This is a genomic window from Mycoplasma paraquilae, assembly GCF_048284415.1.
Taxonomy (GTDB): domain Bacteria; phylum Bacillota_I; class Bacilli_A; order Mycoplasmatales; family Metamycoplasmataceae; genus Mycoplasmopsis.
In genome coordinates this window covers 1-40409 of the sequence record NZ_JBLVZU010000007.1, presented here as the reverse complement: position 1 = coordinate 40409, position 40409 = coordinate 1, and the positions used below count along the sequence as shown (strand labels likewise).

Annotated in this window: 26 protein-coding genes and 1 pseudogene; 24 read left to right on the top strand and 3 right to left on the bottom strand. The window is 29.8% G+C overall.

Annotated features, from left to right (window positions below):
* From ACNQ12_RS03465 to atpC, 10 genes and pseudogenes are all read left to right on the top strand, one after another.
* Positions 1–2659: hypothetical protein (locus tag ACNQ12_RS03465; protein WP_418037297.1), on the top strand; the 2659-nt coding region annotated here is incomplete at its 5' end.
* 229 nt (positions 2660–2888) lie between these two features.
* A complete protein-coding gene (locus tag ACNQ12_RS03460; RefSeq protein WP_416754893.1) occupies positions 2889–3350 on the top strand; it encodes a hypothetical protein in 462 nt (153 codons plus the stop codon).
* Between the two features lie 17 nt (positions 3351–3367).
* Complete coding sequence (locus ACNQ12_RS03455; protein WP_416754894.1) at positions 3368–4138, top strand: F0F1 ATP synthase subunit A; 771 nt, start codon at positions 3368–3370, stop codon at positions 4136–4138.
* A 17-nt stretch (positions 4139–4155) separates the two neighbouring features.
* The gene (gene atpE / locus ACNQ12_RS03450) at positions 4156–4470 is read left to right on the top strand and encodes an ATP synthase F0 subunit C (RefSeq protein WP_416754895.1); all 315 of its coding nucleotides are present in this window, start codon (positions 4156–4158) and stop codon (positions 4468–4470) included.
* A 13-nt stretch (positions 4471–4483) separates the two neighbouring features.
* Positions 4484–5080: a F0F1 ATP synthase subunit B gene (gene atpF, locus ACNQ12_RS03445; RefSeq protein WP_416754897.1), complete on the top strand. Its 597-nt coding sequence runs from the start codon at positions 4484–4486 to the stop codon at positions 5078–5080.
* Between the two features lie 4 nt (positions 5081–5084).
* Positions 5085–5639 carry an ATP synthase F1 subunit delta gene (gene atpH, locus ACNQ12_RS03440; protein WP_416754899.1) on the top strand — a complete coding sequence of 185 codons (555 nt, stop codon included), beginning with the start codon at positions 5085–5087 and terminating at the stop codon, positions 5637–5639.
* 3 nt (positions 5640–5642) lie between these two features.
* Entirely contained in the window at positions 5643–7235 is a 1593-nt protein-coding gene (gene atpA / locus ACNQ12_RS03435) for a F0F1 ATP synthase subunit alpha (protein WP_418019175.1), read from the top strand.
* Complete coding sequence (gene atpG, locus ACNQ12_RS03430) at positions 7235–8098, top strand: ATP synthase F1 subunit gamma (protein WP_416754902.1); 864 nt, start codon at positions 7235–7237, stop codon at positions 8096–8098. Before atpA ends, atpG begins: the two co-directional genes overlap by 1 nt.
* A 17-nt stretch (positions 8099–8115) precedes the next feature.
* Positions 8116–9501: pseudogene (gene atpD, locus ACNQ12_RS03425) on the top strand (F0F1 ATP synthase subunit beta); the annotation flags it as partial.
* A gap of 98 nt (positions 9502–9599) precedes the next feature.
* Positions 9600–10025, top strand: coding sequence for an ATP synthase F1 subunit epsilon (gene atpC / locus ACNQ12_RS03420; RefSeq protein WP_416754903.1), 426 nt, complete (start codon positions 9600–9602; stop codon positions 10023–10025).
* Between the two features lie 70 nt (positions 10026–10095).
* On the opposite strand, the gene ACNQ12_RS03415 is transcribed toward atpC, so the two are convergent.
* The 3 genes from ACNQ12_RS03415 to ACNQ12_RS03405 all read right to left on the bottom strand — a co-directional run bounded on the left by ACNQ12_RS03415 (position 10096) and on the right by ACNQ12_RS03405 (position 22967).
* Positions 10096–21099 (bottom strand): SGNH/GDSL hydrolase family protein, encoded by an 11004-nt coding sequence (locus tag ACNQ12_RS03415; RefSeq protein WP_418037295.1) that lies wholly within the window; start codon positions 21097–21099, stop codon positions 10096–10098.
* Between the two features lie 189 nt (positions 21100–21288).
* Positions 21289–22545, bottom strand: coding sequence for a hypothetical protein (locus ACNQ12_RS03410; RefSeq protein ID WP_418019428.1), 1257 nt, complete (start codon positions 22543–22545; stop codon positions 21289–21291).
* 2 nt (positions 22546–22547) lie between these two features.
* Positions 22548–22967 (bottom strand): S1 domain-containing protein, encoded by a 420-nt coding sequence (locus ACNQ12_RS03405; protein WP_416754908.1) that lies wholly within the window; start codon positions 22965–22967, stop codon positions 22548–22550.
* A 341-nt stretch (positions 22968–23308) separates the two neighbouring features.
* On the opposite strand from ACNQ12_RS03405, the gene ACNQ12_RS03400 reads away from it, so the two are divergent.
* The 14 genes from ACNQ12_RS03400 to ACNQ12_RS03335 form a co-directional block, all read left to right on the top strand.
* Positions 23309–24646 (top strand): MAG3090 family protein, encoded by a 1338-nt coding sequence (locus tag ACNQ12_RS03400; RefSeq protein WP_416754910.1) that lies wholly within the window; start codon positions 23309–23311, stop codon positions 24644–24646.
* 129 nt (positions 24647–24775) lie between these two features.
* Positions 24776–26149, top strand: coding sequence for a glycine--tRNA ligase (locus ACNQ12_RS03395; protein ID WP_416754912.1), 1374 nt, complete (start codon positions 24776–24778; stop codon positions 26147–26149).
* A 19-nt stretch (positions 26150–26168) separates the two neighbouring features.
* Positions 26169–27998, top strand: coding sequence for a DNA primase (gene dnaG, locus ACNQ12_RS03390; protein ID WP_418019172.1), 1830 nt, complete (start codon positions 26169–26171; stop codon positions 27996–27998).
* Positions 27999–28007: 9 nt separating this feature from the next.
* Positions 28008–29528, top strand: a complete 1521-nt coding sequence (locus ACNQ12_RS03385; RefSeq protein ID WP_416754915.1) for an RNA polymerase sigma factor — start codon at positions 28008–28010, stop codon at positions 29526–29528.
* Between the two features lies 1 nt (position 29529).
* Positions 29530–30324, top strand: coding sequence for a Nif3-like dinuclear metal center hexameric protein (locus tag ACNQ12_RS03380; protein WP_416754917.1), 795 nt, complete (start codon positions 29530–29532; stop codon positions 30322–30324).
* Positions 30325–30459: 135 nt separating this feature from the next.
* Entirely contained in the window at positions 30460–31695 is a 1236-nt protein-coding gene (locus ACNQ12_RS03375) for a hypothetical protein (RefSeq protein WP_418027330.1), read from the top strand.
* Between the two features lie 369 nt (positions 31696–32064).
* Positions 32065–32847, top strand: coding sequence for a hypothetical protein (locus ACNQ12_RS03370; protein WP_418042167.1), 783 nt, complete (start codon positions 32065–32067; stop codon positions 32845–32847).
* Positions 32848–32899: 52 nt separating this feature from the next.
* Positions 32900–33226, top strand: a complete 327-nt coding sequence (locus ACNQ12_RS03365; protein ID WP_418019169.1) for a hypothetical protein — start codon at positions 32900–32902, stop codon at positions 33224–33226.
* 254 nt (positions 33227–33480) lie between these two features.
* Positions 33481–34704, top strand: a complete 1224-nt coding sequence (locus ACNQ12_RS03360; RefSeq protein WP_418027327.1) for a replication-associated recombination protein A — start codon at positions 33481–33483, stop codon at positions 34702–34704.
* On the top strand, positions 34704–35660 hold the full coding sequence (gene pheS / locus ACNQ12_RS03355) for a phenylalanine--tRNA ligase subunit alpha (protein ID WP_416754925.1): 957 nt from the start codon (positions 34704–34706) through the stop codon (positions 35658–35660). Before ACNQ12_RS03360 ends, pheS begins: the two co-directional genes overlap by 1 nt.
* Positions 35650–36315 (top strand): uracil-DNA glycosylase, encoded by a 666-nt coding sequence (locus tag ACNQ12_RS03350; RefSeq protein ID WP_418027324.1) that lies wholly within the window; start codon positions 35650–35652, stop codon positions 36313–36315. Before pheS ends, ACNQ12_RS03350 begins: the two co-directional genes overlap by 11 nt.
* The gene (locus tag ACNQ12_RS03345) at positions 36315–38528 is read left to right on the top strand and encodes a phenylalanine--tRNA ligase subunit beta (RefSeq protein WP_418037290.1); all 2214 of its coding nucleotides are present in this window, start codon (positions 36315–36317) and stop codon (positions 38526–38528) included. Before ACNQ12_RS03350 ends, ACNQ12_RS03345 begins: the two co-directional genes overlap by 1 nt.
* The gene (glyA, locus tag ACNQ12_RS03340; RefSeq protein ID WP_416754929.1) at positions 38529–39791 is read left to right on the top strand and encodes a serine hydroxymethyltransferase; all 1263 of its coding nucleotides are present in this window, start codon (positions 38529–38531) and stop codon (positions 39789–39791) included.
* A 68-nt stretch (positions 39792–39859) separates the two neighbouring features.
* On the top strand, positions 39860–40409 hold a 550-nt coding region (locus ACNQ12_RS03335), incomplete at its 3' end, for a hypothetical protein (RefSeq protein ID WP_418042165.1).

Genomic DNA, 40409 nt, shown 5'->3' with positions numbered 1-40409 from the left:
CGAAGGAAAAGACGAAGGAAAAGACGAAGGAAAAGACGAAGGAAAAGACGAAGGAGAGAGCACTTCTAAGAAAGACAATGACCCTCAATCAGTAAATAAAGATACTGAGTCCGGTGAAGGAAACAAAACCCAGATTGCTTCAGAAGCTTCTCTTTTACAAGCAGCTAAAGAAGCGAACCTTTTTCATTTAAATACATCTAAATTTGATTCATTTTCAAGAATTGTAAATCCAGCAACATTAAATCCAACTAGCAGTTCATTTAATTATGGCACAGTCCCATTGGTTCATAAATCTGACAATGAGATAACTAAAGAAGATTTAAAAGATATGTTTAATTATATTGTTGCAAGTAACAATATTTATGAATATGATTTTGGTGATCGAAAGATTAATACTAATTTGCTAGCTTATGCTTATAGTGAATGATTTTATGAAAATTGAAAATACTTTCCATATTATTCAGTTTCAAATGTTAGCTTAAAATTTAAAATTAGTCAAGATAAGCAGTATGCATTAAAGATTTATCGTCCATTAATAGCTTTTGACTGACAGGGACAATCTACATACAAAGAAAGTTTCAATAATTTTATTAAAAATGGAATAGCACTTATTAAACCTGGTATGAAAGATTATGATAAAGCTTTTGTGCTTTGAAAATACACATCATCATATTTAAAATATGTACTGAAAGATGTTTTGATAAGTATTGAAAATGCTGTATTAACTCAATCAGGGGTATGTGCTAATTATGCTCATTTATATTCATTGCTCCTTAATATTGTTGGTGTAACAGCAATGCCAATTGTAACTGGGGAAGGATTTGTTGATCCTAGATATCATAATGAATCGCATGAAGTTGCTTATATCAAGTTACAAATGCCAGGTACAAGCCAACCTATGTGATATTTATCTGATGCTACCTGAGCAAAAGCATCTAGATTAATTTATCAAAAGACTCCAATTGCTTATTCGCCTCAAAATGATATTTCGTATCATGAATTTCTTTTACCAATAGGAAAAAGCTACAATGAACCCTTAAATCAAGCACAATTTAGTAATGGTGAATTCTTTTCACTGCCTTGGCCTGATTTATTTAATAAGAAAAATGATAATGTTAAATATGCTGTAGGACCATATGAATATCAGATAAATGAAGATAAACATGAAGTTTTATCTCCGGTATTCAAAAATGGATATATGTATAATTATATTTTACAACGTGCAGCAGGGGATATAATTGACAATCGTTCTGCTTATGAGTTTTATAATGGAAAATTTTATGCTTTACGTTCTGTAAAACGTAAAGATGGATTATATAAAATGCTTATTTCTCAAGATTTAAATTCTAATATCCCAAGTGAAGTTGATTTTTATAATGTTACCGATGATGCAACTGCAGTTGCTGAAATCCAAGCTTCAATGAATAATGCAACAATTGAACGAACTGATAATTTATTTGGTTCATATAAAGATAAATTTATCTTCGTGGCCAATAATTTTAAGTCTAAATATAGTACTACCCAAAAAGCCTTTTACTTAGTTGTAAACAATGATAATAAAAAGTTTATTAAAATTACAATTCCTAATATCAACAATTATTACATTACTAACTTTTATGCCAATGAAGAAGGAATATTCTACAGTTTAAACTTTTCAACTCAATATCATAAACTAGAAATGACTGATGAGCAAAAAGCTTTTTATCAAACCTCATTTAATCCAGAACAAATTAAACAAGATTTTATTAATTTTGCTAAATTACAACAAGTGGATATTAACTCATATGTTATTGGTGCTTTACCTGGACAAATTAGTATTTCAGATAAAATAGAATTTAATAATTTGATTGAATATTGCATTCAAAATATTGACAAGGTTGATTTAACTATTGCTAAAAATTTAATTATAAAATTAGCCAACCAATATAAAGAAAAAGCCAATAATATAAATAATCTTATGTGGAATAGTAAACAAAACACCGTTATTAATAAACCTAAGGATTCATTTGAACAATATGGCATAACAATGAGTCCAATTGTTTACCAAAATTTAGAGCAAATTGCACATGCTAAAAATTCTTTAGTTTATGTTTCGATTATGGGAAGTATGACTAAAGAAGGGCAATATAATGAATTAGCTAAAAATATCCCAATTGCAAATTTAAAAATTACAAAAGATATCATTAAAGATGGTGTTCAGTTTTTAAAATTTAGATATTACTATAATTTAAACGATTCAAACTATTTTGAAACTGAGCCTATATTCCTAAATTTTGCTGCACAACAATATGACGATTCACTTGCAATTTATTTCAATAATACTTACCAAACTTCAAATTATAGTAATAAGCTTGGTTGGGAAAAAAGCCCAGTAACATTACAATTAATAAACTATAAAAAAGATCCAAATTATGAGCTTTACTTTATATCCAAAAACAAGGAAATTAAAAAACTTTCAACAGATCAAAACGAATTAGTGTTAGGTACAATCAATCAAGATAATGCTGGTTTATATTTCTTTGTTAAAAAGCAAATAATTAATGATAAAGAATATAAACAATATTCCAATTTCTTTTATGCATTATCTTCTTCTGATATATATGATCCAGCAGCCAATGCTTTATTTATCGAATTGCTAAAGATTGCTAAAAACCTTTAAAATTAGTTCTATCTACTTTGCTAGATAGACTTTTTTATGCCAAAAGTCCTTAATTTATAGGCGAAAGAAATGTGGAACAATGTGGAACAGGAATTTATTTAAGGCTATTTAGCAAGTTTTAGCAAGGCAAAATTGCGCTTTAGCAAATGCCTTAAAAACTTATAAATAGAATATTTATAAAAAAATAAAAAAAATGTTTATGAGTTTAAAAAAGTATTAAAATACAAATATGCAATTCGTAAGAAAAATACTTAAAAATAGGAAATTTACACAACTATACGATATTTTCTTTACGGTAATTTTTTTATTAATTATTTTAGTTATGTTGTGTTTAATTCCTGTTAATTATGGATTATTTTTCGGATATGCATTAGGTGCTCTATTAATGTATGTCTTTTTTAAATTAAATTGAATAATTTCTTATTTTGTTTTAAGAAATAAGAAATTTAAATTGTATGCACTTTTTATTTTGAAAACAACATTATATTTTGCAATAGTTGCTTTAATCATTTATTTAATGATTACAATTAACTGTTCACATTTAGAACATCTAGAACCTAAAATAAACAAACCTTACACCTTATTACAAATGGTTGATCGTCCAATTAACTTATTTGCATTTTTAGGTGGTCTGCTCACAAGCTTTGTTGCAATCATTCTTGCACAGATTACAATAAGCTTGCAAAAATAAAAGGAAGGAGGCTTGTTATGAAAATGGACTTTATGGCTTGAAACCAGCCACAACTACTTTCTCTAGTGGTTACTGTTGTTGTTATTTTAATAATAAGCATAATTGTCTATGTAAAAGTTAGTCGTGTTAAAGAAGATCAAGCACCTAAGGGTGTTGCTCAGATTGCTGAAGCATATGTTTGCTTAATTGACAATACATTTGATGACACTACAGGTGGAGATAAGATTCAAAAATCACGCTTATACATTTTTACATTGGCTACATTTATTCTTGTTGGTAACCTAACAGCTATGATTGGTCTTGAACCGATAGTAACATCATACTCAATTCCATTTACTTTAGCTTTAATGAGCTGACTTGGAATTTTTATAGTTGGTGCTATATATCAAAAAGTAAGATACTTAAAGAGTTTTATAAATCCATTAGATTTACCAGGAAAAGTTTCGCCTCTTATTTCCTTAAGTTTCCGTATTTATGGGAATGTTATAGGTGGAACTACAGTTATTTTCTTAGTTTACTCACTATTTGGATATTTCTGAACCTTAATTCCTGGGATAGGAGCTGGCAACCATGAGTGATACTTTTTAGCTTTACTTGTATCACCTGCATTACACTTCTATTTCGACTTGTTTGGTTCAACCTTACAAGCATATATCTTTACACTACTAACTGCAGTTTACTGAGTTGTAGAAGCTTCTGGAGAAGAAGGAAGCAAGAAAGATAAAAAGGCTAAAGAAACATTAAGTGAAAAAGCTGAGGAATGAACTTCTCTACAAGCTATATACTAAAATAAAAGGAGAATAACATGATTGAAACAGTTACAAAATTATTAGATACAGCTACTCAAAGCACTCAAACTGAACCAGTTAAAGAAGCTGTTACTTCAGGTAGTGCATTAACAACTGGACTAGCTGCACTTGGAGCTGGACTTGCTGCAATTGGTGTTCTTGGAACAGGAATTGGACAAGGTTACGCTGCTGGTAAAGCTGCAGAAGCTGTTGGTAGAAATCCAGAAGCTGAATCTAAAATTCGTCTTATGTTAATTATCGGTGCTGGGATTGCTGAAACTGCTGCTATTTATGCTTTCATCGTTGCTTTATTATTACTATTCTTAAAATAGTAAGTAGACTACAATGATTAATACTATTACAAATGTTGTATCAGTTGCTGCTAGAAACTATTCACAAATAGATACACCACACGCAGCAAAAGATGGGATTACTGAAAAATTCGCAAATTTAATTCCAAGTGTCCCAATGATGATTGCAACAATACTTGCCTTTGCTATTGTTTTCGCTATTTTAACTTGATTATTATATAAACCAGTTAAGAAAATGATGAAAAGAAGAGCTGACTTTATTCAAGGTAACATTGATGATTCTATCAAAGAAAAAGAATTAAGTCAAAAAGCTAAACTTGAAGCTAACAACAAACTTCAAGAAGCACATAAGCAAGCTGATATTATAATAACTAAAGCAAAAATAAAAGCTAGCGAAGTATCACATTCATATACTGAAAAAGCTAAGGCAGAATCAAAACGTTTACTTGAAGAAACATCTCAAGATATCGCTTCACAAAAACGCGAATTTGATTCAAATGCCAAAAAATACATTGTGACAGTTGCCACAGACTTAGCAGAAAAGATTCTAAAGAGAGAAATTACTCCCGAAACGCAAACCGAAATTATTGATAAGTTTTTAAATTCTAATAAATCCCCTGAGGAACTTTAATTAGATGTATGTAAAAAGAAATGTCTCAGCTTATGCTGTGGCCATATACGATTTAGTTAAAGAACAAGATAAATTTAAGGAAATTCAACCTCAATTTGAAGCTGTTAAAGAAGTCTTTGTAACAAATCCAAAATTTGCTGCATATTTAGGAAATGACTTAATTGCTGAAGAAGAAAGATTTAAGACTATTGATTTAGCCTTTAAAGATTTTGATGTTATTATTCGCAATACTTTAAAAGTTATTGTTCAAAGAAGAATGACTTCTTACATTATTAAAATTATTGTTGAATACTTAAAATTATCAAATAACGAATTAAAAATTCGGTTCGCTATCGTCCGTTCTGCTTTTCCACTTTCAGAAGCACAACTTGATGCAATTAGACAAAAAGTTCAAAGTGTAACGCGGAGAACAGTTGTACTAAAAAATGAAGTTGATCCTAACTTGATTAGTGGAATCCAAATCATTTCAAAAACAGAAGTTTTAGAAATGAACTTATTACATGATTTAACAAAAATCAAGAATGAAATTATCAAAAAAGAAAATGAAAAGGAGGTGTAATAAATGGCTATTAGATTAGATGACATATCTGCAATTATCAAAGATCGTATCGAAAACATGGGTAAAACTGCAGATAGATCAGAAATTGGTCAAGTTATCTCAATTGGTGATGGTATCGCTGTTGTTTCAGGACTTAACAAAGTTCGTAATAGTGAAATCGTTGAATTCCAAAATGGTGTTTACGGTTTAGCTCTTAACCTTGAAGAAGAAACAGTTGGGGTTGCACTATTTGGTAACGCTAACTCAGTATCTGAAGGTTATACAGTAAAAAGAACTGGAAAAGTTATTTCTGTTAACGTTGGTGATGCATTACTTGGACGTGTGGTTAACGCACTTGGACAACCAATTGATGGTAAAGGTCCAATTGCTAATACAGTAACTAGTGAAATCTTTAAAGTTGCACCTGGTGTTATGACTCGTGAAGAAGTTAACCAACCTCTTGAAACAGGTATCATTGCAATTGATACTATGATTCCAATTGGTAAGGGACAACGTGAATTAATCATCGGTGATAGACAAACTGGTAAAACTGCAATTGCAATTGACACAATTATTAATCAAAAAGATAAAAATGTTAAATGTGTTTATGTTGCGGTTGGACAAAAGAATTCAACAGTTGCTCAAATTGTAAACAAATTAAATGAGTTCGGTGCTTTAGAATATACAACTATTGTTGTAGCTGGAGCTAGTGAACTTGCACCTCAACAATATATTGCTCCATATACAGGAGTAACTATTGCTGAATATTGAATGTCTCGTGGAGAAGACGTTTTAATAGTGTATGATGACTTATCAAAACATGCTATTGCATATAGAACACTTTCACTACTTCTTCGTCGTCCACCTGGACGTGAAGCTTACCCTGGAGACGTTTTCTACCTACACTCTCAATTACTTGAACGTGCAGCTAGATTAAACAAAGCTAACGGTGGTGGTTCAATTACTGCCCTTCCAATTATTGAAACACAACAAGGTGATATTTCTGCTTATATCCCTACAAACGTTATTTCTATTACAGATGGTCAAATTTTTACTAAGGAAGCATTATTTAACTCAGGTCAAAGACCTGCTGTAGATATTGGTTTCTCAGTTTCTCGTGTTGGATCAGCTGTTCAAATTAAAGCTATGAAGCAAGTTGTTGGTTCATTAAAACTTGAGCTTGCACAATACAATGAAATGCAAGCTTTTGCTCAATTTGGTTCAGATTTAGATGATTCAACTAAGACCATTCTAGAACACGGGGCAAAAGTTTATGAATTATTAAAACAAGAACAATACTTCGCTATTTCTCAACCTGCACAAGCTATCATTTTAGTTGGGGTTAAAGAAAGAATTATTAACCCACTTCCTGCTGAATACATCCACGATTACCGTGACAATGTACTTGCTTACTTAAGAAATGATTCAGAAGGAATTAAGCTATATGCTGATATTGTAAATACAGGAAAAATTAGTGAAGAAAACTACAAACTTATTGAACAAGCATTAATTAAGATAGTTAAAGATATTATTGTAGGTATCCCTAACTACGATCCAAAAATGTACAAAGCATTTCCAAGTAAATATCTAGTTGAAGAAACTAAAGAAGTTAAATAATGGCTAACTTAAATAGTTTAAAAAATAGAATTTCAGTTGTTACAAATACACGTAAAATAACAAATGCTATGCAACTTGTTTCGACTGCTAAATTAAGAAGAATTAGAAATGAATTTGCTAGTGTTGATGCTTACTTAAATTCATTAAAAGACACTTTTGATGAATTAATCTCACATGTTGAACCTAGAGACTTCTTTAACATTTTCCCAGAAAATAAAGAAGTAAAATCTGACTTACATATTGTTATGACTTCTGACCTAGGTCTTTGTGGTTCTTATAACCACAACATTATTAAGTTACTTAAAACTAAAATTAAACCTGAAGACAAAATTATTGTAATTGGTTTAAAAGGTTACTCAATGATTCAATCTATGGGAGCAGGTGAACAAATCGTGCTAAAATACACCGAAATTGGTGAATCAGTATCTTATGAAATTGGGACATTGATTGCTAAGAAAGCATTAGATTTATATCGCAATAAGAAAATTGCTAATGTTTTCTTCTACTACACAGAATTTATTAACAACATATTACAAGAAGCTGTAGTTTTAAAGCTTTTCCCATTTGATATTCCTGATAAAAAGGAAACTAAAACTCAACAAGCTAATGCTACTATAGAATTCGAACCAAACTCAGAAGTGGTACTTAAAAACTCAATTCCACTTTACCTAGCAAGTATGGTATTTGGACTTGGAACAAGTTCAAAAATTTCTGAAATGGCTTCACGTAGAAATGCTATGGAAAATGCTACAAAGAACGCTGACGATTTAATCAAAGACCTAAGATTACAATACAACCGTAAGCGTCAAAGTAATATTACTCAAGAAATTAATGAGATCGTAGCTGGTGCAGATGCTACATAATAAAAAGGAGGATAATTATGGTTAAAAACGAAGGTACAATAGTACAAATTCTAGGACCTGTTGTCGATGTTAGATTCGATGAAGGTAAATTACCTCACTTACTTAATGCTTTAACTTTAGAATACGAAGGACAAAAATTCACATTTGAAGTTGCACAACACATTGGGGACGATACTGCCAGAACTATTTCAATGGTATCAACTAATGGGCTTCAAAGAGGAATGAAAGTAGTTGATACAGGTGCTCCAATTGAAGTACCTGTTGGAAATGAAGTGCTTGGAAGAATGTTTGATGTGCTTGGAGATCCGATTGATAATATGGAGTTTCCAAAAAATGTTGAAAAAGCTCCAATTCATGCTCCTTCTCCATCATATGAAGAACAAAAAACATCTTCTGAAATCTTAGAAACCGGAATTAAAGTTATTGACCTTTTAATCCCATATGCTAAGGGAGGAAAGATTGGTTTATTTGGTGGAGCTGGAGTTGGTAAAACAGTTCTTGTTCAAGAATTGATTAATAACATTGCTACAGAACACAATGGTCTTTCTGTTTTCGCTGGAGTTGGTGAAAGAACTCGTGAAGGAAATGACCTTTACCACGAAATGAAAGCAGCCGGAGTTCTTGACAAGACAGCTTTAGTCTTTGGTCAAATGAACGAACCACCTGGGGCACGTATGCGGGTAGCTCTTACAGGGCTAACAATGGCTGAATATTTCAGAGACAAACAAAACCAAGATGTGCTTTTATTCATTGACAACATCTTTAGATTTACCCAAGCTGGATCAGAAGTTTCTGCTTTACTTGGACGTATGCCTTCAGCTGTTGGTTACCAACCAACACTTGCAACTGAAATGGGTGCACTTCAAGAAAGAATTACTTCTACACGTAGAGGATCAATTACATCTGTACAAGCTGTTTATGTGCCAGCAGATGACTTAACTGACCCAGCTCCTGCCACAACATTCACTCACTTGGATGCTAAAACAGTTCTTGATCGTAGTATTGCAGCGCTTGGTATTTACCCAGCTATTGACCCACTTAACTCTTCATCTAGATTACTAGATCCATTAATTGTTGGCCAAGAACACTACAATGTAGCACAAGAAGTTGTTGCTATTTTACAAAGATTCAAGGAACTGCAAGATATTATTGCCATCCTTGGTATGGGTGAATTATCTGAAGAAGATAAGAAAATCGTTGCAAGAGCCAGAAGAATCAGAAACTTCTTATCACAACCATTTACAGTTGCTGAAAAATTCTCAGGTATCAAGGGTCAATATGTGCCTTTAACTGAAACAATTAGAAGTTTTAAAGTTATTCTTTCAGGTGAATTGGATGATTATCCAGAAGATATCTTCAGATATGCAGGAAGCATTAATGATGTTATTGAACGTTACAACAAGCTACATAAAGAAACTAAGCTTGAAGCAGCAGAAGCAAACGAAGTAGAAGATCAAGAAATCCAAGCTGACGCCGTAAATAGCGAAGCTAATGGACTATAATGAGCGATAATAACGTACATTTAATCATTACAGTGCCAAGTGGAATTTTCTACGAAGGCAATGTAAATATTGTAACTTTGAAGACTGCTTCAGGTTACATTGGTCTTCAAGCTGGACGTACCCCACTCTTTTCAAACATTGAAATAGGTAACTTGACCATTGGATGAGACAATCATCCAGATACCATTAAATGTTATATTGGTGGTGGATTAGTTTATGCTGATGCTCATAAAATCAATATCATAACTGATGATATTATAAATGTTAAAAATATTGATGTTCAAAGAGCTCTTAAAGATAGAGATAACTTACTTCGTCAACTCGAAGAAGCCTCACACAATGATTCTATTGATAAGCTTAAACTTGAAACCAAGTTGAAAAAAGCTCTTCTCAAAATTGATGCATACAATAATTTCAATAAATAATAATGGTAGCCTTTGGGCTACTTTTATTATGCAATTAAGTCAAAATAAAACTAAGCCCGAAGGCTTAGTGTTATTTTAAAGTTTTTCCAAATGGAATTAAGTATCCACGTTTTAATGATTCAAAGTATGATTGTTGAATAGTTACTTTAGGATTACTATATTTATCCATAGCGCTTTTATCATTGAATCATCATACATATACTAATAATTGATCTGATCAATAATTACTTAGTGATGTACTTGATGAAGTGTTTCCAAATATAAATTCTCTGTTATATGAAGTGCTATTTTTGATAGCACCCATTGCTACACGCTTATCAGATGGGATTGTTTCAAATCCAGGGATTTCATTTTTCATCGCGATATAAGCATCGCCCATTCCACCTCTGTAAAAACTTTCAATTGAAATTCCTGATCAGTTTCAAAATACTCCACCAATATTACCTTTTTCTTTTACTAGTAATAATAGCATAGCTGTTAGACGATACATAGCTTTATATCCGTCGGATTTAATATATTGTACACCAGTTACATCCACATTGCCAGACATAACTTGTGACATTTGATATTTGAATAATGGGTAGTATAAGGCTTTTATTAAAGCTTTAAATTTAGCGGGCACACTAAAGATACTTACATCTACTTTAAATCCAAATTTCAATTGGTTTTGTAATCCTTCATCGCTACGTCCTTCTGTAGCACGGTCCAATTCACTGGCATTTTCGCTAGCGTTAGTGCTATTTGTAATGTTTAAGATTCCTTTGAGTACTTTGTAAATACCAGTATTATTTTCTAATGAACTTGCATCAAATAAACGATTAATTAACTTAGCATAATTTTCAGGACCAATGTTTTCTAATAATTTAGCTAAAAAGTCGTTTTTATCTAAAATCTTAGATAAGGAAATATTATTTCCATCTTCAGTGGTAATAACACTAAGGGCACCTTTTATAACTGCATTAGTTAAATCCTTCATCCGGTTAGGACTTTTTTCGAATTTAGTTTGTTTAATGAATTTATAAATACCATTTACAGCTTCATCGAGTTCTTTAGAATCAACAATAGTTTTAAATAAGCCATTAGCAACATTTTTAATTAATTCATAATCATCATGTGAATTAAGGTTAATTTGTAATGCATTAGCTAAAACATTTTGCAGGATAACGGTTACACCTTTTGAAATTATATTATCTCTATTAGATAAAATAGCTTTAAATCATTCTTTGATATTATTCTTAATTTCATCTGACTTAGGTGAGTTAAATAATTCGCTAAGCATTGAAGAATATGAGTTGTGTTCGTTATTTGTATATACATCAACTCTATCAAAGATATCTTTTAATAAGACAATTAGTAAGTTAGCTAGTGCAGGTTGTGCTACAGCTTCTACTAACATATTATTAATAGAACTTGTAATGCTTTCACGAGCTTGTGAACTTAATTCAGCTTGTTTTTCTTTTGACATTAAGGCATCTAGTAATATGTTTCCAACATTAAAGGTATGGATAAGTTCTTCAATTTTACCTTTCTTGCCATTTGCTGAACTGGTAAGTAGTTTAGTAATTAATTCTTGAGTAATCTTAACAATATCATCCTTATTATTAGCAATTAAACTTGCTTTAAGGAATTTTTTACCTGTCTTAAATTCTGTAAATTCAAGTCCATTAAAGATTACAAGTCCAACTTTTGAAATAAAGTCGTTAAATCCATTAGATGACTTAATTGTATTAATAATTGAAGCCATCATTGATTTAAACATATCTGTTTCTTCAAATAAGGTTCCTAAATTATCAACAAATAAGTTAACCATTTTATCAAGACGTTGTTTACCTTCTGTATCTGTGCTATAGTCTAATCCAGCAAAAGCAAGAGCTTTATTCACTAGTAAATGAGCAATATTTCTTGCATATTGGTTATCATTTAGGACTGATTTTAGTAAGTCAATAATTGCATTTGAAGTGGTTTCTTCATTTTCCTTAACTTTTAAGTATTTTTGGAGTCCATTAAATCAATCTGTAATTCCATCAATTTGATCTGGGTTTTCTAAATATCATTTTGAAATATTTTCAACTAAGCCAGGAATCCGATCATTATTCATTAATTGATCAATAAAGAATCTGAAGTTTAATCCTATAGTATCAAATTCTTCATCACTAATGCTTAATGTTTGTTTAATTTTTACAATTGTAGGACTATCTTTTGGAATACCATTTCAAACAATAGTTCCAATCGAAATATTTGATGTACCAAACTTTGTAACATTCTTAAAGAATGTGTAAACATCTTGCTGTAATTTCTTTTCATTAATTGCTGTAGCATTTACTTTAAGTGATTGAAGTACCTTAGCTTGGAAGTTTGAATTATTGTAAATAGTTTTTACTAAAGTTAAAAGTTTATTAGTAAAGTCACTAGTTGAAATGTTTAAACCTTTATCCTTGACTAATTCAATTAAACTATCTAATAGTTGAGGAATTAAATCTAAGTTAGCATCAAATTCACTAAGGTTATTGATTAAAACACCTAATAATGGTTCAGGGTCTGTAATCCCATCAAACAATTGAGCAAATTCCAATGAAGTGATTTGAGGAATTGGGATTGATTCAGTGCCTTTATTTTGGCTAATTAGTGGTAACTTACCACTAAATGCACTAACATCTAGGATTGTAAGTATTTTGTGTAATACTTTAGAAAGAACTTTAACAAAGTTTTCGCTCTTATTAATTTGGTAAACTCATTTTCTGATTGCTTCTACAGCTGCTTGCTTAAATTTAGGATCAGAAACAAGAGCTTGAATTAATTGAGAATATGCTTGGTCATCGGCTTCTGTGCTTTGATCACTATCTTGATAATTTGCTGGTAATTTAATTTGAGCAAATTTTGCTCAGTTTTGTTCTGATAGCACATCTTCTAGTACTACATGCAAGAATTCTTTAGCTTGTGGTAGGTTTAATACTTCTTTGATTAATTCAATAATTTCGCCTGATTTAGCATCAGCATCATCTGCTTTATTGGCAAGATTATATTTTAAATCAAATTGATCTAAATATTTGTTTAAACCTGAAACAGTAATGATTTGATAAATTACATCATCTCTTTTAGAAATATCATCATAAATAATGTCAACTAATTTAATGATTGCATCTTTATTCTTTGGTAAGTTATTTGCTTGTTCAAAGAAAGCTTGAACAAATTTATATTTCTTAAAGTTAAAGACCTTTAATAATTGACTAGATAAGTCTTTAATTGCTAGATTTATTCTTTCTTTTCAAGGCTTGTTTTCATTGTTGGCAAATTGTGTTGCTGTATTGATTAAAATATCTAAAACAGCATCCATTGATTTAGTGCTTTCAAGTCACTTAATTGTGTCAGATAATAAGTCTTGAGTTAGCTTATCACGATTTACTGTGCCTAAGTCTATATGGAATATTTTAGCAGCTGCATTAGTTGCGTCAACTACTACTTGTACAAATTGGTTTGAAGCTAATACACGATTTAAAATTGATTTTAAGCTTGCTTTAGCTTGAGTTTGGAATTGAGAATCTTTTAATACTGAAATAAATTTATTAGGATCTAATTTCAGTTCATTTCCATCTTTAAGGAAGTTAGAATTCTTAATTAAATTAAAGTAAGCTGACAATAAAGTGAAAATATCTTCATTATGACTGATTGAAATTTGTCCATCTTGTGATTTCACTTCACCAAGAATAAAGTTAATTAAGTCAGCAAAGTGTTGTTTGTTTACGTAGTCAAAAAGTTTACTATTTGCTGAAGTAATTTGTGTACTTACAATATTTTGTAACTTACCTGATTTAATTAAGGCAAATGTTACATCTTGAATAATTTCAATATAGCTCGTGTAGTGAGGTTTAATAAAGTCAAGGTTAAGAATCTTGTTTACAAAAGCTAAAGGATCCTTTTTAACTTTTTCATCAATTAAATGGGTAATTTGTTGAGGTATTAAAGCAAATTTTGCAATGACTTGGGCTGAATCTTCTTCTTGACCAGCAGTTTTTAATCCTTCAAATACAATGCTGATTGTTTCATTGATTAATTCAACTTTGTCTAATAATGGTTTAAGGTTTTGACTTAAAGCTTGAATGGTTGCGAGTTTTTCTTCAGAGTAAGAGTCAGTATCAACTCCAATTGCTTTTAGGCCTTTAATTATTGCACTTTGAGCAATATGTTGAACACTTTGATTGCTTAATAAATCATTAATAAAGTTGCTTATATCACTTCTTAATGCATCTAAGTCAACTAAAGTAACTACTTTCTTAATGATATCAGCATATGAAACAACTGAACTAAATTGTTCCATGTGCTCTATGAGATTGTTAATACCTTTTGTTATTATGCCTTGGAAGTTTGAATTTGTTAAAACAAAGACAAAGAGTTTTTCAAAGTCTTGCTTATCTACAAAAGCATAAATTTTTTCTAGTGTAGCTTGAGGAATAAGTTTAAGGATTGAATGTGTTAATTCAATAGCTTTTTTAGGCCCTTTATTCCCATAAAGTGCAATTGTCTCAGGATCGCTCAATTGGAATTCTTGACTTAAATCACCAAAAATATTTTGGAGTATACGTAAGATTTCAGGTTTATTTTCACTAAATAGTTTTGAACCTGAAATGCTTGCAAAAGTTTTGACAATTTTGCGTTCAAATTCATGGTTAGCATCATTAGTAATTTTATCCTTAAATAATGAGCTTAAAGCTGCCCCAAGGTTTAATTTGCTTAAGTCAGCACCATGTAATTTCATATAACTTATTACAGTTTCAAAAAGCAAGTCAGAAATGCCAAAGTTAGTGTCAACTATATTGTATAAGTTCAAGATGTTACTGATTAAAGTATCTAATCTGTTAGGTTCAATATCTTTAAAGATAAAGGCAACATTATCATTTTTAACTGCTTGAGTAATAATGTCTTTTAAAACATCTAGCACACCAAATTGATTAATTGCTTGAGAAATGATTTCTAACACTTGAGGCTTAATTTTAGCAATAAAAGTATTGTTACTTGCCAAAATTTTAACTAAATCGTTATAGTTATTAGCAGCGCTTAAAGCCAATTCTGAATTAGCTGTGTTTTTGACATTAGAAACAATAGTTTTAATTGTTTCATGCAAGATAGCTTTAAATTGCTTAGAAACAGCTAGTTTATTAAATAATTCATTAATTTTATCTTGGTTTGTAATATGTAGTTTTGTAGCAATTTGTTCTATTGGTAAAAACGCAACAAGTTTGCTTGCGAAAGTATCATATAAGTTATTAGCAGTCTCACTAGCAAAGACACGATCAATAAAGACATTTAGCTTATCACTGTAGGTTCAGATGTCTGAATTTAGGAGCACTTTTACAAAGTTAAAGTCGCTTAAATCAACTATTGAACTCAATTTAGGAGCAATATTAGTTACTAAGTCAATTCAAGAGTTACTGTTTGGTAATTGTTCTTTAGCTAGAGCAAATAATTTTGTTAATAAACTTGGATCTTGCTCAAGTAAAGCCACTAATGTTTTTCTAACTTCACTATAAAATTCACGTGGGAATGTGTTTTCTTTTGTAAAGACATTTTTACTAATTAGGAACTTGTTGATGAGATTTTCAAGTAAATCAGTAATAGTTTCACTATTTAAAATAAGCTTAATAAATTTAGAAAGCTCAAGCGAATGAGTAAATAAATTAGACTGTTGAACAAGTTTGTAGGTACCTGCCATTGGGTTTACTACTAACTCTCCTAAATCTTTAGCACTTAATCCAGCTTCAATAGCATCAAGTAATATCACTAAAGTATTATTATCAGCAAGTAATTTAGCCACTAAAGCCTGTAAGTGTTGAATTGTTGTATAAGGGGCAATTTTGGCTTCATTAGCTTGAAGTTGCTTATTAATAAGTTCAAGAAGTTCAGGTGAATTGATGTATTTGGTTACTAAAATTTTAGTTACTAATTTTAGATATTCATTATTTTGAGCAACAATTGGAGAAGATAAAATTTTGTTAATAAATGTGCTTGGGTCTTTTTTAAATTCTGCTGAAACAACATTTAATAGCTTTGGAGCAATTGTTTTTAGTTCACTTGTAATATCTGATGCACTTTTAGCTTGTTCTAAACTGTTAAATAGTGTATCTATAATGTTGTCATATAAATTTAACCCTTTAATTAAAGGTAAGAAGTTATTTACAACAGAAGTAATAAATTCTTTAGTTAAATTACTATTTTCTTTAAGTCCTTGAGCATAGATGTGTTCAAGTTTATTTTGAGCTACATTATCAAGTATATTTATTAAAGCTGTTTTTACTTGAGCATCTGCAAAGAAAGCATCAATAAAGTTAGTTACGTCAGTATTAATTGACTTAAAGTCAACTGCAATAAATGTTGTTTTGAGTAAATCGTTAAAGCTATTGATATTTTCGAATGAACCATAAGCAGTTAGCACATTTGATAATTGTTTAGTAAAGATAGTTTTGATATTTTGACTACTAAAAATAAATTTCACTATTGTAGTAATGTCAGCATGAGTGGCATATTTATCCACTTGAGCTTGAATATTTTGAGGTAAAAGATTATAGATTTGATTAATGAAATTATCGTCACTTGCAAATTTATTATAAATATTCGTGATAATTTGTTTTAGATAGCTAGCATGTTGCTTGAGTAAAATATCTCCAAATAAATGTAATAGTTTAATAACATTAGGCTCTAAGTTTGTTCCTGTAAATAATGCAGCAAATTCTTTAGCAATATATTTACCTAATTCAGGGTATCCTGTTACATTTCCATCATTAGCAAATTTTTCAAGTCCGCTAAATAAAATTTGAACAATATTAAGTTTATCTTGTGATTTAATTAATAAGTCATATGCTGAACTTAATAATGCTTTCAGTTGGGTATTTTGGTCATCATTTTGATGAGCAAAAATTCAGGCTGTGTTTTCATTTGTGCTTAAAACTTTAGCAGCAATCGAAATAAAAGCATTCTTTGCAATTGCAAATTCAGGAACTTGATCATATTTAGCAAATATTCTTATTGCTATGTCTTTTATTTGAGTAATAAATGTTGCATCTTTTAAGAAAATCAATCCTAATTCTTGGAAGTTAGTTGCATTTTTCAATGCTTCTTGGTTGTTAATTACACTAGTAGTAATCGCATTAGCTAGCTTGTTAAGAGAGTTAGATTTTAAAACTCTTATTATAAACTTAGTAATATCACTGGCTGTAATATTATATTGAGTTAAACTTTCTGGTAGAGAAATCTTTGCTAGTAAGTTAGTTAATAAATTAGGTTGATCACTTTGTGCAAGTTTTTGAGCCTGAGCAAAAAGAGAATTTAATAAGTCTCCATAGGTTTCCAGTTCAGTTTTATCAAGAGGAACTACTAGCAACCCTTTGAATAAGTTAAATGTACTAATTTCAATCTTATCTTTAATTAAACTAGGTAAAGTTTTGACAAAAACATTTACATCACTGGTTTGGATAGCTGATTGCAAGATTGAATTAATCAATACAACTATCTTATCTTTATTTCAAATACTATCAAGAGCATTTGAAATAAGTTTTTGAATAACCCCATCATATTTAGCTTCAAGCGTAATGTTGTTGCTTTGTGCTAAATATTTCACAAGTTTAAAGATTGTCTTAGGTGCTTTAAGGTTAAGTACAAGTTGTGGAAGAATAGGTTGAATTTCATTTTTAATCAATTCTTTAAATGTAGCATCACTAAATAATTTAACTAGTAGCTCATTAGGGTTTTTAGCTAGTTGAATATAGTCAATGTGGTCGATTGCATAATTAGCTAATGCTGGAATAAATGAGTTAACTTTCACAAGTTTAAAAATTTGATCTAGTAAAGCATTAATTTCACCTTTATCAACATATGTATCGATAGCAGCTTTATCAATTGCGTTTTGAGCTAATGAATGAATTTGATCTACTAATTTATTATTTTCATTTAGCGAAGTAAATATGTAACTAATTAGTTTCTTGATAAATTCCTTGTTTTGTGTGAATGTTTTACTTTTGACTAATTTATCAATCACAACTCAAGGATCACTTAAAGCAGTTTGTTTAAGTGAAGCCAATAATGACTGTGGCAACGCCTTCAGTTCATTGTATGGAGTGGCTGAGTTTTTAATCTTATCTAAGCATTCAAATAAAGCATCAACTAATGGATCAATGATTTGAGGATCATTTATAAAACTAAATGCTTCACTCTTAAAGTCTTTTAAAAAGTTTGAAATTTCATCATCGCTAAGGTTAGCTACTGGTTTAATCTTTTCAAATGATTTACGTAAAAGAGTGATAATTGTATCTTGAATTGAATTTTGAGTTAACAGTTCTTTATTAAGGGCTTTTAGATGAGTTTTTAATCCAGCTAAATCTTGAGTTTTTAAAACATTAGCTATTAATGTTCCAAGATCATTACTATCTTTTAAAGTGTTAAATTTATCAATTAAATTATCAAGCACACTAATTAAAATAGCATTTGAATGTTCATTAGTGATTAAAACATTAAATAATGTATTGAATCCATCTTGAGCAATAAAGCTTTTTGCACTAGCTGGTAGCATTGAATATATAGCATTACCAAGCTTGAGGTTTGGAGTTTGTTCAATTATATTATGTAACAATTGTTTAATGAAAGCTTTGTTAGACTCAATAAGATTTGAATTTACTAAAACATCAATTGCTTTGTATGGAGAAATAGTTATTTGAACATCTTCTTTTCCAAGTAAATTGTTTAATGCATTTGTAAATGCTTTATTTAAAGCAATATCAAGTTTATTAAATTCAGTGTTTTTTAATTCGATTAAGAATTGAGTTATGAAATTAGTAATAAACTGATCAGTTTTATCTCCTTTAAATTGAGTAAGGTTGTCAAGTAAACTTGAAACAAAGGCATTAGACTGTTCTTGGCTAAGATCATTATTTACGTGGTATTGATTAATTAATTTTCATACAATATCTTGTAAAGTGGTCTTAATTGTTGGATTATTTAAAATATTTCAAGCAAAAGTTGAAAGTGAGCTAGCAACTTGTTTAATATTTGCTTCATCACTTAAGAAAGCTTTAATTAATTCAGGGTAGTTATTAACAGTTTGGAATTGATCTGAATTAGAAATAAAAGTTTTTATTAAAGCATTAATAATTTGATTTAGTTGTGAAGATGAAATAATAGTTTTAATTAAACTTTCAACATCACTAGTAGCAATTTGAGCCTTATCTAAGCTTGGCTTAATTCCTTTAACAATAGTTTGGGCAATAAAGTCTTGATTCTTTTTAAATAAATTATCAATCACAGTGGTTAGAGCATCCCCTAATCCTGCTTTGTTGTGATTAATAAAGTTACTTTTAGCTAAAGCTTTAATAAGTCTAAATAAATTATCATCTGTTAGTGCACTTTTGACAAAAATGTTAGGGATATCGCTTAATTTTAAAACCCCAGCTTTATTACGCTTGGTTAATTCAGCCTGAAAATCTCCCATAATCTTTTGTAAAATCTTTTCATCAATAATTTCTTGAACAATTGATTCAAAACCATTTTTACCATTATTTTCACTATCTAAAATTAATTCAGCTAATTTTCCTTCAGGATCTAGTTGCTTGTAGAATGCACTTGAAGTGAGTGCTAAAATAGTTTCAACAGTAATATTTTTAAATGTTTGAGACATTCTAAGCAGTCTTTCTCCATAGTTATATGGAGAACGAGTTTTGTTAATTTTATCTAAAAATGGAGTACTTTTTTCTAAATAAGCCTGTGTGTTATTACCAATTACTTCAACTGGGCTTTGTTCAACTGCAATTTCATATTTTAATGTTAAAGCATCGCTCTCAATAAAGGCTTTATTAAGGTCAAAATTAGGGTCGTAATTTGCAATATTAACACTTGGGTTTGTCATTTTAAGATACATGTCAAGTGCTAATTTTTTATATCCATTTGTATTAGGGTGAATGTCAAAATAAACATCTGACAAGTCAGCTGAATGTGAACTTCAATATTTTGAATTATAAGCATTAACAATACTTACACGATTTTTATTTCCGAATTCTTGATTTAATAGTTCATCAACTTGTTTAAATGGCAAGTTAATTTGATCAAGTAACACAACTACAGGATCGATAGGAAGATTAGTTTTAATTAAACTTTGAATGAAATCATCTAGAGACTTCTTAAGACCTGACATAGGCATTGGGTAAGTTACTATGTTAATATTAGCATGTGGTGCTAATTCACTAACACGATTAATTAAAATTTTCACACGAGTTGCAACTTCAGGGATAGTTGTTTTAATTGCATCATTAACAAATTTATAAATTAACAAGTAATCAGGATTTGGCTTCTTTAACTCATTGATAATTTTCATTGGATTAGCTTGAGTTAAATGTTTAGTAAGTAAGTAGAAGAAGTCATTAGCACCAATGCTTAAGGTTACTAAGTTTGCATCTTTTAAAGCTGTGATGGTTTCTTGAGCCACTTCTTTAGCGTAGCCAGCTTTGAAATTTCCAAAGCCTCTTCTACCTGCGAATGTTTGATCTAATTTTTCTCAAGTTGGATTATCGCTGTATGGGTTTTGATAGTTAGCTCCAAGCATCATAATTCAATCAATTGCTCTAGCTCCTGAAGCAGCATAGTTTCCAAAGCTTTCGACACGGTTATTTTGATTTAAAAGTTGTGCTAAAAAGGCAGGGTATGAAGCTCCTTCTATTTGGCCATTAACCATTTCACCTGGATAATCTTGTAATAGACCACCATCAAATCCAGCAGTGATAGAATCACCTAAAGCAACAAGCTTGATTTTTTGATCAGCCTGAATAAATGCTGGAGAGACACCTCTTAATTGTGTAGCGGGTATTTCAGTCTTAGGTGCTGGGATTGGTTCGGGTTTAACTTCTGGAAGTGGATTTTTACCAGGGTCAATAGGCTTAATTGCTGGCCCGCCTGGGTTATTACCATATTTTCCACCAACAGGATCATCAGCATCAATGCTACGAGATGAACCTGGCGCCTTACATGCAACAGTTAAGGCACTAGCTCCGATAAAAGCAATTAGGCTTGCTGTTGATGTTACTAATTTATTTTTCTTCATAATTTCCCCTTTACATAGGTATTTATTTATTTATAAATAAATAGTATCATAAAAATACAATTTTATATTACTGCGGCATGGAAATGGTTTTATATACTAAGACTGCTGAATTTAAGGGATAAAAGAAAATAGAAAATAAAAAGCGCTAATACTTTTTTGGGTATTAGCGCACTAAAATCTAATATTTTTTTATTTAAATGGATCTATATCATTTATGATGCAATAGAATATTTTGGCTCAATAACAAAGAGAAATTAACTCACCTAAGGCTTCTTCACTATTGTTTTCGATCACAATTTCAATAGTATTAACATCATCATTAAAACTAGTTAAATAGTTTAAAAATACATCATAAGATTTCTCATTAAATTGGTTAATTGTATAACTCTTGAGTTGATCGATTAAGTCATCATTTTCGATGTTTGATGATAATTGATAATCAAAAAATCTTTGTTTTAATGTTCAAAATAAAATAAATTTATTACGTAGCCCAGATAATATATCTTCAGCTTGTCATGGTATATCATTAGGGAATAATACAGCTTGATTTAAGATATTTTCTTCAAGTGTAATTTTGTTAAAAGACTCTGCAAAAAAATGAACATATTTATCTAAAAATAGGTCATAAGCTATATTTAAATTGATAAACCCAGCTGGACTATTTTTTGTATCGTTCTCATTTAGATAAAGAGCCAATTTTAAAGCATTATTAAAGTAGACGTCGGGATTAAGAATATTCTTATTTGCATCAGTATAACCTGCAATAACTTTTTCAATATTTACACCTTGAGTTGCAAGTAAAATTAAACCAATTTCACTCAATAGAGCATAATCTGAATGAATATCATTTGAAACGAAAAAAGCATTTTCCCTTGGTATTGAAATATTGTCAATTGTTCTAAAAATATTCTTTCTTCCAATGAAATAAATAGATTTTTTTATTAAAAATTCACTAGATTGATAGTTAAATTTAGAAATAAAGTTTTTTACAGCAGCTTGTTGATTATCATCATATCCAAGCGAATCTAAAAAGAGTAAAGCAATATTATCTTGCTGATTTATATTTAAATAATGATTAATAATTTTAGAAACAATGTGTTCGGGTGACTGCTCATTAATAAAAACTAATTCAATCTTATTGTTTTTATGATAGTCACTTGCTCCGAATATAAATTGCAAAGCAGCGTTAATGGCAATTTGGCTTTCTTTCTTACACCAAATAATTAATGTATTAGTTTTTCTTCGATAAAGTTTATTGCAAAAATCTACAATGCGATCAATCCCATTGATTTTAAAATTTAATGCAATATCATCAAAGCCTAAAAAAGAAGAGCCTTTAAAGTTGAGCGATTTTACTTTTGCAATTATGTCACTTGCAACTTGAGTCTCTTGATTTATGGTGTTTTTTTCTTGATAATATTTAGTTTTAATTGATATTAAAGACATAATTATTCCTTAATATTTGTGGTTTCTGTTTTCAGAACTACTTTTTTATCAGCTTCAGGTTCTATATAAGATAAAGTAAATTCTCTTAAATTAGCAAAACCATTTTTCGTTTCCTTTAATTCATTTCTTCGATTCTTGCTATTACTAAAATATTGGTCACTTTTTAAAAAGTTGGGGTGATTTCTTTTAAATGATCCTATATATTGATTGGTGTTTTGATCGTACCCAATTACAACAAAGTTTACGATATCTTTTACTTGTAAAATATCATAAACTTGCATTTTGTAAAAATCAGTTACTTCATTTTTATAAATGATAAATTTACTATTATTCTTATCTTCTAGTAAAGCAAACTTGCTGCCCGTTCTTGTAACTTTTGCTGTTACAACTTGTCCTACTTTATATAATAATTTTGTTTCCATATATAGAATTATAAAACACTTTTTATTTATTAGCTAAAATTAACTTTTTAAGTTACTTGAAAAAATAAAGCATAAGAAAAAAATGTTTGTTTATATAATTCAAAAAACCACTGAATTTAGCATTTTATAACTTGCATATAGCTAAAAAAGTGTATTTTGCTTTAAAATTCCCTAATATTTTTTTATTTTTTCCACATTTTAGTTACTTTTAGTGCTATTTTACAAGGATAAACAGAAAATATGAAAATATTAGAAAAAAGGTGTTAAATGGTTATAATTTTTATATATAAAAAATAATTTAACTAGCCTAAAGGCTAATATAACTATTAGAAAGAGGAAAAATGAAACGTTTACAATGTTTATATAGACCAAATAAAGATAAAAATTATCCATGAGCTTTAAAACACCCAAAGGTAGAAAGTCCATTAGCTTTATTTAAGTCACGTAAAGATGCTATGTCATGATTCTTATCATTAGGATACGATGCTGCTACATGATTCCAAACAGATAAGAAAATTTGAGGTGGATTAGTCATTGCTGAAAAAGAATTAAGAGGCAACAAAGAAGTTATGGCCTACGAATTTAATGTTGATAAATTCGATGGTGGTTTAGAATATGATGCTACAGCTGAAGAATTAGCAATTGATACTAAAACAGGATTAAGAAATGAAAAAGAAGCAAGCAAAAACTTAAAAGCTGTTGTTGACTTTAAAATTTTAAAAGATCCTGAAACATACTTCCCGGTTGATGATGACTTCAAAATTGAAAGAAAAAAATCAGCTAAAGATATTGAAATCGAAAAATTAAACAAAAAACTAGCAGAATTATCAGCATTATTATCAGCAAAACACGTGACAGATTACGAAAAAGAGTTACAAGAACTTTACAAGAGATTACAAGACTCAGATTCAGATAAAGAACAATTACTAAAAGAAATTGAAGAATTAAGAGAAAAATCTGAAAAATTAGAAAAAGACGCAACAAAAGAAGTGATTGTTGAAAAAGAAGAAGTTGTTCTTCCAGTTGTTTCAGTAGTAGAAGATAAAATTATTGAATATGCTTATGTAAGAGATTTACCTACTGAAGAACAACTAAAAGTATTAGCAATCTATGCTAGAAAAATGCGTTCAACAGTTGCTCAATTAGATTACACAGAAACATCTGTAGAAGACGTAAAAGCTATTGAAAAGAATTTTAGAGATGTTTTAGAAGTTGCTAAAGCATTAGAAAAAGAACTTAAAGCAGAAGATTTAAAAGAATTACTTGCAGCAATTATGTATTCACTTACAAAATCAGTGCAAGAATTCGATGCAAAAATAATTGGTAAACCAGAAATAGCAAACACTGCTGAAAACTGCATTTACTCAGTATGCTCATTAAATGGAAACATCAAATTAGCACAAAAAACTTCATACGTTTTATTCAATGATAAACATGTAGGATTTGTACCAAAAGATCAATATCACTACGCTATTTTCATTGGACACGATGCTCAAAGACAACACTTCATGGTATTCCAAACACCAGCTGAAGAACAAGAAGTTGTTAAAGAAGTTGTTCCAGCAGAAAGAACTGAAAGTACAGTTAATTGATTTGCTATCTTCTTATTAGCATTGTCATACGGAATCCTAATTACACTTGTGATTTTATTAGGAATTGGAATTATTCCATCACTTTAGTTTAATTTAAAAGGCACTTTTATGTGCTTTTTTTATTTCTGAAATAAAAATGTGGAAAAAATATTTTCATTTTTCTAGAAATATGTTATTAAAAAATAATATTTTTTAATATTGTGGTAAAATAGCAATATGCTAAATAACAAAGACTCAATGCAAACAATAGTAAATCATTTAAAAAATAGTGGATTTGTATTTCAAGGTAGTGAAATATACGGTGGACTATCAAATACATGAGATTACGGACCATTAGGAGCTTTACTAAAAGACAATATATCAAACGCTTGAAAGAAAGAATTTGTTTTAAGAGAGGGAAATAACTTTTTAATTGATTCAAAAATATTAATGAATCCAAACGTTTGAGTGACTTCAGGTCACGTATCCAATTTTTCTGACCCATTAATCGAAAATAAAGTTAATGGCAAAAGATATAGAGCTGATAAATTAATTCAAGAATATGATGAAAACATTATTCCTGAAAAAATGACATTTGAAGAAATGACACAGTTTGTTAAAGATCACATCAAGGAATACGAAGGTGAAAAAACAAATTGATCAGAAATTAAAAAATTTAATTTAATGTTCGAAACATCCCAAGGGGTTATTGAAGGAGCTAAGTCGAAAGTTTATTTAAGACCTGAAACTGCTCAAGGTATTTTTGTTAACTTTAAAAATGTTCAAAGAACTATGAGAGCTAAATTACCATTTGGTATTGCTCAAGTAGGTAAAAGTTTTAGAAATGAAGTAACTCCTGGAAACTTTATTTTTAGAACTAGAGAATTCGAACAAATGGAACTTGAATTCTTTACCAAACCAGAAGAAGCAAATGATTGATTCGAATATTACATTAATAAAGCTTATAATTTTGTGCAAAAATTAGGAATCAAACAAGAAAGTATTCGTATTAGAGCTCATGAACCGGAAGAACTATCTCACTATTCAGATGCAACTAGCGATATAGAATTTAAATTCCCATTTGGTTGAGGTGAGCTTCTAGGAGTTGCTAATCGTACTAATTATGATTTAACATCTCATATGAAAGCAACAGGTGAATCACTTGATTATTTAGATCCTGAAACCAATACAAAAGTAATTCCTTATGTAATAGAGCCAAGTATTGGTCTCGATCGTTTGATGTTAGCAATTATTTCTGATGCATATTATGAAGAAATGCTTGCCGAAAATGATTCAAGAGTTGTGCTTAAATTTACATATGACCTTGCACCATATAAAGTGGCAGTTTTACCACTGGTTAAAAAACTATCTGAAACAAGCAAAGAAATTTTTGCTAGTCTTATAGACCAAGGAATTTCAGCTACATATGATGAAGCTGGTTCTATCGGAAAAAGATATCGTCGTCAAGATGCTATTGGAACATACTGATGTTTAACGGTAGACTATGACACTTTAGAAGATAATTGTGTAACATTGAGAAACAGAGACACAATGGAACAAGTTAGAGTTGAAATCTCTAAGCTAAATGAATTTTTAGCCTCACATAAATAGATAAAATTTTGGAGAACGAATGGAAAACAAAAGAATCCCAACTGAATTAGTAAACCAGATAATTACTAGTTCTAACATTGTTGATGTAATTTCTGAGTTTATCAATTTAACTAAAAAAGGAAACAACTATGTGGGACTTTGCCCGTTTCATGAAGATTCTACTCCAAGTTTTACAGTTTCTCCCCAAAAGCAAATCTTTAAATGCTTCCCTTGTGGTGCCTCAGGTAATGCTGTAGGTTTCCTACAACGGATTAAGAACTGAAACTTTATTCAAGCTCTTGAATTCTTAGCTCAAAGAGCTGGCATTCAATATGACTTTAGCTCATTAAAGAATTTGCAAAATGTTCAATCCTACTCTCAAGAAACTCTAGAATTAATTGATTTACTTTCAATTACTAATTCATATTACAAAGTACAAGTTTTAACCAATCCACTGGCTATGAACTATTTAAAAACTCGAAAATTGGATGATCCAATACTTCGTGAAAAATTTGACATAGGTTATGCGCCTCAAAATAAAACTATTGAGTATTTAAAATCTTTAAACTATGATACTGGACTAATGCTAAAAGCTGGTTTAATCAATAGCGACTTACATGAATTATTTTGGGATAGAGTTACATTTGGAATTAGAAATGAGTTTAATGAATTAGTCGGTTTTTCAGGTAGATCAATTGAAGCTCACCCTGTTGCTAAATATGTAAACTCACCAGCAACTGAATTATTTAACAAATCTAAAATCTTATATAACTTTAATAATGCTAAAGAATCCATAACAAGTAAAAAAGAAGTTATTATAGTTGAAGGATTTATGGATGCAATCGCTTTATACAAGGCTGGATTTGAAAATGTAGTAGCTTTAATGGGTGTTGCTTTAACTAAAGAACATTTAAGCTTAATTAAAAACAACAAAGTAATTTTATTTTTAGACAATGATACAGCGGGAATTGATGCAGCACTTCGTACTGTAAAAATTCTATTAGAACATAACTTTACAGTATCATTAATTGAAAATAACTATTCAAAAGATGCTGATGAAATTTTAAATACATACGGAGTTGAAACGTTAATAGAATTAATTAAAAATTCACAAATATCAGCTGTAAACTTTATTTATGAGAAATTAAAACAAATACATAAAGTGGATGCTCTTAAGGACTATGAAGCTTTTTCTAAATTTATTTTAGTGCTTAAGTCTTATATAGATTTACTCAATATTGAACAACAAAAGTATATAGCTAGCTTATTGCAAAAAGAGTATAATTACACGCTAACTATAAAAGAGCTCGATAATTCTCCTTATTATGGTGTATTTCATAATGATGATGAATTGGTGGATTATAAACATGCTAAAAGCTATCAAGAAAAGGTAGATTTATTAACTAACCAAAATCGCTTAGCATTGCTAATAAGAGCGATGAGTAATGAAAATATTTTAGAATTGCTTAAGAGCACTTCTGATGTGGCACTAATTTTTGCTCAGCCTGAAATTATTAAAGACTTATATGAATACACTATTAGACTTGAAACACCTCAAGATGCAAAGCAAATTTTTGACCAAATTGCTCAATCATTGAATACAATGCTAAACACAATTGACACTAATCCTACTGCTAATAATTTAATTATCAAAGATTACATCGATGAGAATATTAATGAGGCAAAAGTAACTAATGGTTCATCTATTCCACTCATGCCAGCATTAAATGAACAAGTGGCTGAATGAGAAAAATTTAAAAAATTTGTATATCCAGAAAATGGCAATGTACCTGTGCCTACATACATTCAGGATCAAATTAGTTTGCTAATAAACTACAAACATAAGCGTTTGACGCTAAAAAAGAAATAAGGGGGTTGTATGGATAATAAATTTGACTATAACACAGTGATAACTTATCTAAAACAACAATTAAAGCATAAACATAAGGATTACTTTACACAAGATGAATTATTAGAAGTTCTTGCAGCTAAAAATTTATTTATCGATGATGCTGAATTTGATGATTTTCTTGAAGAATTAAAAGACAATAATATTATTGCAGAAGACGAAGAAGAATACTTGGATGGTAACTATTCTGCTGATGATTTCTTAGATGAAATCAACGAAGATAAAGCTAAAAACAAGTCAAAATCTAAAAACAAAAAATCTAAAACTGTTAATTTAGATGAAGAAGATGATTTAGATGAAGAACTACCAGAAATCGACAGTGATGATATGGACATTGACTTTGATGATAAAGACGACGATGATTTTGTTGATGATGACTACGTTGAAGATGATGAAGTTGATGAAGACTATTATAAGATTCCGGATGAAGAAATCGAAGAAGACGAAGACGATGAGGATGACGAAGTCGATGAAGATGATGAAAAGTTAAATGAAAACTTTTTTGAAGAACCTGATGATTTAGATATTAATTTGGACGCTTTATCATTTGATTATGTTGAGGCAGTGGATTTAAATGACACCCCAAAGAAAAAAGCTGATTTATCTAATAAACTTACTGAAACAAATGATATTGTTAAATGATACATGAGATGAATTGGTAAGTATGGAGAATTACTTACTGTAGAAGAAGAACGTAAATTAGCTGAACAAATGGAAAAAGGTGGTTTCAGAGGAAAAAGAGCAAGAGATAAGCTTATCCAAAGAAACTTACGTTTAGTTATTAATAATGCTAAAAAATACAAAAATAGAGGTCTTTCATTTATTGATTTAATTTCTGAAGGTAACTCTGGTATTCTAAAAGCTGTTCAAAAATATGATGTTAATAAAGGATTCAAATTTTCTACATATGCTACTTGATGAATTCGTCAAGCTATAACTCGTGCTGTTGCAGACCAAGCTAGAACAATTCGTGTACCAGTACACATGGTTGAAACAATTAATAAGATTTCTAAAATCGAACGTGAATTACAACAAGAATTAGGAAGAGAACCAAGTGATGATGAAATCGCAGATAAATATGGAAATGGCTTTGATGCTGCCAAAGTTAGATATATTAGAAAAATTAATATTGACCCAATTTCATTAGATAAACAAGTTGGTAAAGAAAATGATTCATCATTTAGTGACTTTGTTAAGGATGAAAATATCATTTCACCAGTTGATTATGCATCTCATGAAGAATTAAGCGAGATTCTAGATGACATGATTAGTGAACTTGACCCAGAAGATAGAAAATTAATTTGCAAACGTTTTGGTGTAGGTGTTGATGAAAATGGTGAAAGATATAGAGTACACTCCTTAGAAGAACTTTCAATTGATCGTGGTGGAGTTTCTAAAGAGCGTGTAAGACAAATCGAAAACAAAATTTTACGTAAATTAAAGAGCAATGTTAAACATGGCAAAAATTTAAAGGATTATTTAAAAAACTAAAATGCGTAAAGAAAAAAGTTTAAAAATAAAAGATTTTATCAATGTAGTTAATTCAATGTATCCAAATGTAAACAAAGAAATTTGAGATCCATCTGGATATAGTGTTAAAACTGTACAAAGCAAACGCTTTAAAGGTGCAGTTTTAGCTATTGATTTAACAATGGAAGTGTTACAAGAAGCTATTGCTAATGATTGCAATGTGATTTTAACCCATCACCCATTTAAATTTGAAGCTACTTGATTAGCTGAAGATAAAAAAGCTCCTTATAAACGTGAAATTCTAAACTTATTAAGAAAACATCAAATTACGGCTTATTCAATGCACACTAATTATGATTGTGATCCATATGGAACTTCATATCAAATCGTTAAATATATGGGTTTAGAAGCCTCAATGGATTGAGACAAAACTCAGACTTTTAGCGCTGTGTTTAAAGCGAATAAGTCCCTTTTAGAACTTAAAGAAATATTAGAAGATAAAATGCATTTAACAGCATTTAGAACTAATGTGCCAGCTGATAAGTATAATGATAAATACACTACAGTAGCCATTTTATCTGGTAGCGGGTATATTGGTCAAATAAACGATTTAGCCTCACAGGTAGACTTAATCATTTCAAGTGATTTTAGATGAAGTGACTGAATTGTCTTTGATCAAATGAAGACAAATATCTTAGAAGTCCCTCATTTAGATGAACAAGTTTATGCATGACACATGTATGAAATTTTAACAGGTATGTTTCCTGAATATAAATTCGTGTTAAAAGACATTAAAGAACCATACCACAACTTATAAGCACTTAGGTGCTTTTTTCATATTTTTCTCTAGCACTTAGGTGCAAAAGTCAAAATGTGGAAACTTTTTGCTTATTGCAGAAAATTATTCAACTCTCTTTTATAATTTTATTATATGTAAGATAAAAGGAGAAAAATGAAGAAAACATGACAATTCTATTTTGCAGTCCCATTAGCAATTACACCACTTGCTTTTGCTTGTGCATGCAATCAAACTGATAAAGATAGTAATGTTTTAAAATTAAATAGCAAAGTGTCTGCTGCAGTAGACAATATAAATGAAGGAATTTACAGTAATTTGTTAGCTTTTCCTGCTTTATATAATGATTCAAAATATTTGAAACTAGATAGCATTATCGATCAAACAAATAAGCTTTTAGCTAAGTATGCGCGTATTGTGAATGATTCTCAAATTAGTGATAGATTTGAAAAACTAAATATAATTATTGATGAATTAAATGATATTGCAATATTCCTTGGCAAAAATGGCAACACTAATTCAGATAATAAAATCAGCTATATTTTTGATGAATATAAAGAAAATAGAAATCGAAATATAAATGTACCTAAAACAAATCACAAACAAGATTCAAAGATTGCAGAACTTCTAAAAGAAAAATCAGAATACGAACATAACTTTTGAATGTTGAAATTACTAAAACAATTAGATACAAATGAAACAAAAAATTGAATCAACTATTTAGAAGGCAAAATAAAAAATGAAAATATTTTTTGACAAGTTAATTTAGATCTGAAGATGGCTACTTTAATGACTCAGATGCTTAATCTTTCATATTTTGATACAAATGGGTGTCTTGCTGGATCGATATGCCCGGAAAGACTAGTTATTGCAGACTTAGTAAAGGATAAATCTGAATTTGCGATTGGTGATAAGCAATTTTTGATTAGTTCATATATCGAGACAAAAAATGTTACTAATCAACAAATGATTAACAATTTTAAAGACTTATTTATTATTAGTAAAATATCAGATTCAAATACCCCTAAAATTTTTAAAGATGCTTTAAGAAAAACAATTTTCATCAATAAAAACAGATATATGAATGTTGATTCTACTAAAGATAACTCTAAGTTTATGGATGAAATTGAAAGATATGTACAAACTATTATTAAGGAATACACAGAGCAAGGGATTGATGTTGTTTATAGAGAAATGATAAAAAACGCAATTGAAAAACTTGATAATGAATTAAACAATATTAATGAGCGCACACGTACTATTCAATCATATATAAACATGACTAAACTAGGAGATAAAATAACTATTGAAGTAAATAAGCAAATTGCAGATACAAAGGTAATAATACAACAATTAATCAATAATCTAGATGAAGATTTGAAAACATTATAATATCGATTAAATGATGTTCTTTATAACTAAAAATTATCAACTAATATATAGCAATTTATAAGCACTAGAAATGGTACTTTTTTCATATTTTTATCTAGCATATAGGCTCAAAAGTCAAAATGTGAAAACTTTTTACGATTTTATTAAAATGTTTTTATTCTCATTTATAATAATTTACAAGATGTTTTCAAAAGCTAATCAAAGTACATAAAATAGGTAAAAAGTGTTGGCCTTAGTATCCTAAACATCTCATAAATAGTTTAATAGGGATTTTTTATTCATTGCCAAATAAATGAAATATTAACTTAATGATTCTTCTAAAACAATATTGTAGAGAAATAAAGAATTTAAAAATAATTGGAGATAAGAATGCATTATAAAAGTAACCTGGAATCACCTCTCTCTTGAATAGCACTTATTTTATGTGTTCTTATATTGCTTTGAGATTCATATATTTATATCTTTTGAGATTTAAAATTAGCTCGAATGTATGTTATGCCAACAACAGCTAAAAGAACAGAGATAAGTGAAAATCATTCTGTAATATGCAATATTAAAAAATATAATGAAGGATATGAAATTATCCTAAAATGCCTTAAAAGAAGAGTAAAAATTAGAGCAATATGCGAGCCAATTTTTAGAATAATTTATGCAATTGCACAATGTTTAGCATTTACTTATGCGGTTAAAGGTGGATTCATAACATTTCTTAATGTATTTTGCTGAATGGGCTTTATGTTGCTTCCTATAAACACATGGAATTTATATCTCCTATACAAAGATATTACACATGATATAATTTCAAACCAAGTGCTGATAGAAGGAAAAAACCAAATTGAAAAATTCTCATTTAAAAATGTAAAAAGTCAATATGATAAATTATCCTTCAATATAAGAATATATGAGCCGTGATATATCGATCCCAAAGATAAAAAATCCAGATTGCAAAGATTACAATTTAGCGTGAGATTTTGAAGAAATCTCGGTGCCAATAATGAAGAAATAGAAAAAATATTTTACTTTTTATTTTCGTTCAATTATGACCTTGATTACTTTTTTATCTCAAAAGTTGATTCATTGGGCCAAATTCAATATGTATATTATAATTTGCAACATATAAATTCTGATAATAAATTTGAAATAGATAAATAGCAATTAATGGCAAAAATAAATCGTTTTTGATAAAATAATTTAAGGAGAAAATATGAAATTTAAAAAACTATTATTAAGTATAGGACTTAGTTCAACTGTAGTTGTTCTTCCAATATCAGCAGTAGCATGCAACAACTCCGATGCTTCTTCTGAAAGCATTTCAAAAGAAATGAAAACAGTTTTTGATGAAATGATAACAAAAATCACAGCTAACCCACAAAACGCAATGCAGATTGCTCAAGAAATGTCAGATAAACTAACAAGTATTTCTAAAAAAGCTGCTAAACTTTCAAAAAAGGAACAAGAAAAATTTGCTAAAAAAATTCAAGAATACGTAAATGAATTTATGCAAAGAGCACTTAATCCTCATATTGAATAAAATTTCATGAGCTTTAAATACATTTAATCTAATGCATAACTTAAAAATCCAATAGTCTTATTGGAAAATTTCAACCAAAAATATCTGGAATTGTATGCCAGATATTTTTTGATTAACAAACAGCTTATTTAGCCAAATAAGGAAGATACATGCTACTTTATGCCCGACTGATATTAATCTTTTTAGAAAGCATAAAAATATATAGTGTTGTATAATTGAATTAAATATTTATATTTAATTAAATGAGGTTTTATATGAAGAGTCAAAACTTAGCAAACGCCTTAAGACCACAGACGTTAAATGATATTGTTGGCCAACAAAATATCATAAAATTATTGAAAAAAGTAGTTGCAAATAAAATTACAAGCAGCTTCTTATTTTTTGGAGAAGCTGGTACAGGAAAAACATCTACTGCAATAGCGTTAGCAAATGATCTGGGATTAAAATATGATTATTTTAATGCTTCAGTTGACTCAAAATCAAAACTTGTAAATATTTTAGAAAACAACCAATGCATTATTATCGATGAAATTCATCGATTAAATAAAGATAAGCAGGACATCTTGTTATCATATGTTGAATTTGACAAGATAATTGTATATGCAACCACTACTGAGAATCCTTATTTTAAGGTTGTTCCAGCAGTGCGTAGCAGAATGCAAATTCTACAATTCAATAAGATCTCTGAAGTAGATATTGTCAATAAACTGGAACAAATTGTTGCATCCACTTATCCAGAATTAAAAGTGTCGCGTGTTCATTTACTAGCGCTAGCACGTTTATCAGCTGGTGACTTGCGTTCTAGCATTAATAATTTACAAATGCTAGCTAACTGTGTTGATGAAGGACAAGAAGTAACTGATGAAGTGATTAAAACAGTTGTGCCAAACGTGAACTTTTATTCAGATTTAAATTCGAGTGCTCATTATAATAATTTGTCTGCATTTCATAAATCTTTAAGAGGGAGTGATCCAGATGCTGCTTTATATTGAGGAATGCTAATTTTACAATCAGGTGATCTAGATGGATTATTTAGAAGAATGCTTTGCGTGGCATATGAAGATGTTGGACTTGCTGCACCTAATGTTTCGCTTAGAGTAGCGGAAGCTATTAGAAGTTTTGAACGTTTAGGGATGCCGGAAGGACGCCTACCTATTGGCTTTGCTATTTTAGACCTAGCATTATCACCTAAAAGCAATGCATCATATTTAGCTATTAGCCAGGTAGAACAACTTATTTCATCTGGAGCAGTTTATGAAATTCCTAAGCACTTACGGGATGCTCACTATGCATCAGCTGCTAAATTAGGAGACGGAAATGATTATAAATATCCGCACGATTATGCTAATAACTATGTGAAGCAACAATATCTACCTAATGAAATTAAAAACATGCAGTTTTATTGACCTCAACAAAATTCAAATGAATTAAATATAGAAAAATATTGAAATTTAATTAAAAAAAATAAGGAGCTATAATGGAGCTTAAATTAGAAACTATAAATACATTAGAAGACTTAAAACAAGCTAAAGCAAAAGCCTTTGGTGCCACAGGTGAAATAGCCCAGTTGCAAAATGAATTAAAAGCTGCACCAGTAGAAATGAAAAAAGAACTTGGAGCTAAAATTAATCAACTTAAAACAGCATACAATAACTTCTTTGAACAAGCTGAAAATAGAATTAAAGAATTAGAAATTCAAGCTAAAGTTAATTCTGAATTTATTGATGTGACTGCACCTTTAAGTAAGCCAGCTAGTTTACATCCTATTACAATTGTTGAAAACAGATTAAAAGAATGATTCTACCAACATGGTTACTATCAACAAGAAGAAGGCGAAATTGTCACCGATCTATTTAATTTTGAAAGATTAAACATTCCAAGTGATCACCCTGCTAGAGCTATGCATGATTCTTTATACTTTAATCCAACTACACTATTAAGAACACATAACACAGGAATTACTGCTAAAGTTTTGGCTGAAAATCCAAATAAAATATTTTCAACTTTTGCCATTGGAAAAGTATATCGTAATGATGAAGATGATGCAACTCACTCACACCAATTTACTCAAGTTGATATTGTTTCGGTAGGGAAAGGAATTTCTTTTGGAAACTTAATTTGAACCCTAAAAGATTTACTTTCATACGTGCTAGAAGAACAAGTTGAAATTAGACTTAGACCAAGCTACTTCCCATTTACTGAACCAAGTGTGGAAGTTGATGTGCTTTACAAAGGTAGATGAATTGAAATTTTAGGTGCTGGAATGCTACATCCAAATGTTTTAGCAATGGCTGGTTTTGATCCAGAATTTAATGGATTGGCTGCCGGTCTTGGAATTGAAAGAATTACAATGATTAAATACGGATTTAATGATATTAGAGATTTATACAGAAATGATTTAAGAATAATGGAGCAATTTAGACATGAAAGATAGTTTTTTAAATATTTTACAAACCGAAGGTAAGAAACCTTATTTCGAAATAATCATTAATAAATTAGAAGTGGCTGAAAAAGAATCACAAGTTTTACCTCACCAAATGGATATGTTCCATGCATTTGATTTCTTCCAAGTCCATGAAACAAAAGTTGTCCTTTTAGGTCAAGATCCATATCATACTGTTGGTTATGCAGATGGTTTAGCTTTCTCAACTGGTAATGGAAAGCTAACACCTTCTTTAAGAAATATTTTTACAGAAATTAAGAAAGATTATCCAAATGCTAAATTAGATAACACTTCATTAGTTTCTTGAGCTAAACAAGGAGTTTTATTACTTAATACAGTGCTAACAGTTTCTGAAGGAGCAGCTAATTCACATGCTACTTTTGGATGAGAGAAATTTACACACGAAGTTTTATCACAAGTAGTTAGACAAAATCCTGATGTTATTGTAGTGGCTCTTGGTAAACAAGCTGCTAAATTTGTTACAAATTTACCAATTGCACCCGACAATTTAATCATAACTTCTCATCCAAGCCCATTTAGCTATAAAAAAGGTTTTGAAAACTCACATATTTTTAAAGAAATCAACGATAAATTAATAGAAAAAGGTATCACAGCAATCAATTGAGATACTAACAAGGAGGCATAATGTTAATTTCGCTAAATCATTTAAATTCATTACTTAAAGGAGTTAAGCTTTCTGCAAGTGATGTAGAAAAAACCTTAAACAGCATCGGATTTGAGGTTGAAGAAGTAAAACCTTTTAGTAATGTTAAAGGGTTGGAATTTTGTGAAGTTCTTTCAGTAAAGCCTAACCCAAATAGTGATCGCTTAGATGTAGTTGAAGTAAAAACTAAATCAGGGCAATATACAATTCAAACTAACAATCGAATTTTAAAACCTGGAGACTTAACAATTTGCTTCCCGATTGGAGCAAGTAAAGGTGATTTTACTTTTAGTGAAGTAGAATTGAAAGGTTTACCTTCACAAGGTATGTTTGGAGCTTGAAGTGAAATTGGTTATGATTGAAAATTATTGAGTAAAAAGGATCAAATTGTAACTTTTGATCCAAGCTTTGCTTCATTAAACGATGACCCGATTGAAAAATTAGGTTTAGATGACTATTTAATTGAAATTTCAATTACAGCTAATCGTAATGATGCTAATAGTTATTTTGTGTTAGCTCGTGAACTTGCTGCATATTATGGTGCAGAAGTAAATTATCAATTAATGGATACAAGAATTAATGCCAGTGAATTTGTTACTGATTTAAAAATAGACTTAAATAACAAGGCAATTAATGATGCGTTTTATCTTCCGGTAACTGCACCAGATAGTGATATTGCTTTAACTGATAAAATGTTACTAGCTAAACATGGTTTTGATACTAATCAATCATGAGCTAATAATGTAGCTAATATTTTACTTCTAATGGCAGGAACTCCTGCTCAAGTTTATGACTTGGATAAATTACCAACTCAAGCAACTTTAAGCGCTAAAAAATTCTCAGGAAATGTAACGGTTGAAGATAAAGAAATCTTAGTTAAAGATGTATTAGCTATTTATGCTAATAATGATTTAATTTCACTTGCAGGTGTTAGCGTGCTAAATTCATACCAAATTAGTGAACAAACAAAAAACTTCTTATTTGAAGTTGCAGCCTTTGTGCCTAGTGAAATTAGACATACATTAAGAGAAATTAAGACTTCAAATCCTGCGGGTGCTCAAGCTTCTAGACCTATTACAAAGCATTTAGCATATCAAGGAATGAAAACTTTAGCCCAAGCTTTATTAAAGCAACCAAGTAAAAATCAGTTTGCTAATGTACCTCAAAATAATGCTAAAACGATTAAATTTGAACTAGATAAATTAGCTGCTTATGGAGGAAAGCTAGATGCTAAGCGTTTAGAATTTGCTTACCAAGCTCTGGCTAATTTAGGATTTAAGTTATCTAGTGATTTAAGCAATATTACAACTCCTGAATATAGATATGATGTTAATGTGATGGAAGATGTAATTGAAGAAATTTTACGTTTCTATTCTTATGATGGTATCGGAGAAGAAATTTTACCAAGCATACCTCTTAAAACTATGAAAGCTAATCCTACACCAGCTAACTTTGTGGCTCAAGGATATTCAGAAGTTAGAACATTTACCTTGGTTTCACATGAAAAAGCACAATTCAATCCATTTAACTTTACAACTAATCAAGTTTTACAAACTTACGTATCCAAAGAACGTGAAGTAGTTAGAAATTCAATTGTAACTTCACTTGCTGGAGTAGTTGAATACAACTTAAAACGTAAGATGAATGATATTAACATCTTTGAAAAAGGGATGATTAATAACAATGTTATGGTATATGGAATTGCAAGTAGCACTAAATCATTTAGACAAATGCAACTTGATTTAATTAACATAACTGGAAAAGACTTAAAATTTGTTCCATTAGCAGATAATGAAATGATTCATCCAAATGCTTCAGCTGAAATTATCTTCCATGACCAAATGGTAGGGTGAATCGGAAAAATTCACCCTAAATATGACACTACAAATGGAACTTTATATGCTGAAATTTTAACCTCTATGTTTAATGAACAAAGCTCAGAACTTAAATTTGAAACTGTAAACTTAGAACCTTTAAAAACACTTGATATTACCTTTGAATTAGATGCAAATGATTATGTTTCACCTGCGCTTGATTTTATTAATCAAATTGATAATGCTGCAAATGAGTTACAAACAGTTAAAGTCATTGATCAATTCCAAAAAGGTGACAAAGTTAACACAACAGTTCGCTTTGTGGGAACTGAACAAATAATTTCACTTATTGATGCCAAATTCAATAAAAAAGGAGAATAGATGTATAAGAATTTAGAATTACATGACAAAGTTGTGCAAGATGCAATTAACAATGAGCTTGCACGTCAACAAGATCATATTGAATTAATTGCTTCTGAAAACTATGTTTCAGAAGACGTTCTTAAAGCTCAAGGCTCAGTGCTAACTAATAAATATGGAGAAGGATACCCTGGCAGAAGATACTATGGAAGTTGTGAAAATGTTGATATAGTTGAACAAGCTGCAATTGATCGTTTAAAAGCTATTTTTGGCGTTAAATATGCTAATGTGCAACCATATTCAGGATCTGTAGCTAATGCTGCTGCAATTGCTTCAGTAGTACCTTCTGGTGGGAAGATAATGGGTCTAGCTCTTAATTGTGGAGGCCACTTAACACACGGATACAAAATTAGCTTTAGCGGAATCTTTTACAACTCAGTTTCTTATGAGTTATCTAAAGATGGCCTATTAGATTATGATGCAATTTTACAACAAGCATTAGTTGAAAAACCTGACTTAATTATTTGTGGTTATTCAGCGTATTCTAGAACAGTTGATTTCGCTAAATTTAGAGAAATTGCTGACAAATGTGGAGCTAAATTAATGGCTGATATTGCTCACATTGCTGGATTAATTGCTGCAGGATTACACCCTTCACCTGTTGGATATGCTGATATTATTACTTCTACAACACATAAAACCCTACGCGGTGGCCGTGGAGGTATTATTATGACCAATGATGAAGAAATTGCTAAAAAGGTAGATCGCTGAGTATTCCCAGGATATCAAGGTGGCCCTTTATTTCATGCTATTGCTGGAAAGGCTGTAGCCTTTTATGAAGCAATGCAACCTATGTTTAAACAATATGCTACAGATATAATTACTAATGCTCAAACATTTTGTCAAGCTTTTAAAGATAAAGGAGCAGTTATTATTTCAGGTGGTACTGATAACCATTTATTTATGGTTAATGTACTAGAAACTTACAATATCAATGGTAAGCAAGCTGAAACCCTACTTGAAAAGATTAATATAACAATTAATAAAAACACTATTCCTTTCGATACACTTTCACCTACTCTTGGAAGTGGAATAAGACTTGGAACAGCTGCTATGACAAGTAGAGGATTTACTAAGTGACAAGAATTGTGTGACATCATTGATTATGCACTTAGAAATTTAGACTTCTTAAATTCTCCTGAAGGTGAAGAAAAATTAGCTCAATTAAAAGCCCAGGTTATTGACTTAACTCAAGAATTCCCAATCAAAAAATCATACTTATAAAATGCTATGTGGAAATAAAAGCTATTTCCACATTTTTTATTCTATTTTCTGACTTATAGCAGTATCTAATGTACAATAAAAATATGAGAAGAATTAAATGAACATTTTTAACTTTAGGTATTACCTCGATAATAGTTGCCCCAACAGTTGCGGCAAGTTGCTTACCTGATGGTGATAAAAAACAAGCTAAAATTGATGAACTGACCTTAAAAATAAAAGAAAAAGATAAATTAATTCAAAAGGCAGCTGATTTAAAAGCTAAATTTGATGCCTTAAGAAAAGAAAAAGATAGCATTAATAAGCAATTACAAAGCGCTCAAAAAACTGTTAAAGAATTACAAAAGAAAAATAAAGATGAAAATCCAAATAATGATATTCAAATTACACAACTGCAAGAAACTATTAATAATTTAAAATCAGAATTAAAAACTAAAGAATCAGAAAATGCGACACTAAATAATAAAATTAAAAAATTAGAAGCTGAAATTAAAGAACTAAAAGATAGTGACCCTGATTATGAATTTATTGATGATTCAGAAGCAGACGATGATAATGGTTCTGACAATGGTTCTGACAATGGTTCTGACAATGGTTCTGACAATGGTTCTGACAATGGTT